Origin of the sequence: Streptomyces sp. NPDC047081 (assembly GCF_040643775.1) — a bacterium.
Taxonomy (GTDB): Bacteria; Actinomycetota; Actinomycetes; order Streptomycetales; family Streptomycetaceae; genus Streptomyces.
Map to the genome: position 1 here is coordinate 542,300 of NZ_JBEYUY010000001.1, position 57,671 is coordinate 599,970.

Consider the following 57,671-nt stretch of genomic DNA (forward strand, 5'->3'; position numbering starts at 1 on the left):
GCCTTCTCCGCCGCGGTCACCCACAGCTGGTACTTCTTCTTCACGGCGACCTGGCGGGCGACGTACGTACAGCGGAAGGCCTTGTTGGGCGGCACCCAGGTGGCCGTGTCGCCGTCGCCCTTCGAACGGTTCGTACTCGCGTCGACGGCTATGAGATTGAGCGGATCGTTGGCGAGGGCTATGCGCTTGCTCGCGTCCCAGTACTTGGCGCCCTTCTGCCAGGCGTCCGAGAGCGCGACGACGTGGTCGATGTCGACGAGACTGCGCCCGCGCCGGTAGGTGACCTCCTTGCCGGAGTAGGGGTCCGACTCCAGTACGCCGTACGACACCTTGCACGTGCCGCCGGTGAACTTCACGTCCTCCAGGTCCCGTTTCAGTATGTCGTCACGGGTGTCGCAGGAGTTGGAGTCGGTGTCGGCCCAGGCGGTGCCGAACCGGTCGCGCGCGTATCCCGTCTTCGGCGCGCGCCCCTTCACGGTCAGCGCCTCGGCCGCCGTGAGCGCGGCCCCGCCGCCCCCGGTCTCCTCCGGCCCGCCGGACCCGGTCTTCGTCTCCGCCTTGCACCCGGCCACGGCGAACACCAACACGACGGCGACCGCGGCCCCGCCCCTCAGACGCACCACGATGCGTCCCTCCCCTTGCTTCCCGGTCCGCCCCCGCAGGGTGCGCCTTCCCTTGTACGACGCCGCGCACACCGTAGCGGCAGGGCGCACGGGGTCACTCAGCAGGTCCGGCTGCGGCCACCTCCGGTGGGCATTCCACCCATATCGGTCGTATCGTCGTTGCTGAGTCACCTCCGGAAGGAGCTCTGGATGGGCATCTTCGACAGGTTCAAGAGCAACCGCCAGATGCAGGACAAGGCCAAGGACATGTCCGACATGGCGGAGAAGAAGGCCAACGAGAGGACGGGCAACAAGTACGAGGGCCAGGTCGACCAGGCTCAGCAGAAGATCGAGGACCAACTCGGCATGGACCGCGAACGTCCCGACCAGCCCTAGCGCCAGGCCCTTCGAAGGCTCTCCCTCTGAACTGCCTTCAGCGCTGAGGCCGTCCGCGAAGATCCCTCTCCGGCGGACGGCTTCGGGCTGCCGGGATCGGCAGCGGGTTCCGCGCGAGCCACTCCTGGAACTCGCGATGGCGGAACTGGTAGGCGATGCCGGAGGTGCGCAGCAGACCGGCGGAGACGGACCAGTCCAGGAACCGGGCCAGGCGCATGGGGAGTTCGGGGGTGGTCAGGAGGAAGAGGGCGTACTCCGCCCATTCGCAGCCGACGCCGAGGGCCAGGAACGCCATCGTGAAGGCGAAGGCCAAGGAGGCGTCGACCGGCTGCCAGACGACGGGTATCAGGAAGACGGCACTGCCGATCCCGGCGACCCAGAAGACACCCCCGCGCGCCCACCCCGACGGTCCGATGGCGGCCACGTCGATCCACTGGACCGCCAGGCTGACCGCCATGGCGAGGACCAGCGGTGCGAGCGGCAGCGCTTCCCGCCACCCGCCCCATCCGTCGAGCGGTGGCGAACACACCATGACGGCATACACGATCACCACGGCGACGAACCTGAGCAACGACCAACGCCTGCGGCCACGTGCCGTGAACGCCAGCCTCACACCCACCCGCCACAGCGAACTGCCGAGCCGTGGCGTGTAGTAGACGACCGCGAGACGTTGCCTCAGACGCTCGGACAGCACCAGCAGGGGCGAGATCACCGCCATGGCGGTGATCATGACCTGATTGAAGACGGTCGATCCCGCAACGGCCAGGCCCCAGACCGTCACCGCGCCGAGCCCGGTGACCAGCCCGGCCAGCAGGTTCCTGGGCCGGCGCCCGCCCAGTTTTCCGCTCAGCTCCCGCAGCCGGAGATCCGCCTGCGCCCCGCCGCCGGCCTCCAGCGCCCGTGCGAGCAGGGCCAGCCGCCGGTGCGCCCGGTCGGCCCCGCATCCTCCGGGCAGACCGGCCGCCTGCCGTACCGCCGCCGGTATGTACCGGCGCAGCAGCAGATCCGCCGCCTCCGTCGCGGTCGTCGCGGTCAGCAACTCCCCCGGGTCGCCTTCCCGTTCGTAGACGGTCGCCACCAGGGTCAACCGCCAGGGCGTGGACAGCGTCCGGCTGACCACCCCGTCCGGTGCGGCGTGCAGCTCGTCCAGGAGCGGTCGCCAGACGGCCGGTCTTCGGGCGGCACCCCGCTGTTCGAGGAAGCGCACGGCCTGACCGGGGGTCACCGGATCGATCTCGATGCGGGCCGCGTCGAGGATGTGTTCGGCGTCCGCCTCCAGGTCGTCGTACTGGCGGGTGCGGCAGGTCAGCACCAAGGGTGCCGGCTCCGTGCCGTCCTGGTAGCGGGCCAGTGCGTCGAGCGCGACCCGTGCGCGTGACTCGTCCGCGGGGGTGTCCGCCGCGTCCATCTCGTCCAGTCCGTCGAGTACGGGAAGCACCATCCGGGCGGCGACGAGGCGTCGGGCGGACCGGCTCGGCAGCCCGTAGTCGCGCTCCAGGTGGCGGGCGATCCAGCGGTCCACCGGCTCTTCCTCGTCCCAGTCGGCCAGTGCCATCAGGACCGGTACCGGTTCGCGCTCCGTGCGTGTGCGGTTCAGCTCCATGACGAGCTTCCAGGCCAGGACCGTCTTGCCCGCGCCCGGCTCGCCGGTGATCACCAGCCTGCGCGGACGCAGGGCGCGATAGTCCTCCACCACCCGTTCGAGCTGCCCCGCCGGCGTGGGCGGGAGAGTCGCGGCACGCGCGTTGGCGTACGGACGGAAGGCGAACGTCACGTCGATGGCCGTCAGGTCGCCGCCGAGGCTGAGCATCCACTGGGGCTCGCCGACCGACCGCACCTCCCGCACCAGCCGCGCGACCGCCGCGGTCTCGTCCTCGTACGCGCCGGGCCGGGCCCACAGCGCGGCAACCGCGGCCAGCACGAGCGCGGGCAGTCCCACGGCCATGGAGACCAGCCCGCTGCGGTCGGAGACACCCAGCGGGCCGTGCTCCCCGGCCAGCGCGTACGCCAGCGCCCCCGCGACCAGCGCGCAGGTCGCCCCCGCCCATGCGAGCCGGTGCCCGCCTCCCCCGACAGCCATGAACACATGGTGCCGGAGGCCGCGGGATCACGACCCCAGAATCGACGTCAGGAACTCCCCCACCCAGCCCAGCAGTTCCCGTCCGACCAGCGGCTTGCCGCCCACCTTCGCCGTCTTCGGCCGCGGCACCAGCACCTGGTGCACCGCCGGCTTGATGACCGTGCCCGGGTACAGACGCTTGAGGCGGAGTTCCTGGGATTCGCGCAACTCCACTGGCGCGAAGCGGATGTTGTTGCCCTGGAGGACGATCTCGCCGACCCCGCACGCGCGGGCCAGCATGCGCAGGCCCGCCACCAGCAGCAGGTTCTCCACCGGTTCGGGCAACTTGCCGTAGCGGTCGACGAGTTCCTCGCGTACCGCCTTGATGTCCTCCTCCGTGTTGGCGGAGGCGATGGCCCGGTAGGCCTGCAGGCGCAGGCGCTCGCCGGGGGCGTAGTCGTGCGGGACGTGCGCGTCGACCGGGAGCTCGATCTTGACCTCCAGGGGCGGCTCCTCCTCCACGCCGCCCTCCAGGGACGCGCGGTAGTCCGCGACCGCCTCGCCGACCATGCGGACGTACAGGTCGAAGCCGACGCCCGCGATGTGGCCGGACTGTTCGCCGCCGAGGAGGTTGCCCGCGCCGCGGATCTCCAGGTCCTTCATCGCCACGTACATGCCCGCGCCCATCTCCGTGTGCTGGGCGATCGTCGCGAGGCGCTCGTGGGCCGTTTCCGTGAGCGGCTTCTCCGGGGGGTACAGGAAGTACGCGTAGCCGCGCTCGCGGCCACGCCCCACCCGGCCGCGCAGCTGGTGGAGTTGGGACAGGCCGAAGTTGTCGCCCCGCTCGACGATGAGCGTGTTGGCGTTGGAGATGTCGATGCCCGATTCCACGATCGTCGTCGAGACGAGGACGTCGTACTTCTTCTCCCAGAAGTCGACGACCACTTGCTCCAGCGTCGACTCCGACATCTGGCCGTGGGCCGTCGCGATCCTCGCCTCGGGGACGATCTCGCGCAGGCGGGAGGCGGCTCGGTCGATCGACTCGACGCGGTTGTGGATGTAGAAGACCTGGCCCTCGCGCAGGAGTTCACGGCGGATGGCCGCGCCGATCTGCTTCTCCTCGTACGGGCCGACGAAGGTCAGCACCGGGTGGCGTTCCTCGGGCGGGGTGGTGATCGTCGACATCTCCCGGATGCCGGTCACGGCCATTTCGAGCGTGCGCGGGATCGGGGTCGCGGACATCGTCAGTACGTCGACGTTCGCGCGCAGCTTCTTCAGCTGCTCCTTGTGCTCGACGCCGAAGCGCTGCTCCTCGTCGACGATGACCAGGCCCAGGTCCTTGAACTTCGTCTCCGAGGAGAACAGACGGTGGGTGCCGATGACGACGTCCACCGAGCCCTCGCGCAGGCCCTCCAGGACCGCCTTCGCCTCGGTGTCCGTCTGGAAGCGCGACAACGCCCGTACGTTGACCGGGAATTGCGAGTAGCGCTCGCTGAACGTGCCGAAGTGCTGCTGCACCAGCAACGTCGTCGGTACGAGGACCGCCACCTGCTTGCCGTCCTGGACCGCCTTGAAGGCGGCGCGCACCGCGATCTCCGTCTTGCCATAGCCGACGTCGCCGCAGATCAGGCGGTCCATGGGGACGGTCTTCTCCATGTCCTCCTTGACCTCGGCGATGGTGGTCAGCTGGTCGGGGGTCTCCGCGTACGGGAACGCGTCCTCCAGCTCGCGCTGCCAGGGGGTGTCCGGGCCGAAGGAGTGGCCGGGGGCCGCCATGCGCGCGCTGTAGAGCTTGATGAGGTCCGCCGCGATCTCCTTGACGGCCTTCTTCGCGCGTGCCTTGGTCTTCGTCCAGTCGGCGCCGCCGAGGCGGTGGAGGGTCGGGGCCTCGCCGCCGACGTATTTGGTGATCTGCTCCAGCTGGTCGGTGGGGATGTACAGGCGGTCCCCGGGCTGGCCGCGCTTGGCGGGCGCGTACTCGACGACCAGGTACTCGCGCGTCGCGCCCTGCACGGTCCGCTGCACCATCTCGATGTACCGGCCCACGCCGTGCTGCTCGTGGACGATGTAGTCGCCCGCCTCCAGGGTCAGCGGGTCGATGGTCTTGCGGCGCCGGGCCGGCATCCGGGCGCCGTCCTTGCCGGCCGCCTTCTGGCCGGAGAGGTCGGTCTCGGTCAGCACCGCCAGCTTCAGCGTCGTATCGACGAAGCCGTAGTCGATCGAGCCGCACGCCACGTGCACGACGGACGGGGAGATCTCGCCGAGTTCGGCGTCGAGGCGGGCCGCGATGCCCTCGCCGCCGAGGACCTCGACCGTGCGGGCGGCCGGGCCGTGGCCCTCGGTGACGAACACCGTGCGCCAGCCGTCGGCGAGCCAGCCCTTGGTGTCGGCGAGGGCCTTGGCGGTGTCGCCGCGGTAGGTCTCGGGGGCGTGCATGCCGAGCTTGAGGGTGTCCGCGTCAAGGTCCTCGTCGGCGGCGAAGGGCGAGACCGACCACCACATCATGTCCAGCTCGCGGGCCCGGTCCCGGACGTCCGCGATGGACCACAGGGAGGCCGCGCCGACGTCGATGGGCGCCTCGCCGCCGCCCGCCGTCGCCGCCCAGGAGGCCTGCAGGAACTCCTGCGAGGTCGCCACGAGATCGGCCGCACGCGTGCGTACCCGCTCCGGATCGCATACGACGGCCATGGCGCCCTTGGGCAGTACGTCGAGCAGCAGCTCCATGTCGTCGACCAGGACCGGGGCGAGGGACTCCATGCCCTCGACCGCGATGCCCTCGGCGATCTTGCCGAGCAGCTCGCCGAGCTCGGGGTGCTGTTCGGCGAGGGTACGCGCGCGCGTACGGACGTCCTCCGTCAGCAGGAGTTCCCGGCAGGGGGGCGCCCACAGGCCGTGCTCGGCGACCTCCAGGGACCGCTGGTCGGCGACCTTGAAGTAGCGGATCTCCTCGACGTCGTCGCCCCAGAACTCGACGCGGAGGGGGTGCTCCTCGGTGGGCGGGAAGACGTCCAGGATCCCGCCTCGTACGGCGAACTCGCCGCGCTTCTCGACGAGTTCCACGCGCGCGTACGCGGCGGCGCCCAGGGCGTCGACGATGGCGTTGAGGTCGGCGGTCTGCCCGGTCCTCAGCGCCACCGGCTCCAGGTCGCCGAGGCCCTTGACCTGCGGTTGCAGCACGGAGCGCACGGGGGCGACGACGACGGAGACCGGGCCGGTCTCGGGGTCGTCGGGAGTCGGGTGGGCGAGGCGGCGCAGGACGGCGAGCCGGCGGCCCACGGTGTCGCTGCGGGGGCTCAGCCGCTCGTGCGGGAGCGTCTCCCAGGAGGGGTACTCGACGACGCCGTCCGGCGGGAGCAGCGACCTGAGGGCGGCGGCCAGGTCCTCCGCCTCGCGTCCGGTCGCCGTCACCGCCAGCACCGTGCGGCCCGTCTCCCGGGCCAGCGCGGCGACCGCGAAGGGGCGGGCCGCGGGCGGGCCGACCAGGTCGACGTGCATACGGTGACCGTCCGTGGCCGCCGTGACGGCTTCCGCGAGGGCGGTGTCCTTGACGACGGCGTCGAGCAGACCGTGCAGGCTCATTCGGGGCGGCTTTCGTCCGGGGGCGGCAGGGGGTGGGCAACACGAAGCGCCCGGCGCGCGCTGCGGACCGGGGGTACCTCCAGCGTACGACGACGCCCGCCCGGGTGCCGGGGGCTGTGGACAACGCAGGGTGCGGGGTGGACACCGGACCGCCGAAAACGGCCCGGCGCCGACGAGTCCCCCAAGACTCCCCGGCGCCGGGCCCTCCCCCGCAACCCCCGTGTGCGGTGGCCGTACCCCCTGGTCCCCTACTCGGTCGCGATCGCGTTCAGCACGTTCATCCGGCCCGCCCGGAACGCCGGGATCAGTGCCGCGAACAGCCCCACGAACGCCGACCCGATGAACACCGCGGTGATCGTGCCCCACGGGATCTCCAGGACCTTCAGGCCCTCCAGGGCGAGCAGCTTCTGGGCCGTCGCGCCCCAGCCCATGCCCAGGCCGAGGCCCAGCAGGGCGCCGAAGAGGGCGATGACCACGGACTCCATGCGGATCATGCGGCGCAGCTGCCGGCGCGAGAGGCCGATCGCCCGCATCAGGCCGATCTCACGGGTCCGCTCGACCACCGAGAGCGCCAGGGTGTTGACCACGCCCAGGATCGCCACCACGATCGCCAGCGCGAGGAGGCCGTAGATCATGTTCAGCAGCTGGCCGATCTGGTCCTTCAGCGCCTGCTTGTAGTCGGTCTGGTCGCGCACCTTGTACTGCGGGTAGTCGTGCATGGACGACTTCAGGGCCTTGTACGCGGCATCCGTCTGCCCGTCCTTGGCCGTCGCGAAGACCAGCTGGTCGAGCGGCATCCTGTCGGCCGGCACGTACTTCGCCAGCGTGGCGATCGAGATGTACATCGAACCCGCGTCGATCAGCCCGTCGTTGCTGGTGATGGCCCGGACCGTGAGGTTCGCGGTGGAACCGTCCCTGAACGCGATCCTGATCTTCGAGCCGAGGTGGACGTCGTGCGCCTTGGCGAACTTCTCGTGGACCGACATCGAGTCCGGCAGGTAGGCGTCCTTGAGGTTCCCGGCGACGGTCTTGACCCGCAGGTCGGTGGCGTACGTCGGGTCGGCCGCCGTGACGTCGGTGTCCTTCAGCGTCTTGCCGTCGGGCGTCGTCCAGTCACCCTTGGTCGTCTTGTACTCGGTGACCCGGGACAGCCCCGGCGTCGACTTCACGGCCTTGACGGCCTGCGGGGTGATCATCTGCCCGCTGTCCGACTGGATGATGAAGTCCGTGCCGACGGTCTTGTCCAGCTGGTCCGTCGCCGAGGCGACCATGGAGGAGCCGACCACCGAGAGGCAAGCGACCAGCGCGAGGCCGATCATCAGGGCGGCGCCGGTGGCGCCGGTGCGGCGCGGGTTGCGCAGCGCGTTGCGCTCGGCCATGCGGCCGACGGGGCCGAACATCCGCAGCAGTACGGCGCCCAGGACCCGGACGACACCGGCCGCGAGCAGCGGGCCGATCACCACGAACCCGATGAGCGACAGTACGACGCCCAGGCCCAGCCACAGCGAGCCGTCGGCGGCCTTGCTGACGCCCGCGGCGAGGTAGAGGCAGTAGCCGCCGGCGCCGGTCAGCACCAGGCCGAGCAGGGCCCGGATGCGGCCCGCCTTCGCGTCGGCCGGGGCCCCGGCGTCGCGCAGCGCGGCCATCGGGGAGACCTTGCCGGCCCGGCGGGCGGGCAGGTAGGCGGCGAGGACGGTGACGACGACACCGAGCAGGAGACCGACGACCGGGGTGGTCCAGGCGACGGTCAGGTCGGCGGTGGACAGGTGCATGCCCATGGAGCTCATGAGCTTCATCAGGCCGACCGCGAGGCCGACGCCGGCGCCGACACCCAGCACCGAGCCGAAGAAGCCGAGCAGCAGCGCCTCGACCAGCACCGACCGGTTGACCTGCTTGCGGGACGAACCGATGGCCCGCATCAGGCCGATCTCGCGGGTCCGCTGGGCGACCAGCATCGAGAAGGTGTTGATGATCAGGAAGATGCCGACGAGGAAGGCGATCCCGGCGAAGCCGAGCATCGCGTACTTCATGACGTTCATGAAGGACTCGACGTCCTTCTGGTTGGCGTCGGCGGTCTCCTTGGCCGTCTGCACCTTGTAGGCGCCGCCCGTCGAGGCGATCACGTTCTTCTTGAGCTGGGCGTCGGTCGTCCCGGCGGCGGCCGTGACGTTGACGTTCGTGTACACACCCGTCTCGCCGACCAGCGTCTGCTGTGCCGTCTTGGTGTCGAGGTAGAAGATCGCCGCGCCGGGGTTGGTGACCTGGAAGTCGGCGATGCCGGAGATCCGCGCCTTGTGCGTGCCGACCGCGCTGATCACCGCGAGCTCGTCACCGAGCTTGAGGTGGTGCTTGTCGACCGTGTCGGCGTCCACCATCACCTGGTCGGGGCCCCTGGGCGCCGTACCGGAGGTGATCTTCATGGTGCGGGCGTCGTTGCCGTTCCAGCTGCCGACGATGGTCGGGGCGCCGCTGGAGGGCGACAGGTTGTCCTTCTTGGCGTCGACGACGGTCACGGAGGTCGAGAAGACGGTCCCCTCCGCCGACTTCACGCCCTGTGCCGCGCGCGCCTTGGCGACCACGGAGGCCGGCATGACCGGCGGCTTGCCGTTGTCGGAGGTGGTCTCGCCGGTGTCGGTGGCGCTCTTGGCGCTGACCGTCACGTCCGAGGAGGTGGCCGCGAACAGCTTGTCGAAGGTGGTGTTCATGGTGTCGGTGAAGACGAGCGTCCCGCAGACGAACGCCACCGACAGGAGCACGGCTATGGCCGAGAGCGCCATGCGCCCCTTGTGCGCGAAGAAGTTGCGCATCGAGGTCTTCAGGACGGTCATGACGTACGCCCCCGGGCGTCGAAGTCCTTCATGCGGTCCAGGACGGCGTCCGCGGTCGGCTTGAACATCTCGTCGACGATCCGGCCGTCGGCGAGGTACAGCACTCGGTCCGCGTACGAGGCGGCCACCGGGTCGTGCGTGACCATCACGATGGTCTGGCCGAGCTCGTCGACCGAGCGCCGCAGGAAGCCGAGCACCTCGGCACCCGCGCGTGAGTCGAGGTTTCCGGTCGGCTCGTCGCCGAAGATGATCTCGGGGCGGGCGGCCAGGGCACGGGCCACGGCGACGCGCTGCTGCTGACCGCCGGAGAGCTGGGTGGGCCGGTGCTTGAGCCGGTCGGAGAGCCCCACCGTGTCCACGACCCGCGCCAGCCACTGCTTGTCCGGCTTGCGGCCCGCGATGTCCATGGGCAGCGTGATGTTCTCGATCGCGTTCAGCGTCGGCAGCAGGTTGAACGCCTGGAAGATGAAACCGATCCGGTCCCGGCGCAGCTGCGTGAGCTTCTTGTCCTTGAGCCCGGTGATCTCGGTGTCGTCCAGGTAGATCTGACCGGAGGTCACGGTGTCGAGGCCGGCGAGGCAGTGCATCAGGGTGGACTTGCCGGAGCCCGAGGGGCCCATGATCGCGGTGAACTGCCCGCGGGCGATGTCCACGTCGACGTGGTCGAGGGCGACGACACGGGTCTCCCCGGACCCGTACGCCTTGACGACCTGCCGCGCCCGCGCGGCTACGGCCGTACGCCCTCCAGTGCCCCCGTGCCTGGGAATGGTCACGGCCGAAGTCATGGTATTTCTCCTATGTCGGTCAAGAAGTGAGTCGCTCGAACTGGTACGTCGATGAGTCTGGTGCCGCGAAGGGGTCCGGCGCGCTGGTGCTCGGCACCCTCTTCTACGGGGGAAAACCCCACCCCCGCCGGTTCGGTGAACCACCCGTCGATGGTTCTCCGACCACCCCCCGGCGGCGTAAAGCCAGGTTAAGGACGCCCCCGTCCCCGTCTCGTCCTCCGGCGGGACGAACCCGTCCCGGGCCTTGGTACGGAGGAACCCCTAGGGGCACTCCACCGCCGGGTGGAGCCGATCCAGGGGTTCGGTCCACCCATCGGTCCAGTCAGCTTTCACCCTGCCGCGACGTGAGGGTCAAGTGGGAAGCTGTTCGGCGGCAGATAGATGCAAGGGGAAGGAATCCTGTGGACCAGGGGGATACGGAGATACAGGCGTCGGTCGCCGACAGGCGCACGCAGGGCACCCGCAGACGCGGCGCCGTCGTCGCCGCCCTGATGCTCGCGATGGCGCTGTCCGCACTGGACGCCACCATCGTCGCCACCGCCGTACCGCAGATCGTCGGCGACCTCGGCGGCTTCTCGGTCTTCTCCTGGCTCTTCTCCGGCTACCTGCTCGCCGTGACGGTGACGCTCCCGGTGTACGGCAAGCTGTCCGACACCTTCGGCCGCAAGCCGGTCCTCGTCGCGGGCGCCGTCGTGTTCCTGCTGGGCTCGCTGCTGTGCGCGGCCGCGTGGAACATGGGGGCGCTGATCGCGTTCCGGATCGTGCAGGGCCTGGGCGGCGGCGCGCTGCAGGGCACGGTCCAGACGCTGGCCGCGGACCTCTACCCGCTCAAGGAACGCCCCAAGATCCAGGCCAAGTTGTCCACGGTGTGGGCGGTGTCGGCGGTGGCCGGGCCGGGGTTCGGCGGGGTGCTGGCCGCGTACGCCGGCTGGCGGTGGATCTTCCTCGTCAACCTGCCGATCGGCGCGGCGGCGCTCTGGCTGATAGTGCGTCATCTGCACGAGCCGGAGCGCGCGCCGCGCACGCCCCCGCGTGTGGACTGGGCGGGGGCGCTCGCGGTCTTCGCGTGCGGGGGCGTGCTGCTGACGGCGCTCGTGCAGGGCGGGGTTGCGTGGCCGTGGTTGTCCGCGCCGTCGTGCGCGCTGTTCACCACCGGGCTCGCGCTGGTGGCGCTCGTGGTGTGGGTGGAGCGCCGGGCGGCCGAGCCGATCATCCCCGGCTGGGTGTGGCGCCGCCGTACGATCGCGGCCGTCAACCTCGCGCTGGGCGCGCTCGGGCTGCTGATGGTGGCGCCGTCGGTGTTCCTGCCGACGTACGCGCAGTCGGTGCTCGGGCTCGGCCCCGCGGCCGCCGGTCTGGTGCTGTCCGTGTGGACGCTGACCTGGTCGTCCTCGGCGGCGCTCAGCCAGCACGTGTACGGGCGCATCGGCTTCCGCGACACCGCGCTGATCGGCATCGGGGCGGGCGCGCTGATCCTGCTGGCGTTCCCGTTGCTGCCGTATCCCGGATCCTGGTGGCAGCCGATGCTGCTGATGCTGGCGCTGGGCGCGGTGCTGGGGCTGTTCCAACTGCCGCTGCTCATCGGGGTGCAGTCGTCGGTGGGCTGGGCGGAGCGCGGTACGACCACGGCGTCGGTGCTCTTCTGCCGCCAGGCCGGCCAGACGATCGGGGCGTCGGTCTTCGGCGCCGTCGCCAACGGCGTGCTGTCCTCGCGGCTGGGCGGCGCGAGCGACCTCGACTCGGTGACGCGGGGCCTGGGCACGGGGGCCGTCCCGGAGGCGACGCGGCGGGCGATCGCGGACGCGGTGCACGCGGTGTACGTGGGCGCGGCCTGTGCGGCGGCGCTGGCCTTCCTGGTGCTGCTGGTGCTGGCGCCGCGCCGCTTCCCGGTGCTGAAGGAAGAGTGACCGGACCGAAGGAAGCGTGGCCGGCGCTTCCCGTATCCACCCCAACCGGACGGCCAAAAGTCTGAGTTAACGGGGGTAACACCGCAGGTCAGCGAAGTAAGCGCATACCGACCGATCAGTTTGGCGAAAAGCTCGCGCACCTGGTGACCGACGAGTAACGTGCGTGGCTCCGCACGCCCCCCACCTCCCTGCGGTCCCCGCCAGGACCCGAGCCACGCAAGGAGTACCGGGATGTCCTACGACCCGTCCGCGTCGTACCCGTACCGATATCCACAGCAGCAACCGCAGCATCCACAGCACGAGACGACCTACCCCTGGCAGCATCCACAGCACGAGACGACCTACCCCTGGCAGCCTCCGCTCGACCCGCCCGAACCACCGGCGCCCCGGCGCCGTCCGCCGCGCGCCCCGCTCGGCCACCACAGCGATCTGCGGATCCTGCGCAGCGCCTACCGCTGGCAGCGGCGCACCGCCTCGCTCACCGCGCTCGGCTACTTCACGCTCTTCCTCCTCCTGTCGGCCTTCGCGCCGGCGTTCATGACGAGCACGGTCACCGACGGCCTGCCCACCGGCCTGCTCCTGGCGGTCCTCCAGATCCCCGTCACCTGGCTGGCGATCGTCCTGTACGAGCACACCGCGCGCCGTTACGTCGACCCGATCGCCGACCGCATCCGCAAGCAGTCCGAGCTCGACGCCAAGCGGGAGGCGACCCGATGACCAACGGCTTCAGCGGCAACGCGCAGGCCATGTCCCTCGTCGCGTTCTCCGCGATCGCCACGATCACGCTGCTGCTGTGCGTGATGACGGGCCCCGACCGCGACGACCTCGACGAGTTCTACACGGGCTACGGCTCGCTCTCCCCCATGCGCAACGGCCTCGCGATCGCGGGCGACTACATCTCGGCGGCGAGCGTGCTCGGCACGGGCGGCGTCATCGCGCTCTGCGGTTACGACGGCATCGTGCTGGCGCTGAGCACCACGCTCTCCCTCCTGCTGCTGATGTTCCTGCTGGCCGAACCCCTGCGCAACGCGGGCCGGTTCACGATGGGCGACGCGCTCGCACGGCGCATGCCGGGGCGCGCGGTGCGGATGACGGCGTGCGCGGTGACCATCGCCGCGCTGCTGCCGCTGATGCTGGTCCAACTCGCCGGTACCGGGCAGCTGCTGGCCTTCATCCTCGGCTTCTCCGGCGACTCCCTGAAGACCGGCTGCATCATCGGGCTCGGCGCGCTGATGATCAGTTACGCGGCGATCGGCGGCATGAAGGGCACGGCGCTGATCCAGATGCTGAAGATGGTGATGCTGCTCGGGTCGGGCGCGGTGGTCGCCGTACTGATCCTGCGGCGCTTCGACTGGGACCCGGGTGCGCTGTTCAGCGCGGCCGCCGCGCAGAGCGGGGTCGGCTCCGCCTTCCTCCACTCGGGCGTGGAGTTCGCGGGCAGCTCCAACCCCCGTCTGGACATGATCGCTTCGCAGCTCACGGTCGTCATCGGCGGCGCCTGTCTCCCGCACGTCACGATGCGCATGTACACGGCGTCCAACGCCCGTCAGGTACGCCGGTCGATGTCCTGGGCGGTGTCCTCGGTCGGGGTCTTCGTCGTCATCATGACGGTGGTCGGCTTCGGTGCGACGGCTCTGATCGGCCGCGCGGTGATCGCCCAGGCGGACCCGCAGGGCAACACGGCGTACCTGCTGGGCTCGCGCGCGGCGTTCGGCCCCGACGTCTCGACAGGCGAAACCTTCCTCTTCACCACGGTCACGACGGCGATCTTCCTCACCCTCCTCGCCTCGGTCGCCGGCATGATCCTCGCCTGCGCCAACTCCCTGGCCCACGACGTGTTCGCGGCCCGCGTCCGGGAGATGTCGGCGCGGCGGGAGATGACGCTGGCCCGTCTCTCGGCCCTGGCGGTCGGCATCCCGGCGATCCTCCTGGCGACCCTGGTCCAGCACCGCAGCCTGCAGCCCCTGGTGACCCTGTCCTTCTGCCTGGGCGCCTCAGCCATCGCCCCCGCGCTCATCTACAGCCTCTTCTGGCGCCGCTACACCCGAACGGGCCTCCTGTGCACCCTGATCGGCGGCACCCTGACGGTCCTCCTCCTCATGCCAGGCACCAACCTGGTCTCCGGCTCCCCCATCGCAGCCTTCCCCGACGCCGACTTCAACTGGTTCCCGTTCACGACGACGGGCCTGGTCTCCATCCCCCTGGGCTTCCTGTTCGGGTGGCTGGGCACGGTGGTGTCGGGGCGCCGGGTGTCGGAGGAACAGCGGCATCAGTACGAGGCGGTGGAGGGGTGGATATTGGCGGGGGCGGTGCGGAGGGGGACGTAAGCGGGGGGGCGCCCGATGCGGGGCGCAGCCCTACGGGGGCTGGCGGCACGGTGCACGCGTGCAGCCTGCGGGCGGCTGTGCGTGCCGCCCTACCCACGCGCCCTGCGCACGCAGCCTGCGGGCAGTCGTACCGCTGGGGCGGCACGGGTGGGCGCAGGTGGCACCCCGCCAGCGCGGGTGAGCGTGCCCGCCCCCGGCGCCGGCGTCAGCCGGGGGCGTGCAGCGAACGCCGGGCGTCCTCAAGCCACCCCACACGCCGCCCACTCCCCCGTCACTCCCCGGACGCCGACCCCGTCAGCGCCGTAAGGCTGCTCCGTACGTAATCCATCTGGGCCTGCACGTCGTCCCATCGCTCCCCGTGCTCCCGAAGCACCCGCTCCGTCTCCCGAGCGATCCCCTCCTCCCGGATCCGCGCCCCCGCGACAATCTCCCCGGCCCGCACCCGGGCCTCCTCCAGGCATCTCCGGCCGGACTCCTCCGCCTCCACGAACGACCGCTTGGCCTCGGACAGCGCGGCCTCGGCAAGAGCCACCCGCTCGGCCTCCCGCGCCTCAACCGCCGCGACCCGTTCGGCCTCCTCCCGCTCCACCTCGGCCCACCGATCGGCGAACTCCTTGGCCTGCTCGGCAAGCATCGCGGAGGTCCGCTGCCGCACCTCCCGCAGCGCCGCGAGGGCCTCCCCGCGCCCCTCCTTGACCTCCCGCCGAGCCCCGACGCGGATCTCGTCGGCCTCGGCCTGCGCGGCGAGCAGGCGCTGCCGGGCGCGTTCCTCGGCCTCGGCGCGCACTTCGTCGGCGTGCGCCTGTGCCGCGCTTCGCACGCCGTCCGCGCGCGCCTGCGCCGCGTCCACAAGTCGCTGCGCCTCCTGCCGCGCGCCCTCCCGCACGGCCGTCGCCTCCTCCTGGACCAGCGCGAAGAGATGGCTCGCACGCCCCCCGAGCGTCTCGTACGACTGCGGCGCGAGCCGTGCCACCGTCTCGCGCAACCGCGCGGCCTCCTCCTCCATCTCCCGGGCGAGCACGGTGAGACGCGCGGCCCGCTCCCACGCGGCGTCCCGGTCACGGGAGAGCGCGGCGGCGAAAGCGTCGACCTGTTCGGGACGGTAACCGCGCCCCCGTACGGTCCCGAAGCCGTGGGGCGAGACCACTGCGCCGCTCATCCTGGAACCCCTCTCCGCCGAACGAACACGAAATGATGATTTCGCGCCACATGTTGACGTATAGGGCGTAAGTGTTCATAACGCGACACTCCGCGCGGGAGTCACGGTCAGTGCGGAGGAGGGGAGGAGGGGAGAGGAGGAGGGGACGTCTGGCGGGCGTCGTGGCGGTTCAGGGTGATCGCCGAGGTGCTCATGGAAGGGGCCGGGCCCGGTCGCGATGACCGGGCCCGGCCCGAAGTGCTGTGCGCGAGGTGTCAGCAGGGAGTCAGCGCGGTGCTACAGCAGCCCGTCCCACATCTGCTCCAGCAGTACCGACCACCAGCTCTCCGGCGAGCCGAGCGCCGCCGGGTCGAGGGAGGCCAGTTGGGCCTGGAAGTCGACGGTCCAGCGGCCCGCCTGCTCCTGGTTCAGGCCGAACCGGAGCCGCCACATCCGGCCGAGCAGCGCGAGGCACCGCTGGAACTCCGGCAGCCCCGTGTTCACGAACTGCGGCGGTACGGACACCCCGCCGGGCCCGGCCTCCACCGGCACGGCGACGATGTTCGCCGTGCCGTACTGCACGCAGATCGCCTTGCCGAAGTCGCTGCCCATGACGAGGTACGAGCCCGCGTCGGAGGACGGCTGGACGCCACGCTCCTGCGCGAGTTCGGCGAGCGTCGGCACCGGCCGCCCCGGCTGGGCCTGCGCCCAGAAGAACGGCCCCATGTCCAACGGAAGTCCGGCCACGACCAGCGACTGCGCCACGACCGGCGGAACGCCCTGCCGGGACACGGCAGCCTGCTCGAACCGGAAGATCCCCGGCCCGAAGGCACCGGCCATCTCCTGCGCGACCGCCTCCGGCGGAATCGGCGGCGCGGCCTGCACCGGCGGCAACGGCGCGCGCACCGGCGCGGGTCGCGCCGGGCCGTCCGCAACCTGGTGCAACTCGCCCTGGTGTACGAGCAGTTGCTGCATGCCCTGCTGCCGGCTCGCGTGGTCCGTGCCGTACGGCGCGATGCTCGTGATCCGCGCCTGCGGCCACTGCTCGCGGATCATCCGGGCGCAGTAGGCACCCGGCAGTTCGCAGGACTCCAACTCGGTGTGCAGCTCCAGGACCTGGTCCGGCGGCACGTTCATGCCACGCAGCTCATGGAAGATCTGCCACTCCGGATGCGGCGTCCCCGGCGCGGAACGCCGGATCAGCTGCTGCTCCGACCCGTCCTGCGCCCGATACCGAAGCACGGCCTGATAACCGGGACCCACGGTCGGCTGCCCCTGCGGCTGCGGCGGATATCCGTAGGCCGGCTGCTGCGTGGGGCCAGGGGGCGGGGGCATCGCGCCGGGAGCGGACGGCATCGGCGACTGCGGGGCGCCCGGCGGCATACCGGGGGCACCCGGGGCGCCGAGTGCGCCGGGGGCTGGATGCGGCTGGGGCGTGCCGGGCGGACCCATCGGAGGCGCGCCGGGACCGCTCACCGGGGGCGCGGACAGCACGGTCTCCGCGTGGTGAACGGCACTTTGAGCGCCGCCTGGAGCGCCGGGGGCGCCTGGGGGCTGGGGGGCGCCGGGCGCGTTCAGTGCACCCGGGGCGCTCGGGGGCTGCGGCGCGCCGGGGTCACCGGGCATACCCGGGGCGCCCGGTGCATGAGAGGCGCCGGGCGTGCCCAGTGCACCGGGGGCGCCCGGAGGTTGCGGCGCGCCGGGCGCGCCCGGCATACCCGGGGCGCTCGGAATGCCGGGTGCGCCGGGGAAACCGGGTGCGCCAGGGGCGCCAGGTGGCTGGGGTGCGCCAGGCGTGCCGGGCACACCCGGGGCGCCCGGGATGCCGGGGGCGCCGGGCGCGTTCGGCATGCCAGGGGCACTCGGGATACTTTGCGCGCCGGGCGCGCCCGGAACACCCGGGGGGCCCGGAGGCTGCGGCGCGCCCCCACCCGGGCCCGTCCGGCCGGGGTCGGCGAACATCGTGGCGGCTTGGTGGACGCCCGGAGGCGTGCCGCCGGGGGCGTTCGGCGCGCCGGGCGGGTTGGGGGCGCCCGGCGGGTTCGGTGCGCCGGGTGGCTGCGGCGCGCCCGGGATACCGGGAGCCCCGCCCGCGCCCTCAGGACCATCGGGGCCGAGGGCCGACACCAGTTGCGTCGGTACGTACCCACCCGCACCCGGCCCAGCAGGCGGCGGGGACGGAGGCGTGCCCCCGGGCCGCGCGCCCGGAGCCCCAGGCGCACTCGGCGGAGGCGGAGTCGTCGAACCCCGGCGCGGCGGAGGTCCGGCCTTGCTGGTGGCGGCGTCCGCGATGTCGCCGGCGTTCGGCGCACCCGGCACGCCCGGAGCGGCCGGCGGCTGCGGCGCTCCGCCCGGCCCCTGCGGGTAACCGTAGGAGGGCGGAGGCGGCGGAGGCATACCCGGCCCTGACGTACCGGGCTCCGGCGGACGGGCGTACGGAGGAGGGGGAGGCGGCGGAGGAGGCGTGGCCCCGGCCCCGGGCGCCCCCGGCATCCCCGCACCACCCGCACCCTGCGGATAGCCATACGCCGACCCATCAGGCACCGGCGGCGGAGGCGGCGGCGCGCTGCCCGGCGCACCCGAACCAACAGGCGCCCCCGGCACACCACCCGCGCCCTGCGGATACCCGTACGCCGACACACCGGCCCCCGGCGTAGGCGGCGGCACACTCCCCGGCGCACCCGAACCAAGAGGCGCCCCCGGCGCACTCGGCCCTCCGTGCGCCCCGGGCACACCACCCAGCGCCCCGCCAGCACCGTGCGCCCCCGGCACACCACTCACGCCCTGCGCCCCAGGCCCCCCATGTGCCCCCGACGCCCCGGGCCCACCCGGCTCATCCAACGCCGGCTCCACCGCCGTACGCGGAAGTCGGCTCCCCCCGGGCATCAACTCGGTCTGCGCGTCCGGCGGTGTGTCCTCCGGCTCGTTCAGTGGCGGTGCGAACACCGTCGCCGGGAGCGGTACGGAACGGTCCTCCCCCGCATCGGCGTTGGTGTCGGTCCCGGCCCAAGGCGTCGCCCCGGCAGGCACATCCGCCACCGGACCGCCCGAACCACCGGACCCCACGGACGAGTCAGAGGCACCAGCCCCCGAACCGACGCCTCCTCCCCCAGGCACCCCGGCCTGAGTCTCCGGAAGCGCACCCCGCGAAGCCCCGGCACCGACGCCCCCGGCGCCCGCACCAACACCCCCGTCCTCCCCAGCGCCCCCACCCCGCCGGTCGGAGACCCCCAGCTTGTCCGCCGCCTCCTGCAGCCACTCCGGTGGCGTCAGCAGGAAGGACGTCTGGTTCAGGTCCACCCGGGCCGGTGCCGCCGGCGCCGGGGCCGAGTCGGCAGGGGTGTCCGGGCGGCCGTACTCCTCCTCGTAGCGGCGGATCACCTCGCCCACCGGCAGCGCGGGCCACAGCGTGGCCTCCCCGCTGTCGCGGGCGATCACCAGCCGCTGCGCGCCGCCGTCCGAACGCGGTCCGTCCGCGCGGTCCTCCGCCCAGACCACGAACCCGAGCTCGAACTCCCGTACCCGCACCTCGCGGTGCTGGTACGACGGCACCTCACCGTTGATCCACTCCTCGGCGCGCTCCTGCGCCTGCGCGAAAGTCACCATCGTTCAGTTCACTCCCCCACCGACGACGCCGAAGCCGAAGCCGACGACAGCGCCACCGACCTCGCGAAGCCGCCGTCCACCATCAAGTTCGCCACCGTCTCCAACTCCGGCGGAGAACCCGCGAGTCGGGACAGGAACGCGTCGAAGTCCTCGCCGCACGGCAGCAGCAGGCGTTCGACACGCTCCGCCGGCGCCCACGAAGGGTCGACGTCCCGCGCGTCGTCGTACGCGCAGAACCACACCGAACCGATCCGGTCGCCCTTCACCTTCACCGCGAGCAGGCCGCCCTGGACGAAGCCGACGCCCAGGTAGTCCTTGGTCAGATGGTCGCGCAGGCACTTGTTGACGTAGACGAGGTCGTTGACCGCGGCCTCGTCGCGGACCGTGAAGAAGGGCTGGTCGATCAGCAGGCCCAGTTCGGCGTCGAGGGCCGTGCCCACCGGCGCGCTTCCGCCCGCCGCCTTCAGGAACGTCCGGTAGCCGCCCGGCAGGCGGTAGCCGAGGTCCTCCTCGACGCCCTGCACCTGGCCCTCCGTCACCGCGACCCCGGACTTCGGCAGCCCGAAGTGCGCCGGACGCGTCTCCTGCAACGGCCGTGTGCCCCTCTTGTTCTGGTCGACGGCCGAGGTCGCGATGCCGCCGTGATGCCGCAGCAGCGCCTTCACGTCGACGGGGATCAGTTCGAGCCGGCGCGTGCCCACCACGTGGTGCCAGGTCCAGCCGTGCGGCGTCGCCACCGCCGGCACCGTGTCCCACAGATCGTGACCGGTCGCCGCGAGCGCCGCGTTCGCCGAGACGTAGTCCGTGAGGCGCAGTTCGTCCACGCCGAAGCCCTCCGGCGGCTCCGCGATCTCCGCGGCCGCACGCGCGTAGGGCGAGAAGTCGGGGTAACCGTGCTCGTCCACGCGTACCCCTCTCGGGTGACGCGCCGCCCGGACCGGATCCGGGAAGTGCACGACCTGCCCGGCATAGGCCGCGTTCGGCGGCGCGGCCTTCTGCCCGAGCCGACCTGTCGTCATGGCGGTTGCCCCCTGCGGCACTCTGGTACGACCCGCAACGACCGGCTCCCACCGCCCGCTACGCACCGTATCGACTGTCTCGTCCGTCTCGACTTCCGTCTCGACCGTCACCCAAGCGTGTTGACCACGCGCACCCGCGCGTCCCACCACGCGCCTTCGCGCGCACGACATGCGTCGCCCGCGCGAATCGCGGCAACGACAGCCTATGCGGTACGACGACACCGGTCACCGGCACCGGCCATGACCCCCTCCGCTTCCGTGACCAGCCGTCACCCCCTCGTGACAGCCCGCCCAAACCCGGGCGTGTCGCACCGCCCCAGCTTCCGCACCCGCCACGGGATTTGGCACTCTGTGACCTCCGGGGGATGCTCGGGAGGGGATGACGATCATGAACGCCACGCAGACGGGACCGCACACGGACGCCCGCGACACCGGTATGTCCGGCGACCCGCGCATCGGCTGGAGCAGCACCGAGGCACCGCACGCGCCCGCCCTGCTGCACCGTCGCGACGGCATACTCCCCACCGTCGCCGCCGCCCTCTCCGTCCGCGGCGCCACCCTCACCGGCACGGCCGCCCGCGGCGACCAGCCGCCGCCGCTGCACCCGCTCGTCCAGGACTTCCTCGACACGCTCACCAGCGCCCAGCGCGACCGTTTCACCGGCCGCTGCGCCGAGACGATCCTCATCTCGCGGCACATAGCCGCCGCGGACGACGCCCGCAGCAAGCGCGCCGCCCGCAGGCCCATGACCAACGGCGAGGCCCGCAAGGCCCTCAAGCAGGCCAAGCTCACCGCCCGCCGCATCCGCGAGGACGGCGACCCGCTGCACGGCAGCTTCGCCGCGCCCTGCCGCGCCTGTGCCGCCCTCAGCGCCCACTTCGGCGTACGTGTCGTCGACCCCGCGGCGGCGGACGACTAGCCCCCCACCCCCAGCACCGCAACAAGAACAAGAACAAGGCAACACCCGCTATACGGCCCCGGCGCCGCCCCATGACCTCGACGATCGAAGGGCAGATGCACCCCGACCGCACCTCCACCACCCGCTTCCCCGTGCCCGTCGACGCCGCCCTGCGCGCCGCCGGCTGGCAGCCCGGGCGCTGGGACATAAAACAGGCCGAGTACTGGGCCGACGCGCTGCGCGACCACGCGTCGCCCGCGGGTCACCGGCACGCCGTCTTCCCCGCCGCGGTGGAGGCGTGGGCCGAGTTCGGCGGTCTGCACATCGCGCCCACCGGTCCCGGCCGCCAGGTCGCCCCCGCCGCGGTCCATCTCGACCCGCTGCACGGCCTGCACCTGGCCCGCACCCTCGGCGACCTCGGCCGCGCCCTCGACACCGAGGTCAGCCCGCTCGGCGCCGAGACCGACACCCAGGCCCTCCTGGCCATCGACGCCGAGGGCCGCGTCTACGCCCTGGACCACACCGGCGACTGGTACCTCGGCCCCGACATCGACCAGGCCCTGGCCGGCCTCGTCACGGGCATCGAACCGGTACGCCTGACAGCGGGCTGAGCCGGCAGGGCCGGCAGCGGGCCGAACCGGCACGGCCGCACAGCCACCCGGAGTCACGGCGATACAGGCGCCCGGCGTCACACCCCCTACGCCGCCGGAATCACCGCCGACACCCGGAAACCCCCCGCGTCCGTCGGGCCCGACACGAACACGCCGCCCAGGCCGGTGACACGTTCCTTCATTCCCACCAGGCCGTTGCCGCCGGACGGCAGCCGTGCCGACGAGGCCGAGGCGACCTCCGGCGGCGGCTCGTTCTCCACCTGCATCGCGATCTCCGAGACCCGGTGCGCCACCCGTACATGCGTCTTCGCCCCGGCCGCGTGCTTGTGGACGTTCGTCAGCGCCTCCTGGACGACGCGGTACGCGGTCTGCTCGATCTGCGCGGCGTACACCCGCGTCTCGCCCTCGACGGACAGGTCCACGACCATCCCGGCCGCCGCCGACTGCCCGATCAGCTCGTCCAGTTCGGAGAGGCAGGGCCCCTCACCCTCGTCGGCGGCCCTGGACGCCGCCACGGCAGCGGCGACCCCGACCGCCGCGAGCGGAACCGCGGCCTGCGCGGACCGCCGTACCCCGCCGTCCCCGCTCCTGAGCACCCCGAGCATCTGCCGCAGCTCGGTCAGCGCCTGCCGGCCCATGTCGCCCACGAGCGCGGCGTTCTTCACGGCCTTCTCCGGATCCTTGCGGGCCACCGCCTGCAGGGCGGCCGCGTGCACGACCATCAGGCTCACCCGGTGGGCGACGACGTCGTGCATCTCCCGCGCGATCCGCGTCCGTTCCTCGCCCCGCGCCCACTCGGCGCGCTCCTCCGCGCGCTCGGCGAGCAGCTGCAACTCCCGCTCCAGGCTGTCCGCCCGCTCCCGCAGGCTCTCCATCAGCCGGCGCCGGGCCCCCACGTACAGGCCCAGCAGCAGCGGAGGCGCGGTCATCCCGATGGCGATGGTGATCGCGGCGAACGGCACGAACCAGTCGCCGAGTTTCCAGTCCCCGTGCGCCATGTCCTGCTGCACCCGCACGAACATCACGATCAGCATCCCGACCAGCGACATGCCGGCGAGCGAGCCGATGATCCGGCGGGGCAGCTCCGAGGCGGCGAGGGTGTAGAGGCCGACCATGCCCATGAGGTAGCCCATCTGGGCCGGGGTGATCGCGATCGACACCAGTACGACGGCGATGGGCCACTGCCGGCGCACGAGCAGCGCGGAACCGGCGAGCACGCCGAAGACGATCCCCGCGGCCAGGGGGATCCCCGCGTCGTGCGCGAACCGGATCCCCTCGAACGCACACTCCACGGCGGACGCGACCGCGAGCCCCACGTCCAACGCCGCACTGCGCCACCGCTCCCACCACCACGGCCCTCCCCGGGCCGCGGCGTGGACTTCCCCCGTCGTGGTCATGCCTCCAGCCTACGGGCGTCCGCGCCCCGTTTTCCGGTGAGTTTCCGTGACTGGCCTACACCACACAGCGTGACGGAGCGTAAGCGGAACGCCCCGAAATACCTCGAACTGCTGAATCGCTCACCGTTCGACCCCGGAAGATCGGGTTCCGCCCGGACGGGTATGCCTATGGCGAACACATGCGGCAAGTACGCCGACTTCGAGGGGCTGAGGGAGCGGGCGATCGCGTTGCGGCGGGCGGGGCTCAGCCGACGCCAGATCCGCGACCGGCTCCACGTCGACAACAACGACATCCTCAACCGCCTCTTGGAGGGCGAGCCGCCTCCGGAATGGACGAAGCGCCCGAACGCCAAGGACGACCTGAGAGACAGGGCACGGGAGCTACGGCTCCAGGGCTGGACGTACGACCAGATCCAGGTGGAGCTGGGGTGCTCGAAGAGTTCGATCTCGTTGTGGGTACGGGATCTGCCAACGCCGGAGCGGAAGAAGCGGACGACAGAGGAAGCCTCAGCGATTGCGAGGCGGGGCTGGGAAGCCAAGCTGCAGATCAGAGAGGAGGAGCGCACGCATACCAAGCAGGTAGCCGCAGAGGACATCGGCAAGCTGACCGATCGCGAACTGTTCCTGGTCGGCGTGGGCCTGTACTGGGCCGAGGGCAGCAAGGACAAGTCATACGCCCGCCGCGAGAGGGTCACGTTCGTCAACAGTGACCCTGGCATGATCCGGGTCTTCCTGGCCTGGCTCGACCTGCTAGGCGTCGCACGTGAGCACCTTCGCTATTGCGTCATGATCCACGAGCTGGCAGACATCCCGGGCGCCGAAGGCTACTGGGCCCAGTTCGTCGGCGCCGACAGCTCTGCGTTCAACAAGACGACCCTCAAGAAGCACAACCCCAAGACCACCCGCAAGAACACCGGCGAGACCTACCGAGGTTGCCTGGTGATCAAAGTCCTCAAGAGCGCGGACCTGTACCGCCGCATCGAGGGCTGGTGGTCCGGGATGGTGGTGGCAGCCGAACAGCGAACCCCGTAGGCTGACCCCGGCATTCCCGGGTTGCTCTGTCGGTAGGGGCGACTGGACTTTGAATCCAGGTAAGACGCAGGTTCGACTCCTGCCCCGGGAGCTAGCCGGTTCGGGCCCTGACAGCACTGTCAGGGCCCGCTCTCATGTCCCTCACGAAACGCCCCGGTATCCTGCGGATGTCCCCACCCATCCCAAAAGCCGAAGGGCAACCCCGTGAGCGCCATTCGCCCGGCAGCCGTCGTCGTTCTCGCAGCGGGTGAGGGCACCCGTATGAAGTCGGCCACACCCAAGGTCCTGCACGAGATCTGTGGCCGCAGCCTCGTGGGCCATGTACTGGCCGCCGCCCGTGAGTTGGACCCCGAGAACCTGGTCGTCGTGGTCGGGCACGCGCGGGAGAAGGTCGGCGCGCATCTCGGCGAGATCGACCCCGGCGTACGCACCGCCGTACAGGAGGAGCAGAACGGCACCGGGCACGCCGTCCGGATCGCCCTGGAGCAGCTCGGCGGCAACATCGACGGCACCGTCGTGGTCGTCTGCGGCGACACCCCGCTGCTCACCGGCGCCACCCTCCGGCAGCTCGCCACCACCCACACCGGCGACTCGAACGCCGTGACCGTGCTGACCGCCGAGGTCCCGGACGCCACCGGTTACGGCCGCATCGTGCGCGACGGGGCCACCGGCGCCGTCACCGAGATCGTCGAGCACAAGGACGCGACCGACGCCCAGCGGGCCATCCGCGAGATCAACTCCGGTGTGTTCGCCTTCGACGGGCAGCTGCTCGCCGAGGCGCTGAAGAAGGTGCGGACCGACAACAGCCAGGGCGAGGAGTACCTCACCGATGTGCTGGGGATCCTGCGCGAGGCCGGGCACCGGGTCGGGGCGTCCGTCGCCGGCGACCACCGCGAGATCGCCGGCATCAACAACCGGGTGCAGCTGAGCGAGGCCCGGCGGATCCTCAACGACCGCCTCCTGACCGAGGCGATGCTCGCCGGGGTGACGGTCGTCGACCCCGCGACCACCTGGGTCGACGTCACCGTCACCTTCGAGCAGGACGCCGTCGTCCACCCGGGCACCCAGCTGCACGGCTCGACGCACCTCGCCGAGGGCGCCGAGGTCGGCCCCAACTGCCGCCTCACGGACACCGCGGTGGGCGCGGGCGCGCGCGTGGACAACACGGTGGCCTACAGCTCCGAGGTCGGCGCGGGCGCGAGCGTGGGGCCGTACGCCTATCTGCGTCCCGGGACGCGGCTGGGGACGAAGGGCAAGATCGGTACGTACGTCGAGACCAAGAACGCCTCGATCGGCGAGGGCACCAAGATCCCGCACCTCTCCTACGTCGGTGACGCGACCATCGGCGAGTACACCAACATCGGCGCCGCCAGCGTGTTCGTGAACTACGACGGGCAGGAGAAGCACCACACCACCGTCGGGTCGCACTGCCGTACCGGCTCGGACAATATGTTTGTGGCTCCTGTCACGGTCGGGGACGGCTCGTACACCGCCGCCGGGTCCGTGATCACGAAGGACGTGCCGCCCGGTTCGCTGGCCGTGGCCCGTGGTCAGCAGCGGAATATCGAGGGTTGGGTCGCCCGCAAGCGTCCGGGAAGCGCCGCCGCGAAGGCTGCGGAGGCGGCATCCCGGCAGGTCGAGAGCGAAGACTGACCGGAAACGGGCGCGCCGGACTCGGCGTACCGTGATAAGTGCACACCCAGTTGAGACACCTCTGAGGAGACAGCTGTGACCGGGATCAAGACGACCGGCGAGAAGAAGATGATGTTCTTCTCCGGCCGCGCCCACCCCGAGCTTGCCGAGGAGGTCGCCCAGCAGCTGGGGGTCGGGGTCGTCCCGACGAAGGCCTTCGACTTCGCGAACGGCGAGATCTACGTCCGCTACCAGGAGTCGGCGCGCGGTGCGGACTGCTTCGTGATCCAGAGCCACACGGCTCCGATCAATCAGTGGATCATGGAGCAGCTCATCATGATCGACGCCCTGAAGAGGGCTTCGGCGCGCTCCATCACCGTCATCGTGCCGTTCTACGGCTATGCCCGTCAGGACAAGAAGCACCGCGGGCGCGAGCCCATCTCGGCGCGGCTGATCGCGGACCTGATGAAGACGGCGGGCGCGGACCGGCTGCTGACCGTGGATCTGCACACGGACCAGATCCAGGGCTTCTTCGACGGCCCGGTGGACCACCTGTTCGCGCTGCCGCTGCTCGCGGACTACGTGGGGCAGAAGGTCGACCGGAACAAGCTGACCGTCGTGTCGCCGGACGCCGGTCGCGTCCGGGTGGCCGACCGCTGGTGCGACCGGCTCGGCGCGCCCCTGGCGATCGTGCACAAGCGGCGCGACAAGGACGTGGCGAACCAGGTCACCGTGCACGAGGTCGTGGGTGAGGTCGAGGGCCGCGTGTGCGTGCTCGTCGACGACATGATCGACACTGGCGGCACGATCTGCGCCGCGGCGGACGCGCTGTTCGCGCACGGCGCGGAGGACGTCATCGTGACGGCGACGCACGGCGTGCTGTCCGGCCCGGCGGCCGACCGTCTGAAGAACTCCAAGGTGAGCGAGTTCGTCCTGACGAACACGCTGCCGACGCCGAGCGAGCTGGCCCTCGACAAGATCACGGTCCTGTCGATCGCGCCGACGATCGCGAGCGCGGTCCGCGAGGTCTTCGAGGACGGCTCGGTGACGAGCCTGTTCGACGAGCAGTAAAGATCCTTTTGGGTACGGCCTCCCCCTCCGAGTAGACTGCTCCAGTTGCTCGGCGAGGGAGGCCACGCCTCCGTTATCGACGCGCTCTTCGTAGCAGGCCGTTCGTGGCCGGGTGACCACGTCCGTTCTGTTACTACGAGGAGTGATCATGTCCGAGGTCAAGATCTCCGCCCAGACCCGTACCGAGTTCGGCAAGGGCGCCGCCCGCCGCATCCGCCGTGACTCCAAGGTCCCCGGTGTGCTGTACGGCCACGGTGCCGACCCGCTGCACCTGACCCTTCCGGGCCACGACCTGCTGCTCGCCCTGCGTACGCCGAACGTCCTGATCTCCCTGGACATCGACGGCAAGTCCAGCGAGCTGGCGATCCCGAAGGCCGTCCAGCGTGACGCCATCAAGGGCTACCTGGAGCACGTCGACCTGCTGCTGGTCAAGCGCGGCGAGAAGGTCACGGTCGAGGTCCCGGTGCACACCGAGGGCGAGCTGGCCCCGGGCGGCTACCTGCTGGAGCACGTCCTGAACGCGCTGCCGGTCGAGGCCGAGGCCACCCACATCCCCGAGGCCGTCACGGTCTCCATCGAGGGCCTGGAGGCCGGCGCCTCCGTTCTCGCCAAGGACATCACCCTCCCGAACGGCACCACGCTGGCCGTCGAGGAGGACGCGGTCGTCCTGCAGGTCCTGGCCGCGCAGGCCGAGGAGGCCGTCGAGGGCGAGGAGGCCGCGGCCGAAGAGGTCGCCGAGGCCTGAGCCTGACGCTCACTTTTCTGTCAGCCGCTGTTCCCGTACGGGGCAGCGGCTGGCGTGTATCGAGGAGACATGGACGTGACCACCCCCGCCAATGCCCCCTGGCTGATCGTCGGCCTCGGCAACCCCGGTCCCGAGTACGCCATGAACCGGCACAACGTCGGGTTCATGGTGGCCGATCTGCTGGCCGAGCGGATCGGGGGGAGGTTCAAGCGGGCCGGCAAGGCCCAGGCGCAGGTCGTGGAGGGCCGGATCGGGCCGCCGGGGCCGCTGAACCGGCGGGTGATCCTGGCCAAGCCGATGTCGTACATGAACCTGTCCGGCGGGCCGGTGAACGCGCTCAAGGACTTCTACAAGGTCCCGGTCTCCAACATCGTGGCCGTGCACGACGAGTTGGACATCGACTACGGCGTCCTGCGTCTCAAGCTCGGCGGCGGCGACAACGGGCACAACGGGCTGAAGTCGATGACGAAGGCGTTCTCGGCGGAGTACCACCGGGTGCGGTTCGGCATCGGGCGCCCGCCCGGCCGGATGCAGGTCGCCGACTTCGTGCTGAAGGACTTCTCCTCGGCGGAGCGCAAGGAGCTGGACTACTTCGTGGACCGGGCGGCGGACGCGGTGGAGTGCCTGGTGATCGAGGGGCTGGAGCGCGCGCAAAGCACGTACAACTCCTGACTTGTCCCCCATCCGAGTTGACCGATCGTGCGGGCATGGCCAATGATCCCGGCCATGCCCGCAGCCACCGCCTCCCGTCAGGCCCCTCGACAGGCCTCCGCCGCCGCGCTGCGGTTCGGGCGGCTCGCGGCGATGGGTACCGTCGCGGCGCTGATCCTGATCGCCGGGGTGTGGGCCTCGTGGCGGACCGCGCCGTACGTGATGCTCACCAAGGGGCGGGAGACCGGCACGATCGAGGTGACGCGGTGCGGGGCGGACACCTGCACGGGTCCCTACACGCCGGTCTCGCAGGGGTCGACGGCCCGGGAGCGGGTCGTCATCGACAGGACCGTCGCGGTGAAGAAGGGGCGGACCTACACCGTGGTCGTCATGCCCGGCAGCGACGAGGTGGTCCGCTCGGGGCCGGCCGGCATCCTGTACTCCTGGGTCCCGATGGGCGGCGCGCTGCTGCTGGCGTCGGTGGTCGTGGCCGGCGGGCTGCGCCGGACGCGGGCCGCGTGGGTCATGGCCGGGACCGGGATCGCGCTGCTCACGGCAGCTTTCGTGACGATCTGACGGCTTTCCCCGTTCTCCCGTATGTGGAGAGTCTGTGTGTTGCCTGTTCGTGATTGACCCTGGGTCAGTCACGGCTGGAAGCTGAGCCGCCCCCTCCACATCTTCCCGTCCGTAACTCGAAGATGGACTTGCCCCATGCGTACCCTCACCCGCGCCGGCGCCCTGTCCGCCGTCGCCGCGGCCACGCTGTTCGCCGCCCCGGTCGCCGCCCACGCCACCGCTCCCGGTGACAACGGGACCGTGAAGATCCACGACGCCAAGACGGGCGAAGAGCTCAGGCGCAACGAGCCGCACGTCTGCACCTTCTACCTGGACGCCTTCGGCTTCGACGGCGGCCAGCAGGTCGGCTGGCACATCGAGGCCTGGGCCCCGACCGCCCACACCAAGGGCGAGACCGTGAAGTCCGGCGACATCGTCCTGGACGCCCAGGGCCACGGCCGCACGGAGGACCTGTCGCTGCCCGACGGCCACTACAAGCTGTTCTGGAACTTCGCCGGCGAGAAGGGCGCCGCCAAGCACAAGGTGTTCTGGACCGACTGCGCGCCGGACGACTCGAAGGGCGGCGGCGGTACGACGTCCACCTCGACGCCGTCCGCGTCGGTCTCCGCGTCCGCCTCGCCCGAGTCGTCCGCGAGTCCGGCCGCCGGCGCGGCCGCCTCCGCCTCCCCCTCCGCGCAGGGCGGCGACTCCGGGGACCTCGCCGAGACCGGCAACGGCGCCCCCGTCGGCCTGCTCGCCGGCCTCTCTGCGGCGCTGGTCGCGGCGGGCGGCTACCTCCTGGCCAGGCGGCGCCGGGTCTGACGTAGAAGAAGAGACGGAAGTGCCCCCGAGCCGGTACGAGGCTCGGGGGCACTCCCAATTGCACAGTCGTCAGCCGGTGTTGCGCAGGCCCGCCGCCACGCCGTTGACCGTGAGGAGCAGGGCGCGGGACAGCAGCGGGTCGGGCTCCTCGCCGGCGGCCACCGCGTCGCGCTGGCGCTTGAGGAGGGTCACCTGGAGGTAGGAGATCGGGTCCAGGTAGGCGTCGCGGATGCTGAAGGTCTGCTTCAACACCGGGGCGGCGTCGAGGAGTTCGGCCTCGCCGGTGACCCGGAGCACCTCGCGCACGGTCAGTTCGTGCTCGGCGCGGATGGTGTCGAAGACGTGCTTCAGCTCGTCCGGGACGAGGGTGTCGACGTAGTGGGCGGCGATCCGCAGGTCCGTCTTGGCGAGGGTCATCTCGACGTTGGAGATGAAGTTGCGGAAGAAGTGCCACTGTTCGTGCATCTCGTCGAGCACGGTGTCCAGGCCCGCCTCGCGCAGCGCCTTCAGACCGGAGCCGACGCCGAACCAACCCGGGACGATCTGCCGGGACTGGGTCCAGCCGAACACCCACGGGATGGCGCGCAGTCCGTCGAGCGAGACGCCCGAGCCGGGGCGGCGGGAGGGCCGCGAGCCGAGGTGCAGGTCAGCGAGCTGGTCCACCGGCGTCGACGCGAGGAAGTACGTCGGCAGGTCCGGGTCCTCGACGAGCCTGCGGTAGGCGGCGTGCGCGGCGTCCGACACGACGTCCATCGCGGCGTCCCAGCGGGCCAGCGCCTCGTCGGACTGGCGCGGGGCGGTGTGCAGGGCGGAGGCCTGGAGCGTGGCGGCGACGGTCAGTTCGAGGTTCTCGCGGGCCAGCGACGGCACGAGGTACTTGTCGGAGATGACCTCGCCCTGCTCGGTCACCTTGATCTCGCCCTCCAGGGTGCCCCAGGGCTGGGCGAGGATCGCGTCGTGCGAGGGACCCCCACCGCGGCCGACGGTGCCGCCGCGGCCGTGGAAGAGGCGCAGGCGTACGCCGTACCGGTGGGCCACGTCACGCAAGCGGCGCTGCGCCCGGTGGATCTCCCACTGCGAGGTGGTGATGCCGCCGAACTTGGAGGAGTCGGAGTAGCCGAGCATGACCTCCTGGACGTCGCCCCGGAGCGCGACCAGGCGCCGGTAGGACGGGTCGGCGAGCATGTCCTCCAGGATGGTGTCGGCGGCCTTGAGCTCGTCCGTGGTCTCCAGGAGCGGCACGATGCCGATCTTCGCCCAGCCGGCGTGCAGGTCGATCAGGCCCGCCTCGCGGGCGAGCACGGCCGCGGCGAAGACGTCGTCGGCGCCCTGGCACATCGAGATGATGTACGACTCGATGACCTCGGGCCCGAAGACCTCCAGGGCCTTCTTGACCGTCTCGAACACGCCGAGGGTCTTGGCGCCGGCCGCGTCCACGGGCGCCGGGGTCGGGGCCAGCGGACGGCGGGACCGCAGCTCCTTCGCGAGCAGCCGCGACCGGTACTCGCGAGGCATGTCGGCGTACCGCCAGGACTCCTCGCCGAGCCGGTCGAAGAGCTGGCCGAGCGCGTGGTGGTGGGCGTCCGCGTGCTCCCGTACGTCCATGGTGGCGAGCTGGAGGCCGAAGGCGGCGAGCGTGCGGATCGTACGGTCCAGGCGGCCGTCGGCGAAGAGGCCGCCGCGGTGCTCGCGCAGGGAGGACTGGATGAGGGTGAGGTCGGCCAGCAGTTCGGAGGTGCCGAGGTAGTCGTGGCCCTCCTGGTGCGGGATGCCCCGGGCCAGGCGCTGCTTGGTGTTCTCCAGCTTCTGCCGGATGCAGGTGGCCTTGAGGCGGTAGGGCTCCTCGGCGTTGAGGCGCTTGTAGCGGGGGCTGATCTCCGGGAGGCGCTCCAGGTCGGCCTGGAGGGAGTCGAGGAGCTCCTGGGTGGCGCCCGTGTAGCGGATGGAGTTGGAGAGGAAGCCGCGCAGCTCGTCGACCATCTCCAGGGCGTCGTTGATGCCGTGCTCGTGCTGGAGGATCAGGACGTCCCAGGTGACCTGGGGGGTGACGTTCGGGTTGCCGTCGCGGTCGCCGCCGATCCAGGTGCCGAAGGTCAGCGGACGGGTGTCGTCCGGGAGCTTCACGCCGACCCGCTCCAGCTCGGCCGTGAGGTCCTCCAGGACGTCGCCGACCGCGCCCGCGTGCAGCTCGTCCAGGTAGTAGATGGCGTTGCGGGCCTCGTCGGCGGGCTCCGGACGTACGACACGCAGCTCGTCCGTCTGCCAGACGAGGTCGATGTTCTCGGCCAGACGGGTGTCGTAGCGGCGCCGGTCGGACTCGATGACCGGGGTCTCCAGAAGCGCCGCGATGCGCCGGAGCTTGTTGAGGACCGAGCGGCGCGCGGCCTCGGTGGGGTGCGCGGTGAACACCGGCCGGACGTTCAGGTTGGCGACGGTCTGGCGCAGGTGCTCGGGGTCGGCGTCCTTGAGGCGGTCGGCCGTGCGGGCCAGCAGGCCGCCCTCGGCGGCACGCCGGGCGCGCAGCTCGCGGCCGCGGTGCACCTGCTCGGTCACGTTGGCCAGGTGGAAGTAGGTCGAGAAGGCGCGCACCAGCTTGGCGGCGGTCTCCAGTTCGGTGCCGCGCAGCAGCTCGGCGGCGGCCTCGCCGTCCTCGCGGGTCAGGCGGCGGACCTTCTCGACGAGTTCCAGCAGCTCGGGACCCTCCTGCCGGACGAGGGCCTCGCCCAGGAGGTCACCCAGCCGGCGGATGTCGGCGCGTAGCTCGGGGCTGGTGGTCGCCCGGGACACGGTCTGGTCGTCGGCACTGCTCACAGGTGCGGCTCCTTGCAGTGTTGAAGCTCGTCCGGCAGGGGAACCCGGCTGGCCGGGGCCGCGCGGCGGGTGCCGCATACGGCCCTGACTTCCGGGAAGGAATCAGAGCGGACCGCGCTGTCCGACCGACTCCAAGGATAGGTGTCCATGCGGACGCGCAGACTCTCGGGCTCTTGCCGCCGGGCGGCGCACTGCCATACTTACGACGCCGTAGGTTACGGAACCGTAGGGATCGTTGTAACGGAACCCGGGCACGGTCCCTCTAGCCGACCCGGCACTGCCTCAACCCTCGACCCCACAGGGGACGCCCCATGACCACAAGTTCCGATGTGATCGATGACGCCCCGAAGGCGAACAACGACACCCCTGTCCCTTCGGGAACTCTCGGCGGCGACAAGAAGGGGTCGATCGAGCAGATCGCTCTTCTCCTCTTCATCGTCGTCCCCTTCCTGGCCCTGATCGCCGCGGTGCCGCTGGCCTGGGGCTGGGGAGTGAGCTGGCTGGACCTCGGCCTGCTGGTGTTCTTCTACTACCTCGGCTGCCACGGCGTGACGATCGGTTACCACCGCTACTTCACCCACGGTTCCTTCAAGGCGAAGCGGCCGCTGCGGATCGCGCTGGCGATCGCCGGTTCGATGGCGGTGGAGGGTCCGCTGGTGCGCTGGGTCGCCGACCACCGCAAGCACCACAAGTTCTCCGACGCCGAGGGCGACCCGCACTCCCCGTGGCGCTTCGGCGAGACGCTGCCTGCGCTGATGAAGGGCCTGTGGTGGGCGCACATCGGCTGGATGTTCGACGAGGAGCAGACGCCGCAGGACAAGTACGCCCCGGACCTGATCAAGGACCCGGCGATCCGGACGATCTCCCGGCAGTTCATCTACTGGACGATGCTGTCCCTCGCGCTGCCCCCGCTGATCGGCGGTCTGGCGACGATGTCCTGGTGGGGCGCGTTCACCGGGTTCTTCTGGGGGTCGCTCGTTCGGGTGGCCTTGCTGCACCACGTGACCTGGTCGATCAACTCGATCTGCCACGCGGTCGGCAAGCGGCCGTTCAAGTCGCGCGACCGTTCGGGCAACGTGTGGTGGCTGGCCGTGCTGTCCTGCGGCGAGTCCTGGCACAACCTGCACCACGCCGACCCGACCTCCGCGCGGCACGGTGTGGAGCGCCGGCAGGTGGACTCCTCGGCGCGGATCATTCGCTGGTGCGAGCAGCTCGGCTGGGCCTACGACGTGCGCTGGCCGTCACGCTCCCGTATCGATTCACGCCGTAACACCGGCCAAGAGGGCTCTCGGCGCCGGAAGGAGACGGCCGAGGCGGCATGATTGACGCCGTGGCGACCGATCCGAGCAGCACCCCGAGTCCAGAGAAGCCGCGGCGAGCGCGTCGCACCCGGATGACGGGCGCCGAGCGCCGGGCCCAGCTGCTGGAGATCGGTCGCACCCTCTTCGCCGCGAAGGGCTTCGAGGCCACGTCGGTCGAGGAGATCGCGGCGAAGGCCGGGGTCTCCAAGCCGGTGGTGTACGAGCACTTCGGCGGCAAGGAGGGCCTGTACGCGGTGGTGGTGGACCGCGAGATGCGGCGCCTGCTGGACATGGTGACCAGCTCGCTGACCGCCGGTCATCCCCGTGAGCTCTGCGAGCAGGCGGCCTTCGCCCTCCTGGACTACATCGAGGAGTACACGGACGGCTTCCGCATCCTGGTCCGTGACTCCCCCATCCCCCAGTCGACGGGGTCCTTCGCGTCGCTGATCTCGGACATCGCGACCCAGGTGGAGGACATCCTGGGCCGCGAGTTCAAGAGCCGCGGCTTCGACCCCAAGCTGGCGCCCCTCTACGCCCAGGCCCTGGTCGGCATGGTCGCGCTGACCGGCCAGTGGTGGCTGGACGTGCGGCGCCCGAAGAAGGCGGAGGTCGCCGCCCATCTGGTGAACCTGGCCTGGCACGGCCTGGACGGCCTGGAGGCGAAGCCGCACCTGATAGGGCGCCGCAAGAGCTGAGCTGCCTGTCAGTACTTGTCAGTGCTTGAAGGCGTCCTTGGCCTTCTCCTTGGCCTGGCGGGCGTCGCCCTTCGACTGCCGCAGCCGCCCCTTGGCCTCCATGCTCTCGTTGCCGACGGCGCGGCCGATGGTCTCCTCGGCCTTGCCCTTGGCCTGTTCCTTCTTGCCCTTGGCCTTCTGTTCGCCTGCCATCGCGGATCACTCCCAGTGACACGGGACTCGCCTTACGCCACGGCGGGTAACCCTCACGAGGTCGGACAAACCGGTTCCAGGAACTCCAGCCGGTTGCCCACCGGATCCTCGGAGTAGAAGCGCCGGTGACCGGGCAGCCCGTGGTCCCAGACGACCGGGGCGCCACCCGCCGCGAGCCGTTCCGCATACGCCTCGATGTCCTTGACCAGCAGCCCCGGATGCGCCTTCTTGGCAGGCCTGAAGTCGGCCTCGATCCCCAGGTGCAGCTGCACCGCCCCTGCCCGGAACCAGCACCCGCCCCGCGCCGCGAGCACCGGCGGCTTCGGGATCTCCTCCATGCCCAGGACGTCGGCGTAGTACGCGCGCAGAAGGTCCTCGCACCCCACCGGTGCCGCCAGCTGCACATGGTCGACGGCCGTCAGCATCAGGCCTCCTTGCGGGCCACGGCGAAGATACGGCGGAACGGGAACGGGGTGCCGTGCGCGGTCGCCGGATAGGCCTCCCGCAGCGCCGCACGGTACTCGGCGACGAACTCCTCCCGGGCCGCCGGATCATCGGCGAGGGCGGTGAGGACCGGCCGCAGCCCCGTCCCCTTCACCCAGTCGAGGACCGGGTCCTCCCCGCCCAGGAGATGGACGTACGTGGTCTCCCAGACGTCCGCCTCGCAGCCGAGCGCGGTCAGCTTCTCCAGGTAGGTCTCCGGCGCGAGCACCGCGTCGTCGTGCCGGAGGGTCTCGGCGAGGCGGTCCTTCCAGCGGGCGGAGTGGGCGAGTTCGCGCATCAGCTGGTGGCTGGGGGCGGAGAAGTTGCCGGGCACCTGGAAGGCGAAGGTCCCGCCGGGGACGAGCCCGGCGATCCAGTCGGCGAAGCGCTCCGCGTGCCCCGGCACCCACTGCAGCGTGGCATTGGACACGATCAGGTCGTACGGCCGCGGGGGCGCCCAGGTGCGGACGTCGGCGTGGGAGAAGTCGAGGCGTCCGCCGCCCGGCGTCGGCCCCTCGTGCTCCACCAGCGCCTGGTCGAGCATCTCGGGCGAGTTGTCGTACCCGGTGATGTGCGCGGTGGGCCAGCGGTCGGCGAGCAGCACCGTGACGTTGCCGGGGCCGCAGCCCAGGTCGGCGACGGCGGGCTGCGCCGAGGGCAGGTCGGGGACGCGGGCGAGCAGGTCGACGAAGGGGCGGGCGCGGTGGCCGGCGTGGCGGAGGTACTGGGCCGGGTCCCAGGTGGGCGTCTTCATACCATCCACCTTCCCGGGAAATTTATCTCGATGTCAAGAGACTCGACTTCAAGAGACTTCACATCGACACAACCACTACACTGATCGCCATGGAGGACGAGGTCGATCGGCTGGTCGCAGCATGGCGCCGGGAGCGCCCGGACCTCGACGTGGAACCGCTCGAGGTGCTCAGCCGGGTGAGCAGACTGGCCCGGCACCTGGACCGGGCGCGCCGGCTGGCCTTCGCCGAGCACAGCCTGGAGCCCTGGGAGTTCGACGTGCTGACCGCGCTCAGGCGCGCCGGGACGCCGTATCAGCTCTCGCCCGGACAGCTGCTGACGCAGACCCTGGTCACCTCGGGCACGATGACGAACCGCATCGACCGGCTGGCCAAGAAGGGCCTGGTGGAGCGGCTGCCCGACCCCAGCGACCGGCGCGGGGTGCTGGTGCGCCTGACCGAAGAGGGCCAGGACCGCGCGGACCAGGCCCTGGCCGGACTGCTCGACCAGGAGCGCGCGATCCTGGCCGAGCTCTCCCGGGCCCAGCGAGGCGAACTCGCGGGCCTCCTGCGCCAGCTGACCGCCCCGTTCGACAACATCCCCGGCTAGGCGCTCCGCTGGGAGAGCCGTTTGGGTAGTGCCGCGCCAGGTCGTTGTTCGACTGCGGCGCCGTTGTGGCTGGTCGCGCAGTTCCCCGCGCCCCTCAGGCGTTGCCGCCCAGCGGTGTTGGTCAGGCGCTGTTGCTTCCCTACGCCAACTGACCGCCCCGTTCGACGACATCCCCGGCTAGGTCGACCGGCCCCACACCCGCCCGGCGCGCCAGCGCGACCGCGGCGAGGGTGGAGTGGACGCCCAGTTTGCCGAGGACGTTCTGCATGTGGGTGCGGACCGTGTGCGGGGAGAGGAAGAGCCGCTCGGCGACGGCCTTGCGGCCGAGGCCCGCGACCATGCACCGGAGCACCTCCCGCTCCCGCGGGGTCAGCGACTCCACGAGCCGTTCGCTCTCGGTGCGGTGTTTGCGCGCCGCCGTCAGCTCCCGCAGGACGCCCGTGAGCAGGGCCGGCGGCAGATGGGTCTCGTCGCGCAGTACCCCTCGTATGACATTGAGCAGCCGGGACAGCGAGCAGTCCTTGGCGACCCAGCCGGAGGCCCCGGCCTGCAGGGCGAGCGCCGCCCGCCGGGGATCGTCCTTCTCGGCGAGCACGACGATCCGTACGCCCGGCTGCGCGGTGCGCACCCCGGCGACCAGCGAGATCCCGTCGACGAGCCCGTCCTCGTTGTTGTCCTGGACCGGCACGGCGGGGCGTATGCCCTGTACGTTGCCGCCCAGATCGGAGTCGACCAGCAGTACGTCGAAACGGCGCCCCTCGGCGGCCGCGCGCTCCAGGCTGCGCAGCGCGGCGGGACCGCTGCCCGCGGCGGAGACGTCGACGTCGGGCTCGGCCGCCAGGGCGGCGGCGAGCGACTCGGCGAAGATGCGGTGGTCGTCGACGACCAGCACTCGGATGCGAACCACGAAACCCCCTTCCCCAAGCTCCTTGAAGAGCAGGGGATACCCCTTTGTCGGGAGACGGTACGGGCGCAGGTACGACGCCCGAAGCGCGATGGCCCACCACGGCCGCCGCCGTGCGGAAACTGCTACCCCCACTTCGGGTGTCGTACCCGACTGTCTCGCCCCCTGATCAGCACCGGCCCCCACCGGTGCTGTTCATCAGGGTACGGCCGGGGGCCGGGAGCGGAAGGTAATTTGCAGAACTGGCCGACCGACGCGTTTATGGTGAGCCGCATGTTTCGTCTTGAGACAGAAGTCGACAAGGCCCGGCGCGATCTTCTCCGAATGCGGCTGCGGGACACCAACACGGCGGCCTCCCCCGTGCTCCGCGCCCTGCGCGGAACCCCAGGTGAACGCGAACTTCCGCTCCACGTCTGGGCGTTGGCGGAAGGAGGCGAACTCGCCGGCGGACTCGTCGGCCACACCTGGACGAGCTGGCTGCACATCACCTACCTGTGGGTCGACGAGACCCACCGCGGCACCCGCCTGGGTTCGCAACTGCTCGCGGAGGCGGAACGGATCGCGAGCGGCGAACGCGGCTGCGACCGCTCCCGGGTGGAGACGTGGGACTTCCAGGCCCCGGGGTTCTACAGGAAGCAGGGGTACGAGGTGGTGTGCGTGATCCCCGACTATCCGCCGGGGATCACGGAGTACACGCTGACGAAGCGACTCAACTGAGTCGGCGCGCGCCCGCCGCGGGCACCGCCTCGAAGACGCGCGGCGCGGTGAAGCCCGCCGCCGCGAACGCCTCCTCGACCGCCTTCGAGATCGTGTCCACCTCGCTCGCCTCCGCCAGGACGATCGCCGAGCCGCCGAAGCCGCCGCCGGTCATGCGGGCGCCCAGGGCGCCGGAGGCGAGGGCCGTGTCGACGACCAGGTCCAGCTCCGGGCAGGAGATGCGGAAGTCGTCGCGGAGGGAGGCGTGGCCGGCCACCAGGACCGGGCCGATCGCGCGGGTCTCGCCCGACTCCAGCAGCGCGACCACCCGCTCCACCCGCTCGTCCTCGGTGACGACGTGCCGGACCAGCCGGACCGCCTCCTCGTCGTCCCCGAGTTGGGCCAGGGCGTCGTCGAGACCGTCGTACGGGACATCCCGCAGCGCGTCCACGCCCAGCAGCGCCGCGCCCCGCTCGCAGCCCGCCCGGCGCTTGCCGTACTCGCCGTCGCTGTGGGCGTGCTTGACCTGGGTGTCGACCACCAGCAGGCGCATGCCCTCGGCGGCCAGGTCGAAGGGGATCTGCTTCTGGGAGAGGTCCCGGGTGTCGAGGAACAGGGCGTGGCCCTCCTCGCAGCACGCGGAGGCCGTCTGGTCCATGATCCCGGTCGGCGCGCCCACGTAGACGTTCTCGGCGCGCTGGCACAGCCGGGCCAGCTGCCAGCGCTGCAGGCCGAGTTCGTACAGGTCGTTGAGGGCGAGCGCGATGACGACCTCCAGGGCCGCCGAGGACGACAGGCCCGCGCCCGACGGGACCGTCGAGGCGAGGTGGACGTCGGCGCCGGTCACCGCGTGGCCGGCCTCGCGCAGCGCCCAGACCACGCCCGCGGGGTACGCCGTCCAGTTCCGGTCGGACTCGGGGGCCAGGTCGTCCAGGCGCAGCTCGACGACGCCGCCCTCGACGTCCGCCGAGTGCAGGCGCAGTACGCCGTCCTCACGCCGGGAGACGGCCGCGACGGCGGTGTGCGGCAGCGCGAAGGGCATCACGAAGCCGTCGTTGTAGTCGGTGTGCTCACCGATGAGGTTGACGCGGCCAGGCGCCGACCAGACGCCCTCGGGCTCGGTCCCGTAGAGCTCCACGAAACCGCGCTGCACCTGCTCCACTACTGCTCCCTTGCGATCTTCTGCGCGAACTCCCACGCGTCCGCGACGATGCCCGCGAGGTCCGCGCGGGACGGGTTCCAGCCGAGCTTCTCGTGGGCGGCCTGCGCGGAGGCCACCAGGACCGCCGGGTCGCCGCCGCGGCGCGGGGCCACGACCTCCGGGATCGGGTGGCCCGTGACCTTGCGGACCGTCTCGACGACCTCGCGCACCGAGAAGCCCTCGCCGTTGCCGAGGTTGCAGATCAGGTGCTCGCCGGGCGTGGCGTGCCGTACGGCGAGCAGGTGGGCCTCGGCCAGGTCCGCGACGTGGATGTAGTCGCGGACGCAGGTGCCGTCCGGGGTCGGGTAGTCGTCGCCGAAGACCGAGATGGCCTCGCGCCTGCCCTGGGCGACCTGGAGGACCAGCGGGATCAGGTGGGACTCGGGGTCGTGCCGCTCGCCGTACCGCCCGTACGCGCCCGCCACGTTGAAGTAGCGCAGGGAGACCGCGCCCAGGCCGTGGGCGGCCGCCTCGCCGGTGATCATGTGGTCGACGGCGAGCTTGGTGGCGCCGTACGGGTTGGTGGGGGCCGTCTCGGCGGTCTCGACGATCGGGACCTCCTTCGGCTCGCCGTACGTGGCGGCCGTGGAGGAGAAGACCAGCTTGCGGACGCCGGCCTCGCGCATCGCGCCGAGCAGCGCCATGGTGCCGCCGACGTTGTTCTCCCAGTACTTCTCGGGCTTGACGACGGACTCGCCGACCTGGGACGAGGCGGCGAAGTGCAGCACCGCCTCGAAGGAGGGGTCCAGCCACTTGGCGGCGTCCCGGATGTCGCCCTCGACGAACGTCGCGCCGGACGGGACGCCCTCGCGGAAGCCGGTCGAGAGGTTGTCGAGGACGACGACCTCGTGGCCGGCCTCCAGCAGGTGCTGGGCCACGACACTGCCGACGTAACCCGCGCCACCCGTCACCAGGTACTTCATCAACTCGCTACCTCTCGCAGTCGCTCGGCCGCGGCCTCCGGCCGGATGTCGTTGATGAACACGCTCATGCCGGACTCGGAACCCGCGAGGAACTTCAGCTTGCCGGAGGTCCGGCGGATGGTGAAAAGCTCGAGGTGGAGCGCGAAGTCGTCACGGTTGACGCCCTCGAACTCCTCCAGCGCGCCGAACGGGGCCTGATGCCAGGCCGCGATGTACGGCGTCTTGGGCTCACCCTCGCCGAAGATCCGGTCGAAGCGCCTCAAGAGTTCCAGATAGACCTTGGGGAACTCTGTGCGCGCCTCCTCGTCGAGCCCGAGCAGGTCCGGCACCCGGCGCTTCGGGTACAGGTGGACCTCGTACGGCCAGTGCGCGGAGTACGGCACGAAGGCGACCCAGTGTTCACCCTCCAGGACGACCCGCTCACCGGCGAGTTCGCTGTCGAGAACGGCGTCGAAGAGGTTCTCACCTCCCGTCGCCTCCTTATGAGTTGCGAGTGAACGCAGCATCAGGGCGGTGCGCGGGGTGGTGAACGGGTACGCGTAGATCTGGCCGTGCGGGTGACCGAGCGTCACGCCGATCTCCTCGCCGCGGTTCTCGAAGCAGAACACCTGTTCCACGGAGGAGAGATGCGACAGCTCCGAGGTGCGGTCCGTCCACGCCTCCAGGACCAGCGCGGCCTGCTCCTCGGTGAGGTCGGCGAAGGAGGCGTTGTGGTCGGAGGTGAAGCAGACCACCTCACAGCGGCCGGAGTCGCCGGCCAGCGAGGGGAAACGGTTCTCGAAGACCACGACGTCGTACGACGAGTCCGGGATCTCGCTGAGCCGGTCGCCCTCGGAGGGGCACAGCGGACACTCGTCGGCCGGCGGGTGGTAGGTGCGGCCCTGGCGGTGCGAGGCGATCGCCACCGAGTCGCCGAGCAGCGGGTCGAGGCGGATCTCGGAGGTCGTGACGGTCCGCTCCAGCGGACGCCGGTCCACCGCGTCCCGCACGTTGTCGTCGCGCAGGTCGTAGTAGATGAGCTCGCGACCGTCGGCCAGCCGGGTCGAGGTCTTCTTCACTGCGACTCCCTATTCGAGCCACTCAATCATCAAACAGAACCGAACACATCGAAACACAACGCACCACCAGCGTCAACGTCGCAATCAAACAAAGGACACCAGCTGACGTGTTGAATAACCAGGTGCATATCCCCCCATACCTGGCCGCCGAGCTCCGCCTCCCCACGAACGGGCTCGACTACACGATCCTCGGCATCTACTTCGCCGTCGTCCTGGGCATCGGCTTCGCCGCCCGCAGATCCGTGAAGACGAGCCTCGACTTCTTCCTCTCCGGGCGCTCACTGCCCGCCTGGATCACCGGTCTGGCGTTCATCTCCGCCAACCTGGCCGCCACCGAGATCCTGGGCATGGCGGCCAACAGCGCGCAGTACGGCGCGTACACCGTGCACTGGTACTGGATCGGCGCCATCCCGGCCATGGTCTTCCTCGGCCTGGTGATGATGCCGTTCTACTACGGCAGCAAGGTGCGCTCGGTGCCCGAGATGCTGCTGCTGCGCTTCGACAAGTGGGCACACCTGCTGAGTTCGATCCTGTTCGCCTTCGCGGCTGTTCTGATCGCCGGTGTGAACCTGTACGCCCTCGCCATCGTGGTCGAGGCGCTGCTCGGCTGGCCGCAGTGGGTGGCGATCCTGGTCGCCGGCGCCTTCGTGCTCGCGTACATCACCCTCGGCGGTCTCTCCTCGGCGATCTACAACGAGGTGCTCCAGTTCTTCGTGATCCTGGCCGCCCTCATCCCGATCGTCGTGCTGGGCCTGAAGAAGGTGGGCGGCTGGGGCGGCCTGACCGACAAGCTCACCGCGACCCACGGCTCCAACTTCACCACCGCGTGGGGCGGCACCGGCATCGGCAGCGACAACCCGCTGGGCGCGAACTGGCTGACCATCGTGCTGGGGCTCGGCTTCGTGCTGTCCTTCGGGTACTGGACGACGAACTTCGCCGAGGTGCAGCGGGCGCTGTCCGCGAAGAACCTCTCGGCCGGGCAGCGGACGCCGCTGATCGCCGCGTACCCGAAGATCTTCATCGTCTTCCTGGTGATGATCCCGGGGCTGGTCGCGGCCGCGCTGGTGCCGAAGATCGGGACCTCCGGGTCCGACCTGCAGTACAACGACGCGATTCCCTACCTGATGGAACAGCTGCTGCCGAACGGCGTGCTGGGCATCGCGGTGACCGGCCTGCTCGCGGCCTTCATGGCCGGTATGGCGGCCAACGTCTCGTCCTTCAACACGGTGTTCACGAACGACATCTGGGGCCGGTACGTGGTGAAGGGGCGGGAGGACGAGTACTACGTCCGCTTCGGGCGCCTGATCACGGTGATCGGCGTCGCGGCGTCGGTCGGCACGGCGTTCCTCGCCTCGTCCTTCTCGAACATCATGAGCTACCTCCAGACGCTGTTCTCCTTCTTCAACGTGCCGATGTTCGTGGTCTTCATCGTCGGCATGTTCTGGAAGCGGGCGTCCACGAAGTCCGGCTTCTGGGGGCTGCTCGCCGGCACGGTCACGGCGATGGTCAACTACTTCGTCCTCTACAAGAAGGACATCATCAGCATCCCCTCCGACCAGGGCGCGAACTTCGTCTCCGCGATCGCCGGGTTCGTGGCGGGCGCGGTGGTCATGGTGATCGTCTCCCTCTTCACCAAGCCGAAGCCGGCGGAGGAACTGCAGGGCCTGGTGTACGGCACCCGGTCACCCGGCATGGAGGAGCCGCCCGGGGAGGGCGACGACGCGTGGTACCGCAGGCCGGCGCTGCTGGGTTGGGGCGCGGTGGTCATCGCGGCGGCCTGCTACATCCCGTTCTCGTTCTGATCGCACACTGAAAGAGAGGTGACGAGACCATGTCCGACTATTCCGAGCGCGATGTCCAGCGTGAGGTCAGCGAACTCCAGCAGAAGTCCGCGACCGCCGCGCGCATCTTCGATCTGCGGCGCATCATCGGCGGGCTGTTCGTGCTGTACGGGTTGATCGTCGGGATCACGGGGCTGGTGGACGACCAGGCGGCGATCGACAAGGCGCAGGGCGTCAACATCAATCTGTGGACCGGGCTGGGGATGCTGTTGCTGGGCATCTTCTTCCTGGTGTGGCTGAAGCTCCGGCCTACTCCGCCGCCGCTTCCTCCGGTGGAGGAGGAGGGGGCGGAGTAGCGCCGTTGGTTTTCGGTCGTGTGCCGGGTGCGGGTCGTGGGGGCTGGTCGCGCCCACGCGGCGGAGCCGCATATCGGTACAGCCCCGCGCCCCTGGGGCGTTACTCCGGGGCGGAATTCACCGGGCCCGCCCTGTCCAGCAGGCCTGTCCTCGCCGCCAAGGCCGCTGCCTCCAGGCGGGAACCCACCCCCAGCTTCATCAGGACCCTCTGGACGTGCGTGCGGGCCGTGCTGGGGGCGATGCCCATGCCTGCTGCTATCAGGCGGGTGTCCTCGCCGTCCGCGACTCTGACCAGGACCTCCACTTCCCTCGGGGTGAGCATCTGGAGGAGGCGCTGGCCCTCGTCGTCGGGCTGGGCGGCGGGGTTGAGGAGTTCGCTGAAGGCGCCCTGGAGGAGCTGGGGGGCCACCGCCGCCTCTCCGGCCCTCGCCTTCATGATCGCTCGTTCCACGCCCTCGATGCGCTCGTCATGGCGTACATAGCCGGAGGCGCCCGCCGCGAAGGCCGCCGCGATGCCCCGGGGGCTCGGCACCGGGCCAAGCACCAGGACCGCCACCTGCGGACGCTCCCGCTTGATCTTCACCACCGGGTCGAAGATGCCCGGCTCGGCCGGTGTCGCCGTACCCAGCAGGCACACCTCCGGCGCACGGGTGATCACCAGCTCCGCCGCGCCCGCGGCGGGCGCGGCCGCGGCGAGCACCCGGTGCCCGCGCAGCTTCAACGCCGAGGCCAGCGCCTCGGCGAGCAGTCGGTGGTCGTCGACCACCATGAGCCGAACTCCCATCGAGCAACCCCCCAGTCCCCCCAATGGATCCCCACGGATGCCCCACTATGGATGCCCACTGGTCCGCGCGGACAGGAGCCCCCTCCCGGCTCCCCCGCTCTTCATGCCCCCGGAAGCTACACGCTTGTTCGACGTTGCGCTCCCCCTACCGGTGAGAAGTGCCCCGGATCGGCGGAATATCTTGCATATCTTGGTTTCCTCGCATTCGAGTTTGATGGGTGGTACGCGCACGGCCCCGCCCCTGAGCAGGGGCGGGGCCGCGGACGGCGCGCAGTGGTTCAGTCGCCGGTACCGAACGCCAGTGCCAGGTACTTCTTCCCGTAGGTGGAGCCCTTGTCGGCGAACTCCCCCGCCATGTACAGGTGGCCCTGCGCGTAGAGGATCTCCGAGTAGTCCGGCGACATCGAGGTCTCCGCCTCGCGCGCGGTGCCCGAGGCCGGGTTCTCCAGCAGCTTGGTCTCCTTGAAGGAGCCGCCGTCGATGCTGACGATCTGGCCGCCCTTGTCGTACGGCGGCCGCTTGTACGCGATCACGTTGCCGGCGTCCATGCGCAGCGGGGTGATCGTGTAGCCGTCGCCCGCGTCGGCGCGCTGGCCGGTCTGCTTGCCGGTGGCGAGGTCGAAGGCGACGATCTCGTTGGTCCGGCTGTACGACTTGGAGCCGTCGTGCTCCTCGGTCGGCACGTACAGGCGGCCGTTGCCGACCGCGACGCCCGTGCAGTACTCGATCCTGGAGATCGCGTCGCAGCGGGCCGCGTACTGCTTGCCGGGCGCCGAGATGCGGGTGATCAGCTTGCCGGTCTTGTTGTCGACGGAGTAGAAGTCCGAGATCTCGCTGCCGTCGCCCGCGCTGTCGCCCGCGTCGGCGGCGACGACCAGCGGGTCCGTCGACACGATGGCGGCGTACTCGATGCCCTGGGTCATCTTGTACTCCGAGATCACCTCGCCGGACTCCGGGTCGATGGTCTGGATGTGCAGCACGCGCTCGCCGTAGTCGCCGCACTTGAGGACGGCGACCAGCTTCTCGCCGCCCGCGTAACCGGCGTCGTAGCAGCTGTCGCTGGGCTTCGGCGCCCACAGCTGCTTGCCGCTGGTCAGGTCGAAGGCGACGCCTCCGCTGGTGCCGCCGGCGGCGACCGTGTTCGCGCTGACGGTGACATTGCCATACGTCAGCAGGCTGCCGTCGGAGTCGACCGACTTGGTCCACAGCTTCTTTCCGGCGTCCAGGTCGATCGCGGCGACCTGGCTGCAGCCCGCCGAACTGCCCTTGGGGGGCATCTTCGGCTGGAAGACGACCGCGGCCTTCCCGTCGTCGGTGGTGTGCTCACTGACCGTGCAGACCGGGCCGGGCAGCTTGATCGTCCACAGCTTGGTGCCCTTGTCGGGGTCGTACGCGTTGATCTCGGCGACACCGCTCTTGATGTACGCCTTGTCGGTGAGCCAAGAGCCGTCGACCACGGTGGTGTCGGTGACCTTGGGCACGGGGAGCGTGAACGACAGCTGGGCGTTGGTGTCGGCGGGCACCTTCTCCTGGCCCTTGCCGTCGACGCCGCCACTGCCTCCGGCGTCCTCCGTGCCGCCGGTACCGCCGGTGGTGCTCGCGGTGTCGTCCTTCTTGTTCCCGTCCCCGTCACCGGACTTGGCGTACCAGATGCCGCCGACGACGAGTGCTACGGCGACGATCGCGGAGAGGGCGACGATCAGCGGTGTGTTGACCTTGCGGCCGGTGGGCTGACCGGGCTGCGGGTACGGCGGTGTGACGGCACCCGGCGGGTAGCCGTAACCCGGCTGCTGGGCATAGGGGTTGGGCGGCTGGCCGTACGGGGGCGTGGGCTGACCGTAGGGCGGGGCGGGGGGCGGCACGGGCTGGCCGTACGCACCCGGCTGCCCGTACGGCTGCTGCGGGGCCTGCGGCGGCCCCGGGGGAGCTTGGGGAGCCTGGGACGGCTGGGGTGCCTGCGGGTAGCCGTAGCCCGGCTGTGCGGGCGGCTGGGGGGCGCCGTAGCCCGGCTGGGGGGCGGGTGGCTGCGGCGGGCCGAAACCCCCTTGCTGCGGAGGCTGGTTGGGTGGTGGGGGTGGGGGCTGGGTCATGGTGTGGGTACCTCTGTGAGCGGGCGCGGGGGTGGGGAGGGGCTACTTGCCGTAGGCGAGGATCAGCTTCGCCTTGGAGTCGTCGCTGCCGCTCAGCCGGGTGGAGGAGATGAAGAAGCGTCCGTCGACCCAGTCGAAGGCCTTGGAGTAGAAGCCGCTCTCCAGGCTCGCGGTGGACTGCGGATTCCGCAGCAGCGTCACGGGCTTGTGCGTCGAGCCGCCGGTCGCGATGGAGACGACCTGGCCGCCCGCGTCGTACGACGGCTCGACGTAGGCGACGAGCTTGCCGCCCTCGACCCGCATCGGCAGCATCGACTCGTCCGCCGGTGACTTGACGCGCCACTTCTCCTTGCCGTTGGCGAGGTTGATCGCGACGATCTCGTTCGGCCCGGTGGTGGCCTTCGTCGGCAGGTAGAGGGTCGTGGAGTCGGCGGCCACGCCCTCGCAGCCCTGCAGGTCGCGCGAGAGGATCGCCCAGCCGCACTCGGGCGCGAAGTCCTCGTCGAAGGAGACCTGCGAGCGGAACTTCCCGGTGGCGGTGAAGGCGGAGATGTTCCAGGCCTTCTTGTCCTCGTTCGTGCTGTAGACGACGAGCGGGTCGACGGAGAAGGTCCGCGCGACGGACCAGCCCTTGTCGAACTTCTGCGTCCACTTGGTCCTGCCGGTCGTGGGGTCGAGCTCCTGGATCTCGTCGTGCGCGCTCGCCTCGCCTGCCTGGCAGGACGCGACGGAGATCAGCCGGCCGCCGCCCGCGAACGCGGTCGGGAAGCAGGCGTCGCCGTACTTCGTCTTCTCGAACAGCTTCTTGCCGCTGTCGACGTCATAGGCCACGCCGGACTGCGCGCGGCCCGCCATCACGGTCTTGCCGGTGATGGACAGCGAGAGCGTGACGGTGCCGTCGAACAGCGCGCCCTCGGGGAGCGTGCCGCTCCAGCCCTTCGCGCCGGTGTTCAGGTCGAGCTGCTGGAGCTTGTTGCAGCGGGCGCGGCTGCTGGTGCCGCTCTCGTACGCCACCACGACCTTGTCGTCGGCCGACTTCTGCGGGGTGACCGCGCAGATCTTCTGCGGGAAGGCGATCGGGCCCCAGGCCGTCTCGCCGTCGCCCACGGCGTAGGCGAAGACCTGCTTGTACGCCGCCTTCACCGCCGTCTTGTCGGTGATCCACATGCCGGGCGCGTCGGCGCCGGAACCGGGCGCGTCCGGCGGCGACTTGTACCAGAGGACCTTGTCCTCGCCGCTCTGGCGGCCGTCGTTGTAGCCGTCCGGGTCGGTACCGCCGCCGTTCCCGTCGGTGGAGCCGGTCGGGTCGGGGGATGCCGAGTCCTTCGCGTCGTCGCTCTGCCCGGCGACCGGCTTCTTGTCGCCGTCTCCCCCGCTGCTCAGGGCGAAGACGGTGCCGCCGATGACGGCCAGCGCGGCGACGACCGCGGCGACGATCAGGACCGGCTTCTTCCTGGAGCCGCCGGGCGGCGGGGTGCCGGGCGCGCCGGGGTACTGGGGCTGCGGCGGGTAGGCGTAGCCGGGCTGGGCGCCGTAGGGCCCCGGCTGCTGCGGCTGCCCGTACGGGCCGGGCTGGGCGTAGGGGCCTGGCTGCTGGCCGTACGGACCCGGTTGTTGGCCGTACTGACCTGGCCGGCCGGGCTGTTGGCCGGGCTGCGGGGCGTACGGGGGTGGCGGCGGGGCGCCGAATGCACCCTGTTGTGGCTGGTCCGGTGGTGGTCCGAAGCCGCCCTGCGGCGGCTGGTTGGGCGGCTGGGTCATCAGCGCGTTCCCCCGTTCAGTCACTGATTTCTAGCCATCAGACGGACCTTTGTATCACCTGTCACTGACAACGCAGGGGGCCGGTTCGTCCCCTGTTCCCAAGGGACGACCGGCCCGTGATGCCCTCGTTACGCGCGCTCACGCGTCCTTCACGCGTCTTCGGCCAACTCCAGCCAGCGCAGCTCCAGCTCGTCCCGCTGACCTGCCAAGTCCCGCAGCTCGGCGTCCAGTTCGGCCACCTTCGCGAAGTCCGTGGCGTTCTCGGCGATCTGCGCGTGCAGCTTGGTCTCCCGCTCGGAGACCTTGTCCAACTGCCGCTCGATCTTCTGCAGTTCCTTCTTCGCGGCACGCTGGTCGGCGGCGCTGCGCTGTGAGGTGTCGGCGGCGGCCTTCTCCGCGACGGGCGCCGAGGCCGCCACCGCCTCCTCCATGCGCTTGCGCCGCTCCAGGTACTCGTCGATCCCGCGCGGCAGCATCCGCAGCGTGGCGTCGCCCAGGAGCGCGAACACCCGGTCCGTGGTGCGCTCGACGAAGAACCGGTCGTGGGAGATGACGATCATCGAGCCGGGCCAGCCGTCGAGGACGTCCTCCAGCTGGGTCAGGGTCTCGATGTCGAGGTCGTTGGTGGGCTCGTCGAGGAAGAGCACGTTGGGCTCGTCCATGAGGAGGCGCAGCAGCTGGAGGCGGCGGCGCTCACCACCCGAGAGGTCACCGACCGGCGTCCACTGCTTCTCCTTGTTGAAGCCGAACGTCTCGCACAGCTGCCCGGCGGTCATCTCCCGCCCCTTGCCGAGGTCGACGCGCTCGCGCACCTGCTGGACGGCTTCCAGCACGCGCGTGTTCGGGTTCAGCTCGGCGACCTCCTGGGAGAGGTAGGCGAGCTTGACGGTCTTGCCGACGTTGACCCGGCCGCCGACGGGCTGGGTCTCGCCCTCGGTGCGCGCAGCCTCGGCCATCGCCCGCAGCAGGGAGGTCTTGCCCGCGCCGTTCACACCGACCAGGCCGATGCGGTCGCCGGGGCCGAGCTGCCAGGTGACGTGCTTGAGCAGCACCTTGGGGCCGGCCTGGACGGTGACGTCCTCCAGGTCGAAGACCGTCTTGCCGAGCCGCGAGGAGGCGAACTTCATCAGCTCGCTGCTGTCCCGGGGCGGCGGTACGTCCTTGATCAGCTCGTTGGCGGCCTCGACCCGGAAGCGCGGCTTCGAGGTACGCGCGGGTGCGCCGCGGCGCAGCCAGGCCAGCTCCTTGCGGACGAGGTTCTGCCGCTTGACCTCCTCGGTCGCGGCGATCCGCTCGCGCTCGGCACGCGCGAAGACGTAGTCGGAGTAGCCGCCCTCGTACTCGTAGACGGCGCCCTTCTGCACGTCCCACATGCGCGTGCACACCTGGTCGAGGAACCAGCGGTCGTGCGTCACGCAGACGAGCGCGGAGCGGCGCTCGCGCAGATGCCCGGCCAGCCAGGCGATGCCCTCGACGTCGAGGTGGTTCGTCGGCTCGTCGAGGACGATCAGGTCCTGCTCCTCGATGAGCAGCTTGGCGAGCGCGATACGGCGCCGTTCGCCGCCGGAGAGGGGCGCGATGACCGTGTCGAGGCCCTGCGGGAAGCCGGGCAGGTCGAGACCGCCGAACAGTCCCGTCAGCACATCGCGGACCTTGGCGTTGCCCGCCCACTCGTGGTCGGCCATGTCCCGGATGACCTCGTGGCGCACGGTCGCCGTCGGGTCAAGGGAGTCGTGCTGGGTGAGGACGCCGAGGCGCAGTCCGCCGGAGTGGGTGACCCGGCCGGTGTCGGTCTCCTCCTGCTTGGCCAGCATCCGGATGAGGGTGGTCTTGCCGTCGCCGTTACGGCCCACGACGCCGATGCGATCGCCCTCGGAGACGCCGAGCGAGACACCGTCCAGCAGCGCACGGGTGCCGTACACCTTGCTGACGTTCTCGACATTGACCAGGTTGACGGCCATTTCTCTCCTGCCCAGGGGGATCGATCAGCCTCCCAGCGTAATGCGCGCCGGTCGGTGACCGATCCCGTGCAGGTCAGGCCTGTGGACAACTGGAAAAGGTCAGCTGGAAGCGGCTGCCCGGACCTCGGTCAGGAGGTCGTACATCGTCTGGCCGGGGCAGTCGGTCTGGAGCCAGTCGCGGTGGCCGCCGACCGTGGTGACGTCCTTGGTGACGCCGTTGACGGGGTTGGTGTAGGTGATCTTCGCCTGCGGGTCGAGGCCATTGAAGCGGGCGATGACCTTGATGAGGCGGGTGAGCGAGGCCTTGGCCGCGTCGGTCGGGGCCTGGTCGACGAGGGTCCCGATCAGGGCGATGCCGAGGTTGCCGGAGTTGAAGCCGGCGGTGTGGAAGGCGGTGACCAGGTTGCCGTCGGGGTCGAAGGCGGGGATGCCGTCGTCGCCGGAGTAGCGGCCCTCGTAGACGTTGCCGGCCTCGTCGATCAGGAAGTGGTAGCCGATGTCGCCCCAGTCCAGGGTGACCGCGTGGTACTCGTAGATCGCGCGGACGGTCGCCGCCGGGTCCGGGTCGCCGTTGGGCGTGTCCGTGTGGTGGACGGTGATCGACTGCAACGCGTAGTACTTCTCCGGCGAGTTGACCTGGCCGTCCTTGTACCGCTTCGACTCGTCGGCGCCCCAGGCCGGCCGGGACAGATAACGCACGCCACGCACGCGCGTGGGCTCGCTCGGCACCTTGAAGGTGCGGTCCGGGCCGCCGGTGGTGTCGATCGCCAGCGAGCGCACGGCCGTCGCCCCGTCCGGCGCCTTCAGCTCGTACGCCGTCGCGGAACCGGCCGCGACCAGTGCCGTACCGCCGCCGTCCACGCTCGCGCAGCCGCCGCCCAGCGACCGCCAGGAGGTGTCGGACGGGAAGCGGATCCCGGCGCCGTCGGCCGCGCCGCTCCAGCGGACGCCGACATAGGAGGCCGCGAAGGAGGTGGTGGCCGTGCCGGCGCCGGTCGCGGCGTCGGTGCGGGTGGTGGGGAACTGCTCCGGCTTCGTACCGGAGTCCGCGGAGTCCGACGTGCCGGAGTCGGTGGCCGCGAAGACCGCCGGGGTCACGGCGGCCGCGCCGGCCACGGCCGCGGCGGCACCGATCACGCCACGACGGGACAGGGACCGCTTCCTGCGGTGGGTGGGGGTGGGGGGTTCGGACACGGGTTGATCCTTCGGCAGTGCAGAGGACGTACGCGCGCGTGCGCGGAGACAACAGCGAGACATCCGCGCGACAGCAGGCGCTTGAAGTATCAACGGACCCTATCCGCCCCACCCGCCCCGTCCGTACTGCCGTCGCAGTACATCCGTGTGGAGATCGGGCGAAGATCGACTACGCCGTCACGCCCCGGCCCCGCCGTAGCGCTGCTGCGGGATCAGCGCGGCCGCGGGCGCCAAGCCCCGTCCGCCGACAGCCCCTTCGCCCACCGGCATGTCGTCGCGCGTGAGGTTCTCCGGGATCAGCACCGCCGCGGTGACACCGCCGTTCGGGGACGACCGCAGCTCGACGCGCAGCCCCTGCCGCTCGCGCAGCCGGTTGACCACGAACAGGCCGATCTGCTTGGCGTCCAGGAGGTCGACCTTGTCGGACTGGATCTTGCGGTTGGCCTCGGCGAGGGCGTCCTCGTTCATGCCGAAGCCGCTGTCCTCCACCTCGATGAGCACGCCGTCGCGCATCCGGGCCGCCCGCAGCTGCACCTTGGTGCTCGGCGGGGAGAACGCGGCCGCGTTCTCCACCAGTTCGGCAAGGAGATGGATCACATCGGCGACGGACCCGCCGACCACGGACACCTTCGGCACCGCCCAGATCTGCACGCGCGGCGCGTTCTCGATCTCGGCGACGGCGGCCCGCAGCACGTCGGCGAGCGCGATCGGGTCGCGCCAGCCGCGGCCGGGCGCGATGCCGGACAGGATGAGCAGGCTCTCGGAGTGACGGCGCATCCGGGTCGCGAGGTAGTCGACGCGGTACAGGTCGTGCAGCTCGGCCGGGTCCTGCTGGCGCTGCTGCATGCCCTCCAGGAGGTCGAGCTGGCGGTGCAGCAGCACCTGGCTGCGGCGCGCGAGGCTGACGTACACCCCGGAGATGCCGCTGAGCAGCTCCGCGCGCTCGGAGGCGGCCTTGAGCGCGGCCCGCTGGACGGCGGTCAACGCGGTGCCCACCTGGGCGAGTTCGTCGCCGACGAGCCGGCGCATGGGCGCTTCGGCGTCGATGTCGACGCCCTGTCCGGCGTGCAGCTTGCGCATGGCCTGCGGGAGCCGGCGCCCGGCCACCTCCAGGGCGTCGTTGCGCAGGTCGAGCAGCTCGACGATGAGCCCGCGCCCGACGAGGACGGAGACCAGCAGCGAGAGCAGCACACCGACCAGACCGAGCACGACGGCGATGCCGGACGCGCCCAGCGTGTCCCAGCCGAAAGGATTCGCCTTGGCCGTGGCACCCGTACCGGCCTGGGTCTCGGCCACCGTCAGCCGGTCGACGACCTCGGAGACCGCCTTGTCCCAGCCCGTCAGGAAACCGGCGGAGACGGCCGAGGCCCCCGGCCCGGCACTGCGCACCCGGTTCTCCACGGCCTGCACGCGCGCGTACCCGGCACCGTCCAGGACCTCCCGGTACGCCGCCCGGTGCGCGGACTTGAGATCGGCGACCGCCGGCTCCAGCAGCTCACGCTGGGTCGCGACGGCGCCCACGAACTGCGCGTACTGCGCCTGTGACAAGGTCCCGCGCGCCTGCGCGCCCCCCAGAAGCGCCTGCTCCTGTGCGAGCGCCTCACGCGCCCGCGCGAGCTCCAGCACCACGCGCGCCTCGGAGGCCGCGTCGGTCCCGCGGTCCCCGCTGAGCCCGCCGGTCACCAGGAAGGCGTCCTCGACGACCGTCGAGTAGTCGGAGTACGCCGTCGCCGGCGCCGCGTTCTTCGCGGTCACCTCGGCCCGCAGCTGCGCCAGCCCTTCCGCGCCCGCCTTCAGCTTGGCGATACGTTTCGGCAGGCTCCCGTTGATGAGAGCGGCGTCGGAACTGGTGGAGTTGATGCCGTCGAGAAGCGCGGCGGCGGCCTTGTCGGTGGCCTTCCGGGCCGTCGCGAAGGCGCCCGGCGCGGCGGCATGCCGCAGGGCGGCGGTCCGCTCGGCCTGCATGGCGGTGACGAAGTCGCCGACCGGGGTGAGGAGTTCGGAGTTGACGTCCTTGGCCCGCTCGGTGTCACCGATGCTGGAGGCGGTGGTCACGGCGGCGAATCCCCACAGTGCCATGAGGGACACGATGGGCAGCATGAGCAGGGACACGATCTTGGCTCGAACCGATCTGGGCCGCAGCCGACCGGACGCGCGCAGAACACGCATGGGGGAACCTCTTCAAGGGGCGGGACAGAAGCGCCCCTTCAGGGGCGCGGGGAACTGCGCGACCAGCCACAACAGGCCCGCAGCCGCCGAAAGACATGACGCGGCACTCACATGGGAGCGCTACGCGGTCGTCAGCTCGACTTCGCGCAGCAACTCCGCAGCGACAGCCGACTCATGACGCTTACCAGTAGGCGAAAGCGCGACGTACGCGGCAGCCAGGAACAGGAACGACCCCAGCACGACGGCCAACGGAAAGATGAACTCAGTCGGCGTCGCCCCCGGCAACCCCGCACTGCTGGGCGAGATCACGATGCTCACCGCATACATCGCCGTGTAGTGCATGCTGCTCACCGCGAGCCCCATCACCAGCGCGGCGGCAGCAGCGAGCACAGGCCCGCGAACGATCAGCGTGAGCGTCAGCGCGGCGGTCGCGGCGACGACCGCGATGACGACGGAGGCGGTGACAAGAGCCGGGTCGTAGTTGACCTCGCCGTGCAGATTCAGCGCGGCCATGCCGGTGTAGTGCATCGCCGCGACGCCGACTCCTGTACCGAGCCCGCCGAACACGACCGAGGTCACGCGCGAGCGCCCGTACCCGGCGACGAAGACGCCGGCCGCGACCACGCCGACGGACATCAGCAGGCTGACCACGGTGAGCGGGACGTCGTAACGGATGGGCGTGCCCTCGACGCTGAAGCCCATCATGGCGATGAAGTGCATGGTCCAGATGCCGGAGCCGATGGCGACGGAGGCGAGGGTCAGCCAGTTCCGTTTGGAGGCGCCGTCCGCCTCGAGTGCCCTGACGGTGCAGCGCAGGCCGAGCGCCGAGCCGACGCAGGCCATCACATAGGACAGGACGGGAGTGACCCATCCCGCGCTGAAGTGATCCATGTGTCCCATGGGGGGATTCCTCTCGGAGGTACCACCGGTAACAGGGGGGCCGGGGTCGGCTGATCATGCCAGCCGTTCCTCTGGAACAAGAGAGGGCGAAAGGGATCATGCGGCAGAATGCTGAACATTAAATCACTGTGGCGTGGGTAACACCTCTTCTGCATATTTATGCAGGTCAGGAGCCTGTCAGGGAACTGTCAGCCCACCATGACCGTCGCACCGGGCGCCGGCGCCGCCGCCGTACGGACCTTCCGGCACGTACCCGAACTCCCCAGCGCCTCCGCGACCTTGACCGCCGACTCGGCGTCCCGCACCAGGAACGCGGTCGTCGGGCCCGAGCCGGAGACCAGCGCGGCGAGGGCGCCGGCGGTGCGGCCCGCGGCGAGGGTGTCGGCGAGTTCGGGGAAGAGCGAAAGGGCCGCGGGCTGCAGGTCGTTGGAGACGGCGGCGGCGAGCGCGTCGGGGTCGCCCTTCGCGAGGGCCCCCAGCAACTCCTGCGAGGCGACGGGCTCGGGGATGTCGAGCCCCTCCGCCAGCCGGTCGAACTCGCGGAACACGGCCGGCGTGGACAGTCCGCGGTCCGCCATCGCGAACACCCAGTGGAAGGTGCCGCCGACCTCCAGCGCCGTCAGCCTCTCGCCCCGGCCGGTGCCGAGTGCCGCGCCGCCGACCAGGCTGAACGGCACGTCGCTGCCCAACTCGGCGCAGATCGCGAGCAGTTCGGCCCGGGAGGCACCGGCCTGCCACAGCGTGTTGCAGGCCAGCAGCGCGCCCGCGCCGTCCGCGCTGCCGCCCGCCATACCGCCGGCGACCGGGATGTCCTTGGCGATGTGGATGTGCACGGCGGGTTCGATGCCGCGCCGCTCGGCGAGCGCGACGGCGGCCCGGGCGGCGAGGTTCGTACGGTCCAGCGGCACCTCGGCCGCGTCCGGGCCCTCGCAGGTGACACGGAGCTCCTCGGCGGGCGTCACCGTCACCTCGTCGTAAAGACCCACCGCGAGAAAGACATTGGCCAGGTCGTGGAACCCGTCGGCCCGCGCGGCACCCACCGCGAGCTGGACATTGACCTTGGCGGGAACGCGAACGGTGACGCTCACTGGTGACCGGGCTCCTTGGTGTCGGTGTCGGTGTCGGTGTCGGTGTCCTGGGACTTGGCGCACTCCGCGATGCGGGCGAACTCCTCGACCGTGAGCGACTCCCCGCGCGCCTGCGGGGACACCCCGGCCGCGACCAGCGCCTGCTCCGCCGCCGCGGCCGAGCCGGCCCAGCCGGACAGGGCGGCGCGCAGGGTCTTGCGGCGCTGGGCGAAGGCCGCGTCGACCACGGCGAACACCTCACGCTTCGACGCGGTGGTCTTGATCGGCTCGGCCCGGCGGGTGAGCGCGACGAGCCCGCTGTCGACGTTCGGCGCGGGCCAGAACACGTTGCGCCCGATCGCGCCGGCCCGCTTGACCTCGGCGTACCAGTTGGCCTTCACGGACGGGACGCCGTACACCTTCGAACCGGGCGCCGCGGCGAGCCGGTCGGCGACCTCGGCCTGGACCATGACGAGGGTGCGCTCGATGCTCGGGAAGGTGTCGAGCATGTGGAGCAGGACGGGTACGGCGACGTTGTACGGCAGGTTCGCGACGAGCGCGGTCGGGGGCGGGCCCGGCAGCTCGGTGACGTGCATCGCGTCGGAGTGCACCAGCGCGAAACGCCCGGCCCGCTCGGGCATCCGCGCCGCGATGGTCGCGGGCAGCGCGCCGGCCAGCACGTCGTCGATCTCCACGGCGGTGACGCGGTCGGCGGCCTCCAGGAGCGCGAGGGTGAGCGACCCGAGCCCCGGCCCGACCTCCACGACCACGTCGTCCGACCGGACCTCGGCGGTCCGCACGATCCGCCGGACCGTGTTGGCGTCGATCACGAAGTTCTGACCACGCTGCTTGGTGGGGCGCACACCGAGCACGGCCGCGAGTTCACGGACGTCGGCGGGCCCGAGAAGGGCGTCTGGGACGGGGCTGCTGCTCACGGGACAAGGGTACGGGGCCCTGGTCGGCGCCCCTCACCCGTGCGGTCGCGCGCCTCTCACCCGTGGCCGGGTGCCCCTCACCCGTGCAGCCGCGCCCCGCAGTGCGGCCAGGGACTGGCCCCGCGTCGCACGTACAGCTTCTTCGCTCGGAACGTCTGTTCCGCCGCAGTCGCGTCCTGTGGGCGGCCGCTGCCGCCGAGGCTGTGCCAGGTGCGGGTGTCGAACTGGTAGAGGCCGCCGTACGTCCCCGACGGGTCGACCGCGTTCGGACGGCCGCCCGACTCGCACGCCGCGAGCCCGTGCCAGTTCAGGCCGTCCGCGCCCTGGACCGAGGTCGGGAGCGGCTTCGTCCCCACCCGCACCACCTGCGTGCGCGGCTCCCGCACCACCTCGGAGTCGGTCTTCCGCGGCTTCTGCTTGACGCCGTTCACGGTGCGCAGCGCGTACGTCACTCGCCGCACCCCCGGCTGCCCGGCCTGCTCGACGACCTCCGTGCCCTTGAAGAGCGAGGGGTCGTCCCTGCGCTCCACCCTGAACGGGATCGCCTCCTCCCGGACCTCCTCGGACCCGGTCACGCGCAGCACGGTCACCGTCTGCCCGTCCCGGGGGAAGCTGTCGCCGGGCACGGACGTCGTGTCCTCGCCGCGCAGGGTCACGCCGGCCTCCTCTACGACTTCCCGGACCGTCGCCGCGTTCGTCCGCACGGTGCTGGCCCGCCCGTCGGCCATGACCGTCACCGCCCGCTCGGTGCGCACGTCGAGCGCGAGCCCGGCGCGTCCGATGGGCTGGGAGCGCGAGACGGACATGTACGCGCCCTCCGCACGCACCCCCAGCTGATCGAGCGCCCCCTGCACGGTGTGCGCCGTCGTCCACACCTCGCGCCGGGTGCCGTCCAGCGTGAGCCGCACGGGGCGCCCGTACCGCACCGCGACCTCGTCGCCGCTGGCGAGCGCCGTGCCGGGGGCGGGCGCGACCACGTCGTGCGCCCCCACGTCGATGCCCTGCTGCGCGAGCAGCTCGGTCACGTCGTCGGCGAAGGTGTGCAGGGTGCGCGGCTTGCCGTCGACGCTCAGCTCGACGGCCTTGTCCTTGGCGACGAACGCGGTGGTGCCGCCGGCCAGGAAGGCGACGACCAGCGCCTGGGGCAGCAGGCGGCGCACGGTGCTGTCCGAGCGCTCGGCGTATCGCGCACGCCGCCGGCGCGCACCCCGCCGCCCCACTCCGGCGCCCACACCTTCCTCACGCGCCCCCTCCCCCACTTCACGCCCCGCCTGCCGAGGAAGCGCCCCCTCAACAGCGCCGCGCGCCTCATATGCGGGCGCGTAGGTGTCGCCGTACGCCCCCGTGCCCCCCAGCTCCCCCGACACCAGCGTCTGCGCGCTGTGCACGTCGAAGCCGTCGGGGGCCG

At 71.0% G+C, this 57,671-nt stretch carries 46 protein-coding genes and 1 tRNA gene (2 of these 47 running past the window's edge); 20 read left to right on the forward strand and 27 right to left on the reverse strand.

Translation table 11 applies throughout. The features are described 5' to 3' along the window. A protein-coding gene (locus ABZ848_RS02490; RefSeq protein ID WP_360823958.1) for an HNH endonuclease family protein crosses the window boundary here: on the reverse strand, positions 1-623 show its 5' portion. It extends 94 nt beyond the left edge of the window; only the first 623 of its 717 coding nucleotides appear in the window; its start codon is at positions 621-623; its stop codon lies beyond the left edge, outside the window. Between the two features lie 189 nt (positions 624-812). On the opposite strand from ABZ848_RS02490, the gene ABZ848_RS02495 reads away from it, so the two are divergent. Then, complete coding sequence (locus ABZ848_RS02495; protein ID WP_360823961.1) at positions 813-998, forward strand: antitoxin; 186 nt, start codon at positions 813-815, stop codon at positions 996-998. Between the two features lie 37 nt (positions 999-1,035). Here ABZ848_RS02495 and ABZ848_RS02500 read toward each other — a convergent pair whose 3' ends face one another. The 4 genes from ABZ848_RS02500 to ABZ848_RS02515 all read right to left on the reverse strand — a co-directional run bounded on the left by ABZ848_RS02500 (position 1,036) and on the right by ABZ848_RS02515 (position 10,249). After that, the gene (locus tag ABZ848_RS02500) at positions 1,036-3,078 is read right to left on the reverse strand and encodes an NACHT domain-containing protein (protein WP_360823964.1); all 2,043 of its coding nucleotides are present in this window, start codon (positions 3,076-3,078) and stop codon (positions 1,036-1,038) included. A 27-nt stretch (positions 3,079-3,105) separates the two neighbouring features. Beyond that, a complete protein-coding gene (gene mfd / locus ABZ848_RS02505) occupies positions 3,106-6,636 on the reverse strand; it encodes a transcription-repair coupling factor (protein ID WP_360823966.1) in 3,531 nt (1,176 codons plus the stop codon). 248 nt (positions 6,637-6,884) lie between these two features. After that, positions 6,885-9,464 carry an FtsX-like permease family protein gene (locus tag ABZ848_RS02510; protein WP_360823969.1) on the reverse strand — a complete coding sequence of 860 codons (2,580 nt, stop codon included), beginning with the start codon at positions 9,462-9,464 and terminating at the stop codon, positions 6,885-6,887. Continuing rightward, a complete protein-coding gene (locus tag ABZ848_RS02515; protein ID WP_360823972.1) occupies positions 9,461-10,249 on the reverse strand; it encodes an ABC transporter ATP-binding protein in 789 nt (262 codons plus the stop codon). Before ABZ848_RS02515 ends, ABZ848_RS02510 begins: the two co-directional genes overlap by 4 nt. Before the next feature lie 422 nt (positions 10,250-10,671). Here ABZ848_RS02515 and ABZ848_RS02520 point away from each other — a divergent pair, with 422 nt between their 5' ends. The 3 genes from ABZ848_RS02520 (at position 10,672) to ABZ848_RS02530 (ending at position 14,483) form a co-directional block, all read left to right on the forward strand. Beyond that, positions 10,672-12,156: an MFS transporter gene (locus ABZ848_RS02520; protein ID WP_360824333.1), complete on the forward strand. Its 1,485-nt coding sequence runs from the start codon at positions 10,672-10,674 to the stop codon at positions 12,154-12,156. 231 nt (positions 12,157-12,387) lie between these two features. Further along, positions 12,388-12,873, forward strand: coding sequence for a DUF485 domain-containing protein (locus tag ABZ848_RS02525; protein ID WP_360823975.1), 486 nt, complete (start codon positions 12,388-12,390; stop codon positions 12,871-12,873). Then, positions 12,870-14,483, forward strand: a complete 1,614-nt coding sequence (locus ABZ848_RS02530; protein ID WP_360823977.1) for a cation acetate symporter — start codon at positions 12,870-12,872, stop codon at positions 14,481-14,483. The genes ABZ848_RS02525 and ABZ848_RS02530 overlap by 4 nt, the downstream gene beginning before the upstream one ends. Before the next feature lie 271 nt (positions 14,484-14,754). On the opposite strand, the gene ABZ848_RS02535 is transcribed toward ABZ848_RS02530, so the two are convergent. The 3 genes from ABZ848_RS02535 to ABZ848_RS02545 all read right to left on the reverse strand — a co-directional run bounded on the left by ABZ848_RS02535 (position 14,755) and on the right by ABZ848_RS02545 (position 20,246). Beyond that, positions 14,755-15,642 carry a cellulose-binding protein gene (locus tag ABZ848_RS02535; protein ID WP_360823980.1) on the reverse strand — a complete coding sequence of 296 codons (888 nt, stop codon included), beginning with the start codon at positions 15,640-15,642 and terminating at the stop codon, positions 14,755-14,757. A 276-nt stretch (positions 15,643-15,918) separates the two neighbouring features. Continuing rightward, positions 15,919-19,227, reverse strand: coding sequence for an SUKH-4 family immunity protein (locus ABZ848_RS02540; RefSeq protein WP_360823983.1), 3,309 nt, complete (start codon positions 19,225-19,227; stop codon positions 15,919-15,921). Between the two features lie 8 nt (positions 19,228-19,235). Next, complete coding sequence (locus ABZ848_RS02545; protein WP_360823986.1) at positions 19,236-20,246, reverse strand: SMI1/KNR4 family protein; 1,011 nt, start codon at positions 20,244-20,246, stop codon at positions 19,236-19,238. A 379-nt stretch (positions 20,247-20,625) separates the two neighbouring features. Between ABZ848_RS02545 and ABZ848_RS02550 the strand changes: the two genes are divergently transcribed. After that, positions 20,626-21,165, forward strand: a complete 540-nt coding sequence (locus ABZ848_RS02550) for a YwqJ-related putative deaminase (RefSeq protein ID WP_360823989.1) — start codon at positions 20,626-20,628, stop codon at positions 21,163-21,165. Positions 21,166-21,260: 95 nt separating this feature from the next. Further along, a complete protein-coding gene (locus ABZ848_RS02555) occupies positions 21,261-21,755 on the forward strand; it encodes an SUKH-3 domain-containing protein (protein ID WP_360824336.1) in 495 nt (164 codons plus the stop codon). An 86-nt stretch (positions 21,756-21,841) separates the two neighbouring features. Here ABZ848_RS02555 and ABZ848_RS02560 read toward each other — a convergent pair whose 3' ends face one another. Continuing rightward, the gene (locus ABZ848_RS02560; RefSeq protein WP_360823992.1) at positions 21,842-23,152 is read right to left on the reverse strand and encodes a histidine kinase; all 1,311 of its coding nucleotides are present in this window, start codon (positions 23,150-23,152) and stop codon (positions 21,842-21,844) included. Positions 23,153-23,320: 168 nt separating this feature from the next. Between ABZ848_RS02560 and ABZ848_RS02565 the strand changes: the two genes are divergently transcribed. The 8 genes from ABZ848_RS02565 (at position 23,321) to ABZ848_RS02600 (ending at position 29,660) form a co-directional block, all read left to right on the forward strand. Further along, the gene (locus tag ABZ848_RS02565; protein ID WP_360824339.1) at positions 23,321-24,184 is read left to right on the forward strand and encodes a hypothetical protein; all 864 of its coding nucleotides are present in this window, start codon (positions 23,321-23,323) and stop codon (positions 24,182-24,184) included. Positions 24,185-24,198: 14 nt separating this feature from the next. Then, positions 24,199-24,275: transfer RNA gene (locus ABZ848_RS02570), tRNA-Gln, on the forward strand. Positions 24,276-24,388: 113 nt separating this feature from the next. After that, positions 24,389-25,837: a bifunctional UDP-N-acetylglucosamine diphosphorylase/glucosamine-1-phosphate N-acetyltransferase GlmU gene (gene glmU, locus ABZ848_RS02575; RefSeq protein ID WP_360823995.1), complete on the forward strand. Its 1,449-nt coding sequence runs from the start codon at positions 24,389-24,391 to the stop codon at positions 25,835-25,837. Between the two features lie 75 nt (positions 25,838-25,912). Then, the gene (locus ABZ848_RS02580; protein ID WP_360823998.1) at positions 25,913-26,887 is read left to right on the forward strand and encodes a ribose-phosphate diphosphokinase; all 975 of its coding nucleotides are present in this window, start codon (positions 25,913-25,915) and stop codon (positions 26,885-26,887) included. A gap of 148 nt (positions 26,888-27,035) precedes the next feature. After that, a complete protein-coding gene (locus tag ABZ848_RS02585) occupies positions 27,036-27,632 on the forward strand; it encodes a 50S ribosomal protein L25/general stress protein Ctc (RefSeq protein WP_360824001.1) in 597 nt (198 codons plus the stop codon). Between the two features lie 69 nt (positions 27,633-27,701). Continuing rightward, a complete protein-coding gene (gene pth / locus ABZ848_RS02590) occupies positions 27,702-28,304 on the forward strand; it encodes an aminoacyl-tRNA hydrolase (RefSeq protein WP_360824004.1) in 603 nt (200 codons plus the stop codon). A 42-nt stretch (positions 28,305-28,346) separates the two neighbouring features. Further along, on the forward strand, positions 28,347-28,859 hold the full coding sequence (locus tag ABZ848_RS02595; protein ID WP_360824342.1) for a hypothetical protein: 513 nt from the start codon (positions 28,347-28,349) through the stop codon (positions 28,857-28,859). Positions 28,860-28,994: 135 nt separating this feature from the next. Next, positions 28,995-29,660, forward strand: coding sequence for an LPXTG cell wall anchor domain-containing protein (locus ABZ848_RS02600; RefSeq protein WP_360824007.1), 666 nt, complete (start codon positions 28,995-28,997; stop codon positions 29,658-29,660). 69 nt (positions 29,661-29,729) lie between these two features. Here ABZ848_RS02600 and ppc read toward each other — a convergent pair whose 3' ends face one another. After that, on the reverse strand, positions 29,730-32,471 hold the full coding sequence (ppc, locus tag ABZ848_RS02605) for a phosphoenolpyruvate carboxylase (protein ID WP_360824010.1): 2,742 nt from the start codon (positions 32,469-32,471) through the stop codon (positions 29,730-29,732). A gap of 311 nt (positions 32,472-32,782) precedes the next feature. Between ppc and ABZ848_RS02610 the strand changes: the two genes are divergently transcribed. Next, the gene (locus ABZ848_RS02610; protein ID WP_360824013.1) at positions 32,783-33,793 is read left to right on the forward strand and encodes a fatty acid desaturase; all 1,011 of its coding nucleotides are present in this window, start codon (positions 32,783-32,785) and stop codon (positions 33,791-33,793) included. Then, positions 33,790-34,467 (forward strand): TetR/AcrR family transcriptional regulator, encoded by a 678-nt coding sequence (locus ABZ848_RS02615; protein WP_242765699.1) that lies wholly within the window; start codon positions 33,790-33,792, stop codon positions 34,465-34,467. Before ABZ848_RS02610 ends, ABZ848_RS02615 begins: the two co-directional genes overlap by 4 nt. A gap of 18 nt (positions 34,468-34,485) precedes the next feature. Here the strand turns inward: ABZ848_RS02615 and ABZ848_RS02620 are convergent, their stop codons facing one another. Genes ABZ848_RS02620 through ABZ848_RS02630 form a run of 3 tightly spaced genes read right to left on the reverse strand, consistent with a single transcriptional unit; the run spans position 34,486 to position 35,896 of the window. Continuing rightward, a complete protein-coding gene (locus tag ABZ848_RS02620) occupies positions 34,486-34,659 on the reverse strand; it encodes a CsbD family protein (RefSeq protein ID WP_242765698.1) in 174 nt (57 codons plus the stop codon). Between the two features lie 53 nt (positions 34,660-34,712). Beyond that, positions 34,713-35,084: a VOC family protein gene (locus ABZ848_RS02625; protein ID WP_360824018.1), complete on the reverse strand. Its 372-nt coding sequence runs from the start codon at positions 35,082-35,084 to the stop codon at positions 34,713-34,715. Then, positions 35,084-35,896 (reverse strand): trans-aconitate 2-methyltransferase, encoded by an 813-nt coding sequence (locus ABZ848_RS02630; RefSeq protein ID WP_360824021.1) that lies wholly within the window; start codon positions 35,894-35,896, stop codon positions 35,084-35,086. The genes ABZ848_RS02625 and ABZ848_RS02630 overlap by 1 nt, the downstream gene beginning before the upstream one ends. 89 nt (positions 35,897-35,985) lie before the next feature. On the opposite strand from ABZ848_RS02630, the gene tamR reads away from it, so the two are divergent. Continuing rightward, positions 35,986-36,483, forward strand: coding sequence for a MarR family transcriptional regulator TamR (gene tamR, locus ABZ848_RS02635; RefSeq protein ID WP_266515829.1), 498 nt, complete (start codon positions 35,986-35,988; stop codon positions 36,481-36,483). Positions 36,484-36,622: 139 nt separating this feature from the next. Here the strand turns inward: tamR and ABZ848_RS02640 are convergent, their stop codons facing one another. Then, the gene (locus tag ABZ848_RS02640; RefSeq protein ID WP_242765693.1) at positions 36,623-37,390 is read right to left on the reverse strand and encodes a response regulator transcription factor; all 768 of its coding nucleotides are present in this window, start codon (positions 37,388-37,390) and stop codon (positions 36,623-36,625) included. Positions 37,391-37,648: 258 nt separating this feature from the next. On the opposite strand from ABZ848_RS02640, the gene ABZ848_RS02645 reads away from it, so the two are divergent. Continuing rightward, positions 37,649-38,104, forward strand: a complete 456-nt coding sequence (locus ABZ848_RS02645; protein ID WP_360824025.1) for a GNAT family N-acetyltransferase — start codon at positions 37,649-37,651, stop codon at positions 38,102-38,104. Here the strand turns inward: ABZ848_RS02645 and galK are convergent. From galK to galT, 3 genes are read right to left on the reverse strand one after another with little or no spacing between them, the layout of a single operon-like run. Further along, a complete protein-coding gene (gene galK, locus ABZ848_RS02650; RefSeq protein ID WP_360824028.1) occupies positions 38,097-39,245 on the reverse strand; it encodes a galactokinase in 1,149 nt (382 codons plus the stop codon). The two genes, ABZ848_RS02645 and galK, sit on opposite strands and share 8 nt — an antisense overlap. Further along, a complete protein-coding gene (galE, locus tag ABZ848_RS02655) occupies positions 39,245-40,207 on the reverse strand; it encodes a UDP-glucose 4-epimerase GalE (protein ID WP_360824031.1) in 963 nt (320 codons plus the stop codon). Before galE ends, galK begins: the two co-directional genes overlap by 1 nt. Then, the gene (gene galT, locus ABZ848_RS02660) at positions 40,207-41,265 is read right to left on the reverse strand and encodes a galactose-1-phosphate uridylyltransferase (protein ID WP_360824034.1); all 1,059 of its coding nucleotides are present in this window, start codon (positions 41,263-41,265) and stop codon (positions 40,207-40,209) included. The genes galE and galT overlap by 1 nt, the downstream gene beginning before the upstream one ends. A 122-nt stretch (positions 41,266-41,387) precedes the next feature. On the opposite strand from galT, the gene ABZ848_RS02665 reads away from it, so the two are divergent. After that, a complete protein-coding gene (locus ABZ848_RS02665) occupies positions 41,388-43,067 on the forward strand; it encodes a sodium:solute symporter family protein (protein ID WP_360824036.1) in 1,680 nt (559 codons plus the stop codon). Positions 43,068-43,096: 29 nt separating this feature from the next. Beyond that, positions 43,097-43,402, forward strand: coding sequence for a hypothetical protein (locus tag ABZ848_RS02670; protein ID WP_360824039.1), 306 nt, complete (start codon positions 43,097-43,099; stop codon positions 43,400-43,402). Between the two features lie 100 nt (positions 43,403-43,502). On the opposite strand, the gene ABZ848_RS02675 is transcribed toward ABZ848_RS02670, so the two are convergent. The 10 genes from ABZ848_RS02675 to ABZ848_RS02720 form a co-directional block, all read right to left on the reverse strand. Next, positions 43,503-44,186, reverse strand: a complete 684-nt coding sequence (locus ABZ848_RS02675; RefSeq protein WP_242765684.1) for a response regulator transcription factor — start codon at positions 44,184-44,186, stop codon at positions 43,503-43,505. 278 nt (positions 44,187-44,464) lie between these two features. Further along, a complete protein-coding gene (locus tag ABZ848_RS02680) occupies positions 44,465-46,276 on the reverse strand; it encodes a PQQ-binding-like beta-propeller repeat protein (protein ID WP_360824042.1) in 1,812 nt (603 codons plus the stop codon). A 42-nt stretch (positions 46,277-46,318) separates the two neighbouring features. Further along, entirely contained in the window at positions 46,319-48,037 is a 1,719-nt protein-coding gene (locus tag ABZ848_RS02685) for a PQQ-binding-like beta-propeller repeat protein (RefSeq protein WP_360824045.1), read from the reverse strand. 149 nt (positions 48,038-48,186) lie between these two features. After that, complete coding sequence (locus ABZ848_RS02690) at positions 48,187-49,998, reverse strand: ABC-F family ATP-binding cassette domain-containing protein (RefSeq protein WP_360824048.1); 1,812 nt, start codon at positions 49,996-49,998, stop codon at positions 48,187-48,189. 99 nt (positions 49,999-50,097) lie between these two features. Continuing rightward, positions 50,098-51,192, reverse strand: a complete 1,095-nt coding sequence (locus ABZ848_RS02695; RefSeq protein WP_360824051.1) for an N-acetylmuramoyl-L-alanine amidase — start codon at positions 51,190-51,192, stop codon at positions 50,098-50,100. 177 nt (positions 51,193-51,369) lie between these two features. After that, on the reverse strand, positions 51,370-53,271 hold the full coding sequence (locus ABZ848_RS02700; RefSeq protein ID WP_360824054.1) for a nitrate- and nitrite sensing domain-containing protein: 1,902 nt from the start codon (positions 53,269-53,271) through the stop codon (positions 51,370-51,372). Between the two features lie 210 nt (positions 53,272-53,481). Continuing rightward, positions 53,482-54,261 (reverse strand): MHYT domain-containing protein, encoded by a 780-nt coding sequence (locus tag ABZ848_RS02705; RefSeq protein WP_360824057.1) that lies wholly within the window; start codon positions 54,259-54,261, stop codon positions 53,482-53,484. Between the two features lie 188 nt (positions 54,262-54,449). Beyond that, complete coding sequence (locus ABZ848_RS02710; RefSeq protein ID WP_360824060.1) at positions 54,450-55,349, reverse strand: 4-(cytidine 5'-diphospho)-2-C-methyl-D-erythritol kinase; 900 nt, start codon at positions 55,347-55,349, stop codon at positions 54,450-54,452. Then, on the reverse strand, positions 55,346-56,263 hold the full coding sequence (rsmA, locus tag ABZ848_RS02715) for a 16S rRNA (adenine(1518)-N(6)/adenine(1519)-N(6))-dimethyltransferase RsmA (protein ID WP_360824062.1): 918 nt from the start codon (positions 56,261-56,263) through the stop codon (positions 55,346-55,348). Before rsmA ends, ABZ848_RS02710 begins: the two co-directional genes overlap by 4 nt. A gap of 77 nt (positions 56,264-56,340) precedes the next feature. Further along, on the reverse strand, positions 56,341-57,671 hold the 3' portion of the coding sequence (locus ABZ848_RS02720; RefSeq protein WP_360824065.1) for a ubiquitin-like domain-containing protein. 61 nt of this gene lie beyond the right edge of the window; 1,331 of the gene's 1,392 nt are visible here — the last part of the coding sequence; its start codon lies off the right edge, out of view — the gene reads right to left on this strand; it ends in the stop codon at positions 56,341-56,343.

What these genes read in the sequence shown, in the direction of transcription:
- ABZ848_RS02495 (WP_360823961.1), top strand. Translation starts at nt 813, where the DNA reads ATGGGCATCTTCGACAGGTTCAAGAGCAACCGCCAGATGCAGGACAAG.
- ABZ848_RS02500 (WP_360823964.1), bottom strand. Translation starts at nt 3,078, where the DNA reads ATGGCTGTCGGGGGAGGCGGGCACCGGCTCGCATGGGCGGGGGCGACC.
- mfd (WP_360823966.1), bottom strand. Translation starts at nt 6,636, where the DNA reads ATGAGCCTGCACGGTCTGCTCGACGCCGTCGTCAAGGACACCGCCCTC.
- ABZ848_RS02510 (WP_360823969.1), bottom strand. Translation starts at nt 9,464, where the DNA reads ATGACCGTCCTGAAGACCTCGATGCGCAACTTCTTCGCGCACAAGGGG.
- ABZ848_RS02515 (WP_360823972.1), bottom strand. Translation starts at nt 10,249, where the DNA reads ATGACTTCGGCCGTGACCATTCCCAGGCACGGGGGCACTGGAGGGCGT.
- ABZ848_RS02525 (WP_360823975.1), top strand. Translation starts at nt 12,388, where the DNA reads ATGTCCTACGACCCGTCCGCGTCGTACCCGTACCGATATCCACAGCAG.
- ABZ848_RS02530 (WP_360823977.1), top strand. Translation starts at nt 12,870, where the DNA reads ATGACCAACGGCTTCAGCGGCAACGCGCAGGCCATGTCCCTCGTCGCG.
- ABZ848_RS02535 (WP_360823980.1), bottom strand. Translation starts at nt 15,642, where the DNA reads ATGAGCGGCGCAGTGGTCTCGCCCCACGGCTTCGGGACCGTACGGGGG.
- ABZ848_RS02540 (WP_360823983.1), bottom strand. Translation starts at nt 19,227, where the DNA reads ATGGTGACTTTCGCGCAGGCGCAGGAGCGCGCCGAGGAGTGGATCAAC.
- ABZ848_RS02545 (WP_360823986.1), bottom strand. Translation starts at nt 20,246, where the DNA reads ATGACGACAGGTCGGCTCGGGCAGAAGGCCGCGCCGCCGAACGCGGCC.
- ABZ848_RS02550 (WP_360823989.1), top strand. Translation starts at nt 20,626, where the DNA reads ATGACGATCATGAACGCCACGCAGACGGGACCGCACACGGACGCCCGC.
- ABZ848_RS02555 (WP_360824336.1), top strand. Translation starts at nt 21,261, where the DNA reads ATGCACCCCGACCGCACCTCCACCACCCGCTTCCCCGTGCCCGTCGAC.
- ABZ848_RS02560 (WP_360823992.1), bottom strand. Translation starts at nt 23,152, where the DNA reads ATGACCACGACGGGGGAAGTCCACGCCGCGGCCCGGGGAGGGCCGTGG.
- ABZ848_RS02565 (WP_360824339.1), top strand. Translation starts at nt 23,321, where the DNA reads ATGGCGAACACATGCGGCAAGTACGCCGACTTCGAGGGGCTGAGGGAG.
- ABZ848_RS02585 (WP_360824001.1), top strand. Translation starts at nt 27,036, where the DNA reads ATGTCCGAGGTCAAGATCTCCGCCCAGACCCGTACCGAGTTCGGCAAG.
- pth (WP_360824004.1), top strand. Translation starts at nt 27,702, where the DNA reads ATGGACGTGACCACCCCCGCCAATGCCCCCTGGCTGATCGTCGGCCTC.
- ABZ848_RS02595 (WP_360824342.1), top strand. Translation starts at nt 28,347, where the DNA reads ATGATCCCGGCCATGCCCGCAGCCACCGCCTCCCGTCAGGCCCCTCGA.
- ABZ848_RS02600 (WP_360824007.1), top strand. Translation starts at nt 28,995, where the DNA reads ATGCGTACCCTCACCCGCGCCGGCGCCCTGTCCGCCGTCGCCGCGGCC.
- ABZ848_RS02610 (WP_360824013.1), top strand. Translation starts at nt 32,783, where the DNA reads ATGACCACAAGTTCCGATGTGATCGATGACGCCCCGAAGGCGAACAAC.
- ABZ848_RS02615 (WP_242765699.1), top strand. Translation starts at nt 33,790, where the DNA reads ATGATTGACGCCGTGGCGACCGATCCGAGCAGCACCCCGAGTCCAGAG.
- ABZ848_RS02620 (WP_242765698.1), bottom strand. Translation starts at nt 34,659, where the DNA reads ATGGCAGGCGAACAGAAGGCCAAGGGCAAGAAGGAACAGGCCAAGGGC.
- ABZ848_RS02625 (WP_360824018.1), bottom strand. Translation starts at nt 35,084, where the DNA reads ATGCTGACGGCCGTCGACCATGTGCAGCTGGCGGCACCGGTGGGGTGC.
- ABZ848_RS02630 (WP_360824021.1), bottom strand. Translation starts at nt 35,896, where the DNA reads ATGAAGACGCCCACCTGGGACCCGGCCCAGTACCTCCGCCACGCCGGC.
- tamR (WP_266515829.1), top strand. Translation starts at nt 35,986, where the DNA reads ATGGAGGACGAGGTCGATCGGCTGGTCGCAGCATGGCGCCGGGAGCGC.
- ABZ848_RS02645 (WP_360824025.1), top strand. Translation starts at nt 37,649, where the DNA reads ATGGTGAGCCGCATGTTTCGTCTTGAGACAGAAGTCGACAAGGCCCGG.
- galE (WP_360824031.1), bottom strand. Translation starts at nt 40,207, where the DNA reads ATGAAGTACCTGGTGACGGGTGGCGCGGGTTACGTCGGCAGTGTCGTG.
- ABZ848_RS02670 (WP_360824039.1), top strand. Translation starts at nt 43,097, where the DNA reads ATGTCCGACTATTCCGAGCGCGATGTCCAGCGTGAGGTCAGCGAACTC.
- ABZ848_RS02675 (WP_242765684.1), bottom strand. Translation starts at nt 44,186, where the DNA reads ATGGGAGTTCGGCTCATGGTGGTCGACGACCACCGACTGCTCGCCGAG.
- ABZ848_RS02680 (WP_360824042.1), bottom strand. Translation starts at nt 46,276, where the DNA reads ATGACCCAGCCCCCACCCCCACCACCCAACCAGCCTCCGCAGCAAGGG.
- ABZ848_RS02685 (WP_360824045.1), bottom strand. Translation starts at nt 48,037, where the DNA reads ATGACCCAGCCGCCCAACCAGCCGCCGCAGGGCGGCTTCGGACCACCA.
- ABZ848_RS02690 (WP_360824048.1), bottom strand. Translation starts at nt 49,998, where the DNA reads ATGGCCGTCAACCTGGTCAATGTCGAGAACGTCAGCAAGGTGTACGGC.
- ABZ848_RS02700 (WP_360824054.1), bottom strand. Translation starts at nt 53,271, where the DNA reads ATGGCACTGTGGGGATTCGCCGCCGTGACCACCGCCTCCAGCATCGGT.
- ABZ848_RS02705 (WP_360824057.1), bottom strand. Translation starts at nt 54,261, where the DNA reads ATGGGACACATGGATCACTTCAGCGCGGGATGGGTCACTCCCGTCCTG.